Raw genomic sequence first — 46,893 nt, 5'->3', positions numbered from 1 at the left:
TTCGCACTCGAAGGATCACGCGATGGCCGTCCTCATTTCACGGCGCCACGCCCACTACCTGGGGAAACTCGTACACCACCTCCGTGGACGCAACCCCGTCCGCCCCGACGTGCACAGCAACCCTCGCCCAACAGGTACAGACGGAGTTGACGCCGACCGAGGGACACGAACACTCCGGTAGCGGGGGCGGGGGAGTCACGGCCCGCAACCCGGAAAACTGTTCAGCGGGAGCGGAGACGGCCGGCGCAATTGCGCCTGCCGATAATGTCATCCGCCCAGGTCGTGGCCTTGCGGAGCTCCGCGTGGCGTGCGCGGAGATGTGGCCAGCGAGGGGAGCGACGAGTGCGGCATGATGTTCGGCCGTGCTCCTTCGCTTGGCCTATCTCGCCGTCACGAACACCTTCGCCGCGCTGCGGTTGCTGCCCATGAGCGACCGGGACAAGGACGTGGAGATTCTCGCCCTGCGTCACCAGATCACCGTCCTGGAACGGCAACTCGGCGTCGATACGAGAGTGAGGTTCGCCCCCGAAGACCGGGCCTTTCTCGCCGCGCTCCTGACATCGCTGCCCCGCCAGGTCCTGCGGCGGCTACGGCTTCTTGTCTGCCCGGATACCGTCCTGCGCTGGCACAGAGATCTGATGAAACGGTGTCACGCTCGTAGCTGTCGCCCAAAGCGGCCGGGGCGCCCGCCCACGGTCCGCTCTATCCGTGTTCTCATTCTGCGTCTGGTTCGGGAGAACCCGTCCTGGGGATATCGGCGGGTGCACGGCGAGCTCACCACGCTCGGCATCAAGGTCGCTCCGTCCACGGTCTGGGAGATCCTCAAGCAGCAAGGTGTTGATCCGGCTCCCGAGCGGGCGTCCACGACGTGGGCCGACTTCCTGCGTTCGCAAGCCGAGGCTCTTGTGGCTTGCGATTTCATCGAGACCGTCACGCTCAATGGGCAGCGTCAGTACATTCTGGCCGTCATCGAGCACGCGACTCGGCGTGTGCGCGTGCTGGGCACCACCGCCCACCCGACCGCGAGCTGGGTGCTCCAGGCTATGAGGAATCTTGCGATGGATCTGGAGGATGCGGGCTGTCGGGCGCGCTATCTGATCCGTGACCGGGACGGGAAGTTCCCCGCCCGCATTGACGAGATCCTCGCCGAGGCTGGCATCCAGAGCGTGCTCACCGGTATCCGGATGCCGCGGATGAACTCGATCACGGAGAGGTGGGTGCAGTCGTGCCGCCGCGAGCTCCTGGATCGCTGCCTGCTCTGGAATGAACGCCACCTGCGGCACGCCCTGCGCGAGTACGAACGGTTCTACAACCAGCACCGATCCCATCAAGCCCTGGCTCAAGCCGCCCCACTGCGTACCATCCCGGATCCGATCACAGATCCAGAGCGAATCGCCGACCTGAACATACGCCGACGAGACCGGCTCGGCGGAGTCCTCCACGAGTACTCAAATGCCGCTTGAACTGCATGGATGGAGTTTTCGACAGGCGCAAGGTACGGGCGTGACGCTGTTTCATCAGATCACGATGCCAGCGCAGGACGGTGTCTGGGCGGACGAGGAGCCGCAGTCGGCGTAGGACCTCGCGGGGTAGCGATGCCGAAGGGCGGTGAGAAAGGCCCGGTCTTCGGGGGCGAACCTCACTCTGGTGCCGGCGCCGAGTTGCCGTTCAAGGACGCTGATCTGGTGACGCAGGGCGAGAATCTCCACGTCCTTGTCACGATCTCCCAACGGCAGCAACCGCAGCGCCGCGAAGGCGTTCGTGAAGGCGAGATAGGCCAGGCGAAAGAGCACGGCCGAACATCCTGCCGCACTCGCGTCCCTCCCTGACGGCCGGAGATCACGCACGTCAGGCGAAGCCATGGCCAAGGCCATGACCTCATCGGCAGGCGCAAAGCTGATGGAGGAGACCCGGTCCCAATACGAGCAGAGCAGGCGGGAGGCGGGGATGCCGAAGGGCAGCGCACTCGGCATCGCATACGTGGCCGAGGAGGCCTATCGCTGGCAGAGCTACACACCTGAGGCCGCGACCGTGGACCTGGTCAGCGCCGGCCCCTCCCCCGCCGGGACGACCGTCCGCGCCACCACCCGCATCCAGGTCGTCTGGCGCGACGGACTGGCGGGTGGTGGCCCCGCTCGACGGGTTCAATAGGAGGGGTCGATTTGCTCCGGTGGCGGCACGGCAGCCCGATCGGCTGTTTCCGCCTGGATCAGCACGACCTCCAGCCGGCGGGGGCCATGCACCCCCTCGACTCGGTCGAGCTCGATATCGCTGGTCGCCGACGGCCCGGAGATCCAGGTCAGCGGCGCGCGCGGATCCAGGCGGGCGAACGCCTCCGGTACCAGGCCGACGATCTGGTCAGTGTGCACGACGCAGATGTGCCGGTCGGGCACCAGCGTCAGGACCCGCCGCCCCTGTGCCGGGCCGGTGTCGAGCACGATCGTTCCGGTATCGGCGATCGCGACCGCGCAGCCGGTCAACACGGCGTCCACGCTGTCGAGTTCGGCCGGCGACAACGGGGGCACATCGGGGTGGAGCCGCCCGCCGAACCCGGCCAGCCAGGCCGGGGGGACGTCGGCGGGCACGGCGAGCCGGTCCACCTCAGCGAGGATCCGGGGCAGGGCCTCGATGCCACGGTGAACGACGGCCTTGTAGTCCTGAAGGCGGTCGACGAGGATCTCCACCAGGTCGGAGGGGGCGGCGGCGCGGCGGTATCGACGTGGCACCTCGACCGGCGGAGGCGCGTCGGCGAGGGCGGTACGCAGGCGGGCGAGGATCTCTTCACGGGCGCTCAACGCTTCTCCCACCATTCACGGAACGTCTGCGGCGCAGGCAGCGGCGCGTCGCGGGACTGGGTCCACGCCGAGGCCGGCCAGGGAAGCCACCGCAGGGTGCGTGCACCGGTCCGCCGCTGGCGGGACTCCCCGAGGCGGGCGGCGGCGCGCAGGGCGGCAGCGTAGCGCCGGGGACTGCGCATGATCCACGCCAGGGCGCGCAGCACGGCGCGCTCGGCGACCGGATGCGGCGCCTGCTGGCGCAGGTGGACCAGCACCTCCGGAATATTGATCTTCACGGGGCATACGTCGTAGCAGGCTCCGCAGAGTGTGGAGGCGTACGGCAAGGAGGCGTTGTCGGCCACTCCGGTCAGCTGTGGCGACAGGATCGCCCCGATCGGGCCCGGATACACCGAGCCATAGGCATGGCCACCGGCCCGCTCGTAGACGGGGCAGACGTTGAGGCACGCGGAGCAGCGGATGCAGGACAGCGCCTGCCGCCCAACGGGGTCGGCGAGCACCGCCGAGCGGCCGTTGTCGACCAGGACGATGTGCACCTCCTGCGGTCCGTCGCCGGGTGTCACACCGGTCCACATCGACGTGTACGGGTTCATCCGCTCGCCGGTCGATGAGCGGGGCAGAAGCTGGAGAAACACCTCCAGGTCGGCGAAGCCGGGCACGAGCTTCTCGATACCGACGACGCTGATCAGCGTGTCCGGCAGGGTGAGGCACATCCGGCCGTTGCCCTCCGACTCCACGACCACCAGCGTGCCGGTGTCGGCCACAGCGAAGTTGGCGCCGGAGACGGCGACCTTTGCGGACAGGAACCGCCGCCGCAGGTGGGTGCGCGCCGCCTCGGCCAGCTCGTGCGGATCATCGCCGAGCTCCGGCGGCGCGTCGGGCATCCGGCGCCGGAAGATCTCGCGGATCTGCGCGCGGTTGTAGTGGATCGCGGGCACCAGGATGTGCGATGGCGTATCGTCGCCGAGCTGCACGATCAGCTCGGCGAGGTCGGTCTCGTAGGCGGCGATGCCGGCCGCGGCCAGTGCCTCGTTGAGCTCGATCTCCTGGGTCGCCATCGACTTGACCTTCACGACCTCCGTCGCACCGGCCGCTCGGCTGAGCGCGACCACGATGCGGCACGCCTCGGTGGCGTCCCGCGCCCAGTGCACGCGCGCGCCCGCGGCGGTGGCCGCCGCCTCGAAGCGTTCCAGCAGCTCGGGCAGGCGGCGCTGCACGTCGGCCTTGATCGCAGCACCGGCGTCGCGCAGCGCCGTCCAGTCGGGCACCTCGTCGACGACCTGTGCGCGCTTGCCGCGGATCGTGCGGGTGGCCCGACGCAGGTTGGCGCGCAGTTGCGGGTCGGCGACCTCGGGCCGAGCTGCCGTCGGGAAGGGCAGAGGGGCGGTTATCCGGCCGCTGCCGTGGGGAAGGGTGTCGCGGTGCTTCATGCGTGTGCTCCCCTCGAGGCGAGGATCTCGGCGTAGTGCATGACCCGTATCCCGGACCGGCCGCGGCCGAGGCCGCCGCCGATGTGTGCCAGGCAGGAGTTGTCGGCGGCGGCCAGGACGGTCGCGCCGGTGTCCAGGACCCGGCGGCACTTATCGGTGAGCATCGCGGTGGACACGTCGGGGTTCTTCACGGCGAAGGTGCCGCCGAAACCGCAGCACTCCTCTGCGTCACCGAGTTCCACCAGTTGGATGCCGCGCACCTGGCGCAGCAGCGTCAGCGGCCGGTCGCCCAGCCGCAGCATCCGCAGCCCGTGGCACGTGGGATGGTAGGTGACCCGCTCGGCGAACTCCGCGCCGACGTCTGTCACGCCGAGGACATCGACGAGCAGCTCGGACAGCTCGTAGGTGCGGGCGGCGACGGAGGCCGCCGCCGGGTGCAGGTGCGGATACTGGTCACGGACCATCGCGGTGCACGAGCCGGACGGGGCGACGATCGCGTCGTAGCCGTCGAAGACTTCGACGTAGTTGTGCACCATGGGCAGCGCTTCGTCGCGGTATCCGCTGTTGGCGTGTATCTGCCCGCAGCAGGTTTGCCCGGTGGGGAACTCGACGGTGTGGCCGAGTCGCTCCAGGATGCGGGTGACCGCGATGCCGGTCTGCGGGTAGACGATGTCGTTGACACAGGTGATGAACAGAGCAATGCGCACGCTGGCTCCTGGTGCGTGAACCGGTCAGACCGCGGTCGCCGGTCCGTCCTCTGGGGGCATCTGGTCGAAGGCGGGCAGGTGGCGCTGCCGGGAGGCGGTCAGGTGGTCGCGCATCGCCGCCGCGGCGGCGTCCGGATCACCGAGGGCGATGGCCGCGGCGATGTGCTGGTGCTCTGTGATGGTGTCCGTGGCCTGCGCGACCGGGAAGTACAGCCGGTGCAGGTGAAGGTGCGCGTGCAGCCGGGTGATGGCGTCGCGCAGCAGTGGGCTGCCAGCGACCTCGGTGATGAGGTCGTGGAACCTCGCGTCCTGTGCCGTGAACGCCGCATGCCTGCGGTATCCATCGCCGGCCTCGACTCCGACGCTCGCGTTGGTCTCGGTGCTGATCCGCATCCTGTCGTCGGCGGAGGCATTGGCGGCGGCCCGCGCGGCGGCGGCGCATTCCAGCAACAGCCGCACGTCGAAAAGGTCGTCGAATTCGGCCCGGGTGAGCAGCGGGGTGGTCGTATAGCCGACCAGTGGACGCTTGTGCATGAGCCCATCGGCCTCCAGCCGGGCCAGCGCCTCCCGTACCGGGGTGGGCGAAACGTCGAGCTCCCTGGCCAAAGCGTCGATATTCACCCGTTCGCTGGGGGGAAGTACGTGATCCATCACCAGCGTCTTGATGGTCTCGTACACGTCCTCGGTGAGGGTTAGGCGTCGGGCGGGACGGGCCCGGCCGCGAGGTGTCGCCTGCGTCATCTCGTCTTCTTCAGCCCCTTGACTTGTGAGGGTGTCAACGACTACATACTAGCAAACAACATCCTATAGGATACATTTCTCTTTCCTCACCCCCGTGAGGTGCCCCTAAGGAGTACCGCATGAAGCGCACCACGTTGGGCCGCATCGGCGCAGGTCTCGCCGTGTTCGTGCTTGCCACGACCACTGCGGCATGCACGAAGAAAGGTGACGAGGCCGACGGCGCCGCTGGGAAGAAGACCCCGGAGCAGGTGAAGGTGGCCTTGGTTCCAGGCGGCTCGCACCCGTACTTCCAGCCGTGGAAGGATGCCGGAGCCAAGGCGAAGGCCGAATTCACGCTCGGTGACGTCACCTACAACGAGACCGCCGGCTGGGACCAGACGAAGCAGAACGACGTGCTCAAGTCCCTCGCCGCACAGGGCTACAACGCCTTCGGCGTCTTCGGTGTCTCACCCGACAACATCAACTCCACCTTCGAGGACCTCAAGCACCAGGGCTACCCGGTCGCCTCCCTCGCCTCCTGCCCCGCCGGTGACGCTAACAAGGCCGACTTCTGCCTGTCCACCGACGTCGAGCTCGCCGCGTACAAGGCCGCGAAGGCCGCCATCGACGCGATCGGCGGCGCCGGCAACCTCGTCCATCTGACCGGCAACAAGGTCGACTCCAACACCCAGCGCCGCATCAAGGGCGTGGAGAAGGCGGTCGCCGAGACCGGCGGCAAGGTCGTCCTGCTCCAGAACGTCACCGACATCGACAAGGACCTGCAGAGCGCGCAGAAGGCCGTCGCCGACCTCCTCGCCGCCAAGGGCAGCCAGATCCAGGGCATCGTCAACACCGCCTACAACCCGTCGGTCGCCTCCGCCGAAGGCGTCCGGCAGGCGAAGCTGCCCATCAAGGTCATCGCCATCGACGACGACAAGGCGATCCTCGACGGTCTCCGCGACGGCTCCGTGGCCGGCACCGTGCTGCAGAACCCGGTCGGCCAGGCCTACGTCGGCTCGTACGCCCTCGCCAAAATCGCCGGCGGCTGCACGATGGCCACGCCGGGCGTCGTCATCGACTCCGGCTCGTTCGTCGTGACCAAGGACAACGTGGACAGCTACGAGACCGAGCGCACCACCACCACCGACGAACTCAAGAAGCAGTTCGACGCCGAGTACCTGATGTGCAAGTGATGTCCACCATCACGCACGCTGAGGCGTACCTCGTCGACATCGCCGTCGAGACCGTCCGCACCGACGCCGTGCAGGCGTTCCTCAAGCAGGAGACGGTCTTCGTCGAAATCCGCACCGCCGACGGCCGGCACGGCATGGGCTACTCGTACACCATCGGCACCGGCGGCACCGCGGTGCTCGCGCTCCTGCGCGACCACCTGGTGCCCCGCCTGATCGGCGCGGACGCCGCCCGGGTGGAGGCGATCTGGCGCGACCTCTACGCCAGCACCCGCGCCACCGCCGTCGGCGCGATCACCTCACTGGCCCTGGCCGCCGTCGACACCGCGCTGTGGGACCTGCGCGCCAAGACCGCCGACCTGCCCCTGTGGGTGCTGGCCGGCGGGGCCAAGGACCGCATCCCGCTCTACGACACCGAGGGCGGCTGGCTGCATCTCAGTGTCGACGAGCTGGTCGCCGGGGCGAAGGCGTCCCAGGCGGCCGGCTGGCAGGGCGTCAAGCTCAAGATCGGCAAGCCCGACCCGGCCGAGGACGCTGAGCGGATCGGCGCGGTCCGGGCCGCCGTCGGTGACCGGCTCGACGTGATGGTCGACGCCAACCAGTCGTTGACCGCCGCCGAGGCGATCCGCCGGGCGCGGCTGCTCGAACCGCATGGGCTCACCTGGTTCGAAGAGCCGCTACCCGCCGACGACGTGGCCGGTCACGAACTGCTCGCCCGCTCGACGAGCATCCCGATCGCCGTCGGCGAGTCGATGTACTCGATCGGGCAGTTCGCCGAGTACCTGCGCCGCCAGGCCGCGGGCATCGTCCAGGTCGACGTCGCCCGAGTCGGCGGGATCACCCCGTGGCTCAAGGTCGCCCACCTGGCCGAGGCGTGCAACGTGGCGGTGTGCCCGCACTTCCTCATGGAACTGCACGTGAGCCTGTGCGCGGCCGTGCCCAACAGCCGTTACCTGGAGTACATCCCGCAGCTGCGCGCGGTGACCCGGACCGAGATCCTCGTCGAGGACGGCCACGCCCTCGCCCCGACCGCGCCCGGCCTCGGCATCGACTGGGACCGTGACGCGATCGATGACAGGAGAGTCGCTTGAAAACGGCCTCCCCCCAGCCGCCGACGGCCCCCGCGCCGTCGGCGGCACCCCCCGGCGCGCGGTCCCGCGTCCTGCCGTTCTGGGCCAATCCGCGCCTGGGCCTCGTCATCGTCATCGCCGCGCTGGTCGCGCTCTTCTCATCGCTGAGCCCCGCGTTCCTCGATCCCAAGCTCACCCTCGCGCCGCTGCAGGCCGACGTCAGCGTGTACGTCGTCGTCGGCCTGGCCCAGCTCGCCGTGCTGTCCCTGGGCCACATGAACATGGCCGTCGGCCGGATGGCCGCGCTGTCCACGTTCGCCATGGGACTGGCGTACGACCGGCTCGGCGTGCCGCTGCTGGTCGGCCTCGCCATCGGCCTCGCCGTGGGGGCGGCCATCGGAGCACTCGCCGGTCTGGTCATCACCAAGACCGGCGTGAACTCCTTCGTCGTGACGCTCGCGCTCGACTTCGGCCTGCTGGGCCTGGTGACGATCCTCTACACGCAGGCGACCGACGGTGTGGCGTTCGCGGTGAAGCCGGCCGGACTGGCCGAGCTGCGCTTCGACACCTTCGCCGACTACTGCGCGGGCGAGTTGTGCGGCCCGCGTGTCCCGCTCGTCGTACCGTTCGCGCTCGTCGCGGCGCTCGGCGTCGGGCTGCTGTTCCGCTTCGCGCGCCTCGGCAGGGAGATCCTGATGACAGGTGCCAATCCAGTCGCGGCCGAACTGTCCGGTATCCCCACGCACCGGCGGGTCGTCGCCGCTCATGCCACCAGCGGCCTGCTCGCCGCCCTCGCCGGCTTCATGCTCGCCGCCAACAACGGCGCGTTCTCCGCCAACATCGGCGAATCGTTCCTGCTGCCGTCGTTCCTCGCCCCGGTGCTCGGCGGCACGCTGCTCGCCGGTGGCGCGGTCAGCGTGCTCGGCACGGTGCTCGGGGCGACCCTCACCCAGGTCATCTACAAGGGCCTCAATCTCCTGCAGTTCTCGCTGGAGGAGCTGAAGCTCTACATCGGCCTGGTCCTGCTGGCCGCACTGTCGCTGGACCGGCTGCGCGCCGTGCTCGCCGAGCGCAGGGCGGTGTCCTCATCATGAAGAACCTCGTCATGAAGAACCTCGTGATGAAGAACCTCGTGCGCACGAACGAGTTCACCCTCGCCGTGATTGCGATCGTCGGCTTCGGCGCGCTCGCCGTCGCCACCGATCTCAACCTGCTCACCGCCGGCACGATGGACGCGTTCCTCCGCTTCCTCGCGGTGCCGATCGTCATCGGCCTGGCCCAGATGGTAGTGCTCGTCGTCGGCCAGATGAACCTCTCCGTGGGCGTACTGACCGGCTTCTGCGCGATGGCCTCGGCGTGGTTGCTGGTCGAAGCCGGCGTACCCGCGCCGTTCGCGGTGCTCGCCGCCCTGGCCCTCGGAGCGCTCGTCGGCTTGGTCAACGGACTGCTGGTGGTCTTCACCAGGCTCAACGGGTTCATCGTCACCCTCGCCACGATGACGATCCTCGAAGGGCTGCGCTACGGAGTGAACGGGACCGGCACCTATCAGGGATACTCGCCGGGCCTGCGTGCCCTGGGCGGGGCGTCGGTGCTCGGCGTACCCGTGGTCTTCCTGCTGGCGGGGGCGGTCGCCGTCGCGACAGCGCTGTTCTTCCGCCACTCGGTGCCCGGGCGTCGTCTGCTCGCCTCCGGCGGCAACCCCTTCGCGGCGCGGCTGTCGGGCATCTCCAACGACCGGGCGCTCGTGCTCGCCCACACGCTGTCGGGCCTGCTCGCCGGGGTCGCCGCTGTCATCGTGGTGGCCGCGTTCGGCACGGTGAACGCGTCGATCGGCGACGACCTGCTGCTGTCCAGCTTCGCCGCGCCGATCATCGGCGGGGTCGCCCTGGCCGGCGGCGTGGTGAGCGTGACCGGCACGGTGCTCGCGGCGTTCCTGGTGCGGCTGGTCGACGTCACGCAGGCGCAGTTCGACATCAACCGCCGGTGGGTCGACCTCATCATCGGCGCGGTCGTGCTGGGCGCCGTCCTGCTCGGCCGGGCCCGCGACAAACTCACCGGAGGTGCGCGATGAGCATCGTGTTGTCGGCCGAGAAGCTGGTCAAGACATTTCCCGGTGTGCGGGCGCTCGACCAGGCGACGTTGACCCTGACCGCCGGCAGCGTCCACGCCCTGCTGGGGGAGAACGGCGCCGGTAAGAGCACCCTGATCAAGCTCCTGACCGGGGTGTACCGGCCGGACGGCGGACGTGTCCTGCTGGCCGGGCCGGACGGCCCGCGGGAGGTGCATTTCGGCAGCCCGCAGGACGCCCAGCGGGCCGGCTTCGGAGTCGTCCACCAGGAGCGGAACCTGATCCCGGCGTTCAGCGTCGCGGAGAACATCTGCCTGCAGCACCTTCCCCGGCGTAAGGGGCTGGTCGACCGGGCCCGCATCCGTTCGGAGGCCCGGCGCTGCCTGGAACTGCTCGACGTGGACATCGACCCGGATACGCCGGTGTCGCGGCTGTCGGTGGCGCAGATGCAGCTCGTGGAGATCGCCAAGGCGCTCTCGGCCGACTCCAAGGTGCTCTTGCTCGACGAACCGACCGCGTCGCTGACGGGTGACGAGGCCGACCGGCTGTACGCCATCGTGCGCCGGCTGCGTGACCAGGGCCACGCCGTCGTGCTGGTCAGTCACAAGCTGGAGGAGATCTTCGCGGTCGCCGACACGGTGACCGTCCTCCGGGACGGCCGCAGCGTCGCCGAGGCCGAACCCCTCGCCCGTCACACCCGTGACCAGATCGTCGACCTGATGGTGGGCCGGGCCTACCAGGAGGTACGGCTCCCCCACCGCACCGTCGACCCCGCTGCCGAACCGGCGCTGGTCCTGGATGGGGTCTCCACCTCCGCCGGGCACCACGATGTCAGCCTCGCGGTGCGCCCGGGCGAGATCCTCGGCCTGTACGGACTGGTCGGTGCCGGTCGCAGCGAGTTGGCCAAGGCCCTGCTGGGACTCGAGCAGATCACCGCCGGCGAGGTACGGGTGCACGGGAAGACGGCCCGCATCCGTGATGTGGGCGACGCGCTGCGGCGGCACCGTATCGGCTACGTCACCGAGAACCGCAAGGAGGAGGGGCTCTTCCTCGACCAGACGATCGCGCGCAACATCGCGGTGACCGTATGGCGGCGGCTCTCGCGCCTGGGGCTGGTGCGCGACCGCACGGAGCGGGCGCTGGTCGCCGACTACACCGAGCAGCTGGGCATCCGGCTCGCCTCGCCCGACCAGCTCGCCGGACAGCTCTCCGGCGGCAACCAGCAGAAGGTCAGCCTGGCGAAGTGGCTCGCCGCGGACTGCGACATCCTCATCATCGACGAGCCGACAGTGGGCATCGACGTTCGCACCAAGGCCGCATTCCACGAGCTGATCGCCGGACTCGCCGAGCAGGGCATGGCCATTCTGCTCATCTCGTCGGACCTGCCCGAGATGATCACTCTCGCCGACCGTGTCGCGGTGATGCGCGACTTCGCCGTCGCGGGCGAACTGGTCAACGATCACGAGTACGACCGGATGAGCCAGGCGGTCATCCGGCTGATCCACGGTTCGCAGGAGGCCGCATGAAAGCGCCGGAAAAGGCGACGGAAAGGGTCCGGCTGGGGCGCACCGACGTGGAGGTGACCCGGTTGGGCCTCGGGCTCGCGCCGATCGGCGGATTGTTCACCGCCGTGGGCGACGAGGCCGCGCGGGCGACGGTCGAGGCGGCCTGGGACCTCGGGCTGCGCTACTTCGACACCGCCCCGCTGTACGGCTGCGGGCTCTCCGAGCGCCGGACCGGGGCGGTGCTGTCGGGCAAGCCGCGGGAGGAGTTTGCACTGTCGACCAAGGTCGGCCGGTTGCTCGTTCCCCGCGGTGCCGACACGCAGGAATTCTGGGCGGAGCCGAGCGACCTCACCCCGGTTTTCGATTTCTCCTACGCCGGGGTGCTGCGCTCACACGCGGAGAGCCTGCAACGGCTGGGCCTGGACCGGATCGACATCGCGCACATCCACGACCCCGATGACCACTTCGCGGATGCGGTGAGCGGGGCATACCCGGCGCTGGCCGAGCTGCGTGCACGGGGACAGGTCGGTGCGGTCAGCGCGGGCATGAACCAGGCGGGAATGCTGGCGGACCTCGCCCGAGCAGGCGACTTCGACTGTTTCATGCTCGCCGGGCGCTACACGCTGCTGGACCAGTCGGGGCTGGACGAGTTGCTGCCGCTGTGCCGGGAGAAGGGCATCTCGGTCCTCGCGGCCGGGGTGTACAACTCGGGCCTGCTCGCCGATCCGAAGCCGGGCGCCCACTACGACTACGCCCCGGCCGACCGTGCGCTGGTCGATCGGGCGCTGGCGATCCGGGCGGTGTGCGAACGGCACGGAGTGCCCTTGCGGGCCGCGGCGATCCAGTTCCCGCTCAGCCATCCGGCGGTCGCGAGCGTCGTGATCGGGGCCCGGAGCCCGGAGGAGATCACCGACAACACGGCGATGTTCGAATGGGACATCCCGGGCGCGCTGTGGGCCGACCTGAAGAAGGACGGCCTGCTGCCGGAGGAGGCACCGACACCATGATCATCGACGCGCACCACCACCTGTGGACCGCGGACTACCAGTGGCTCGCCGAGCCGGGCCTGGAGGCGATCCGGCGCGACTACACCATCGCCGACCTCACGCCCCGGCTGGAGGCGGCGGGCGTCACGGCCACCGTACTCGTCGAGGCGGGCCGCTGCGACACCGCCGAGACGACCGAGTTCCTCGCGCTGGCCGCCACGACGCCGCGCATCGCGGGCGTGGTCGGCTGGGCGTCGCTGACCGACCCCGACCTGCCCGCCACCCTGGCGGCCTACCGTGACCTGCCCGGCGCGGCGAAGCTGGTCGGCATCCGCGACCAGGTGCAGGGCATCGACGATCCGGGGCACCTCGACCGCCCCGACGTACGAGCGGCGCTGGCCGGGATCGGCGCCGCGGGGTTGACCTACGACCTCGTCGTCCGCGTCGGGCAGTTGGCCGCCGGCACCGAGGCGGCGCGGGCCATCCCGGGCACAGTCTTCGTCCTCGACCACCTCGGCAAACCGCGGATCGGCGTGGGAGCCGAGGGGTTCGCCGAGTGGCGCGCGGCAGTGGCCCCCTTGGCCGCCTGCGACAACGTCGTCGCGAAGCTGTCCGGCCTGCTGGTGGAGGCCGGACCCGGGTGGAACGTGTCCATGATCCGGCCATACGTCGACGTCGCCCTTGAGCTCTTCGGCGCCGATCGGCTCATGGTCGGCTCCGACTGGCCGGTGTGCGAACTCGTCGCCTCGTACTCCGCCGCCCTGGAGGCGATCGACACCTGCCTGGGCGGGCTGTCGGCGACCGAGCGGGCCGCCGTCACGGCGGGAACCGCAATCCGTACCTATCGTCTGGAGGTTGTTTCTTGAAGCTCATGCGGGTTGGACCGGTGGGGGCCGAGAAGCCCGTGCTGTACACCGAGGGCCGTCACCTCGATCTGTCGTCGGTCACCGCTGATCTCGACGCGGCGTTCTTCGCCTCGGAAGGGGTGCGGAGGGTACGCGAGGCGACCGGACTGCCGGAGATCGACATCGAGGGACAGCGGATTGGGGCGCCGATCGCGCGCCCGGGCGTGATCCTGTGTATCGGCCAGAACTACGCCGCCCACGCGGCCGAGTCCGGCGCGCCGCCCCCCACCACCCCGATCGTTTTCTACAAGGCCCCGAACACTGTGGTCGGGCCGTTCGACGACGTGCTGATCCCGCGCGGATCCGCGAAGACGGACTGGGAGGTGGAGCTGGGCGTGGTGATCGGCCGGCGCGCCCGGTACCTGTCCTCCCCAGACGAGGCGCTCGCGCACATCGCCGGTTTCGTGCTGTCCAACGACGTATCGGAACGAGACTTCCAGCTCGACCAGTCCGGCGGCCAGTGGTCGAAGGGCAAGTCGTGCGAGACCTTCCAGCCGCTCGGACCGTGGCTGGTGACGCCCGACGAGATCACCGACCCGCAGGCGCTGCGGCTGCGCTCATGGGTCAACGGCGAGGCCCGGCAGGACTCCTCGACCAAGGACATGATCTTCGATGTGGCGTACCTGGTGTGGCACCTGTCCCAGTACACCGTGCTGGACCCGGGAGACCTCATCAACACCGGTACGCCGCAGGGGGTGGCGCTGTCGGGCCGGTTCCCGTACCTGGCGCCGGGTGACGTGATGGAGGTCGAGATCGACGGCCTCGGCCGGCAGCGCTCGACCCTGAGGAGCGCCTGATGGCCGTGATCGTCGCGGTCGACACCTTTGACGTGCGGTTTCCGACCTCGCGCGAGCTGGACGGCTCCGACGCGATGAACCCCGACCCGGACTACTCGGCGGCCTATGTGGTCCTGCGCACCGACCAAGGGTCGGAAGGGCACGGGTTCACGTTCACCATCGGCCGCGGCAACGAGATCTGCCGAGCGGCGATCGAGGCGCTCGCCCCGTTCGTCGTGGGAGCCGACCCCGATGCCGTCGACCTCGGCGCATTCGCCCAAGAACTCACCCACGACTCGCAACTGCGCTGGCTGGGGCCGGAGAAGGGAGTGGTTCACCTCGCCGCCGGCGCCCTCATCAACGCGATGTGGGACCTGGTCGCCAAGCGAGCGGGCAAGCCCGTCTGGCGCTACCTCGCCGACCTCACCCCCGAGCAGATCGTCGACCTCGTCGACTGGCGTTACCTCACCGACGCGCTCACCCCCGAGGAGGCGCTGCGGATTCTGCGGGCCGCCGAGCCGGGTCGTGCCGAGCGGATCGAGGCGTTGCAGTCTCGTGGCTATCCCGCGTACACGACCTCACCCGGCTGGCTGGGGTACGACGACGACAAGGTGGTCCGGCTGGCGAAGCTGGCCGTGGCCGACGGCTTCACCCAGATCAAGCTGAAGGTCGGCGCCGACCTGGCCGACGACGTCCGCCGCTTCCGAGTGGCCCGCGAGGCCATCGGCCCGGACATCCGGATCGCGGTCGACGCCAACCAGCGCTGGGACGTCGCCGCCGCGGTCGAGTGGATGAGGGCACTGGCCCCCTACGACCCGTGGTGGATCGAGGAGCCGACCAGCCCCGACGACGTCCTCGCCCACGCCGCGATCCGCGCGTCCCTGGCCACGGCCTCGCCCGAGGGCGGGCCGATCCGGGTCGCGACGGGTGAGCACGTGCAGAACCGGGTCGTGTTCAAGCAGTTGCTCCAGGCCGGCGCAGTCGACTTCGTCCAGATCGACGCCTGCCGGGTCGGCGGAGTCAACGAGAACATCGCGATCCTGCTGCTGGCCGCGAAGTACGGCGTGCCGGTATGCCCGCATGCCGGCGGTGTCGGCTTGTGCGAACTCGTCCAGCACCTGTCGATGTTCGACTTCGTGGCGGTATCAGGCACGACCGAAGACCGGGTCATCGAGTTCGTCGACCACCTGCATGAGCACTTCCTCGCTCCGGCGGTCGTCCGTGAGGGCCATTACGTCGCACCGACACTGCCCGGCTTCTCGGCCGAGATGAGCGCGGACAGCATCGCCACCTATTCCTACCCGGATGGGCCGGCATGGGCATAGTCGACGTCGACCTGGCCACCGGGCAGGTGAGGACCCGGCCAGTCGAGGGGTACGGCGGCTCGATCCAGGTGTTGCGCCTGCTTCTCGACGCCCTGCCCGACGTGCTGCCTGGCGTGCTGCCTGACAGGGGCCGTCGGGGCGAAGCTCCTGCCGATGTGGTCGCTTTGGAGGTGGCGGGGCGCTTGGCGGCGGACGCGCCGAGCGCGCTGGTCGCTTCGACCGTCGCGGGCGTTGCCGCGCCCGGGCTCGCCCGGGTCGCCGCGGTCGGCGTGTCACCGCTGTCCGGCGGGGTCGCGGAGACCCGCGCAGAGGGGCCCTTTGCCGCAGGCCTGCGGGCCGCGGGCGCCACCGGCGTGGTCCTGCGCGGTCGCGCGGAAAAGCCGGTATACGTCCTGATCACCGGCAGCGCCGCAAGCCTGCACGACGCCGCCGACCTGTGGGGCCGCGACACCTGGGCGGCCACCGACGCGCTCGTCGCCCGGCACGGCCCGAACGCCGCCGTGGCCGTCATCGGCCCGGCGGGAGAGGCGGGCACGCCGTACGCGTCGGTGGTCACCTGTCGGCAGCACCCGCTGCCGCGCCTGGGCTTCGGCGCCGTGTGGGGGGCGAAGAACGTCAAGGCCGTCGTCTGCGTCGGCACCGACCGCGCGCCCGTCGACGATCCGCTCGCTCTCGGCCAGATCACCGACTGGTACGCCGAGGAGGCGGCGCGCAATCCGCTCGCCGTCTGGCAGCACACCGCGCCCGGCTTCGGCGTGTGGCCCACGGTCGGGCCCGACGCGGTCATGACACCCGCGCCGGAGCCCGACGGCGTCGCACCCTGCCCCGGCTGCCCGACGACCTGCGTGAAGACGTTCCTGGGCGCGGGGCTTCACCAGGAGACCCTCGCCGCGCTCGGCCGCGACCTCGGCATCGGCGACACCGCCGCCGTCCTCGAGGCCAACGCGCAGTGCCTGCGCCAGGGCGTCGACCCGGTGTCGTACGCGGAGGCGCTGCGCGCCGCCGGCCGTACGCCCTTCGACGGCGGGGCCTATCCCCCGCCCGGCCCCGACACCGTCAAGAGGGTGGCCCTGCCGCCGTTCGACCCGCGGCGCCAGCCCAACCTGGGCCTCGGCTACGCGGTCGCCCCGTTCGGCCCGCGCTACGACGTGTGCGAGCACGACCTCGATTTCGACCCCGAGCACGGCCTGCCGTACGCCTATCCGGAGGTGCGCCAACTGGGGGCGCGGGTGCCCCGCCCGGCGGGCGAGATCGATGTGGAACGGACCGCGGTGCTGATGGCGCTGTGGTCGGGCCTGGACGCGCTGGGTGTGTGCGTGTTCGCCGCGACCCCGACCCGGCCGTTGACCCTGGACCGGGTGGGTGATCTGGTCGAGGCGGTCACCGGCCACCGGCCCGACGTGCTGGCCCTCGGCTACCAGCGGCTGCTGCTCATGGCCGAGGTCAATGCGCGCCTGGGCGTGCCGCCCGCCGCGGACACTCTGCCCGAACGGTATTTCGACACTCTCGACCGCGCGGCCTTCCAGGCCGCCGTGCACCGACTTCGACGACGACTCGGATTGGACGGAGATTCTTGTGATGTTTGATGGTTTGGTGGCCGTCGTGACCGGGGGCGGCTCGGGGATCGGCCGCGCCTGCGTGGAGGCGCTTCTCACCGGAGGCGCCCGGGTGGGGGTGTTCGATCTGGATCCGGCGAGCGCGCCGGAGGACCCGCGCGTCCACGGGGTCCGGGCCGACGTGGCCGACCGTGCCTCGCTCATCGCGGGGATGGAGTCGGTCGCGCAGGCCTTCGGCGGAGTGGACATCCTGATCAACAACGCCGGGATCTCGGCTGTCGGCACCGTCGAGGACAACGACTACGCGGAATGGGCACGCGTCCTGGACGTGAACGTGACGGGGGTCGCCCGGACCACCGCTGCCGCCCTGCCCTATCTACGCCGATCCGGCGCGGCGGCGATCGTCAACGTCTCCTCGATCGCGGCGGGGGCCGGCCTGCCCAAGCGGGCCCTGTACTCCGCGTCGAAGGGCGCGGTGCACGCGCTGACTCTCGCCATGGCCGCCGACCTGGTCGGGGAGGGAATCCGGGTCAACTGCGTGGCACCCGGCACGGTCGACACGCCGTGGGTGGCGCGGCTGCTCGCCAAGGCCGACGACCCGCAGGCCGAGAAGTGCCGGCTCGCCGCCCGCCAGCCCACCGGCCGCCTGGTCACCGCACAGGAAGTGGCGGCGGCCGTGGTGTACCTGGCGTCGCCGGCCGCCGGGGCGGTGACGGGCACCTCCCTCGCAGTCGACGGCGGCATGTCGGGTCTGCGCCTCCCCCGCGACTGATCGGACCGATGACCTGAACAGATGGTGGGCACTGCCCAGGGACAGCGCCCAATATCGTAGTGGGCTCCCGCTTCATGAACCACAAAGCATCCGGGAGCACAGCACAGTCCGTGATGACCGCGTGATCGCCAAAGGGTCGGCCCGCCGCGTGCGGCGAGCCGACCCTTTTCCAGGTGGTCAGCTTTCCAGCTGGTCAGCGCACCACCCGGGTGACGTTCGGCTCAGCGGCCGTAGTCCACGATCCGACGTGAGAGGACGTGGCGACGAGCTTGAGGTAACGGGCCAGCATGCCATTCTCGGTGACAGTCTGCTCGGCCGCGGTGTTTGCGAAGGTCCCGGCGGCGACCTTGGTCCACGCGGTACGGTCGGTGCTCCCCCAGACCTCGTATCCGGCTATCCGGCCGTTGGCGCCGTCTTGGCGGGGCAGGTAACGCAGGCCGGTGACCTCGAGCTTTTCACCGAGGTCGAGCACGATGTGGTGGGGCAGCGGGTCGGTTCCTCCGTACCAGCGGGTGTGCCAGAAGGTGGCCTGGTTTCCGTCCAGGACATTCGCTGCGCGGCCGTTCTCCCCAACGGTCGGCACATCAGGCCTGGCATCCCGGCCTGCGTTGATCGGACCGGTTGGCTGAACAGGTGGTGGGCGCTGCCTCAGGGACAGCGCCCACCATCGTGCCGTCAGTCGCTCGACGGGAAGACCTGAACCTCGTTGATCGTCAGGTAGTTCGTGCCGGCGAGTTGGATCCGCACGTATCGTCCGGTGGCGTCGACCGGCACCGTCGTGGGCCGGCCCGTCGGCGCGACCTGCAGCGTGCTCCACACGCCTGGCGCGGTCATCTCCTCGGCGGTGAGTGCGCGGTTCGGCAGCGGCACGTCGTACTGCGGCCGCCGCTCGGCCGCTGCCCTGCTGGAGCAGCTGCGTTCGGCCCCCGCAGGGACGAGCGGCGAGGCACTCACCGAAGCCCTGCGCGATGCCGTCCTGGCCCTGGTCGCGGTCTTGAAGGCGTTGAACGGCGCGATCCGCGACCTGGACCGCTCGACCGCCGCCCACCTCGGTGAGCACCCGGACGGCGAGATCTTCGCGTCGCTGCCAAGGTCGGGTCAGATCAACGCCGCCCAGATGCTCGCCGAGTGGGGCGACTGCCGCCAAGCCTACGAGAACCCCGACTCCGTCGCAGCTCTGGCCGGATGCACCCCGGTCACCAAGGAGTCCGGCAAGCACCGGGCCGTGCACTTCCGCTGGGCCTGCAACAAACGTTTCCGCGCCGCGATGACCACGTTCGCCGACAACAGCCGGCACGCCAGCCCCTGGGCCGCGAAGATCTACAACCCAGGCCCGCGCAGCGGGCAAGGACCACCCACACGCCGTCCGCGTCCTGGCCCGCGCCTGGATCCGCGTGATCTGGCGCTGCTGGCACGATGGCGTTCCTTATGAACCCGCCAAACACGGTGCCGCAGCGGCTCTCATCGAGTCCGTTGCAGCGTGAGCTTGACACAGGGAGTGTCATCGGTGAACCCCTTGTCCACCGATCCGCCGCGGATGGTGGCCGGGGCCGTGGCGATGGCGTTCGCGCGCATCGCGGTGAGCGCCTCGGCGCGTCGCCATCCGTCCCATGCCCGCCAGAACTCGGCGACGCGTGCGACGAGCTCGGGTGCCTGGGGCTGCCAGGGGGTGGTGCCGATGGTCGGGGCCAGGTGCTCCAGGTCGCCGAAGACTAGCATGGCCTCGGTAGCCGCCTTGTCGCCGCCGGCGAGATAGGCCATCTCGCGCGGCCATCTCGTCCTCGCGTCGTAGGCCCTGTCGTTCCAGGTGAAGTCCGCCGTGCCGAAGACGAGCTGGGCTACCTCGAACTCGACCGGCGCCGACACCCTCGGAAAGTCCGCCACCTCGGGCGATCCCGTCGGTTCCCTGCGCCTGCAGTTCACAGGTGCAGCAGTCCTCCGAGGCAGGATCAGCTGCCCACCGCAGCAGCTGGCGCCGACACGAGGGAGGAGCATCAACGCATCGCCGAGGCGATCCAGGCCGCCAAGCCGGACGCCGCCGAGGCGGACATGCGGGAACACCTGACCAGGGCGCGCGAGCGCCATCTGCCGGCGTTCGACAGCCACCCATGCGTATCGCGCCCATGCGTGAAGATCAAACTGAAGGGCCGGTTCTTCTTCGTCAACAAGGACAAGAAGACCATGCACGAGGTCGCCACGAACAGCACTTCGCCGACCACGTTCGACGTGAAGCTGCCGAAGAAGAGTTCGACATACACGCAGGTCTTCGCGAAGAAGGGGACGTACGTCGTCACTGACCTGACGACAAAAAAGTCGATGACCCTTTACCTGCGTTCCGCTTAATTCCGGGGTCCTGGAGGAACCTGGAGGACGAGTGCCCAGGTCAGATCGGGTTGGCCTAGACAGAAACCTCAAAACCGCCTAGAGACGACGATCAACCTAACCATGTAGTTGATATGGGTATATGCCGGTATGGTCTAGAGACGATGTACGTGAAGACCACCAGCGAGAAGAACAAGGACGGCGTGGCCGTCCGCTACCTGCACCTGGCCCACAACGAGTGGGACCGGGTCGCGGGCCGTTCCGTCCCCAAGATCCTGCACAGTTTCGGCCGTGAGGACGCCCTCGACCGGGCCGCGATCAAACGACTGGTCGCGTCTCTAGCCCGGCTGCTCGATCCGGGCGAGGAACTGGCCGCGGGCGCCGTGGAAGGCCTGGAGTTCCTGGAGTCGCGGCCCTACGGCGGCACCTACACCCTCGATCACCTGTGGGCGCGGCTCAACCTGCCCGCGATCATGCGCGGGCTGGGCGCGGGTAAACGCGGCCGGGGACGCCCCCGCGACACCACCATCACCGAGCGGGTGCTGTTCGCGCTGGTCGCCAACCGGGCGCTGGCCCCCTCCTCCAAGCTGGCCGCGACCGACTGGATCACCCACGACGTGCACATCGCCGGCCTGTCCACCATCGACGACGACGCCTGCTACCGGGCGATGGACTGGCTGCACGAGGTCAAGGCCGAGCTGGAGATCGAGGTGTTCCGGCAGGTCGCGACCCTCTTGAACCTCGAAGTTGATCTACTCTTCTTTGATTATCCGGCTAATCGATCTTCAGACTTCGTCCTGGCGGCGTAATCCTGGGTTCAGCTGGCGCGTTCGGTTCGTTTGAGCGCGCGTAGGTCTTCTTCATGGCGGCGTACGTTGGCCGCGACGGCGTCCAGTGACTGGCGGAGCTGGTCGAGCTGGATGGCCAGACTGGTGAGGGTGAGTATCTCCCCGGCCGGGTCGCGGTGTTGCTCGACGAGCTGGCGCAGGTCGCGGCGCCGGTAGAGGGTGGTGCGGCTGATCTGGGTGCGTTCGGTGACGGCGGCGAAGGTCACAGGCTTGCCAGCGCGGATCAGGTCGGTGCAGGCGTCGTGGACGGCGGCAAGCAGGTCGTCGGGCTGGTTGGTCATGACGCTTCAGTTTGGGCCATGCGCTGGTCGAGACGATCGAGCAGCCGCCGGTGGCGGGCTGCTTCTTCTTCCCAGCCGCGGGCTTGGGCGTCGGCGAGCAACGCCTGGGTGTCGGCGCGTTGAGCGGCCAGCACGGGCAGGAACGCGGCGTCGGTGCGGAAGTTGGGGCAGTGTTCGCAGATGTTGGCATAGGCGCAGCTGCCCTGGGCGGCGGTGCGCAGGCAGTACCCGCCGGCCAGCCGGAACTTGATCAACGGAGTGTCCTTCCAGCCGCTGGCGCCGCTGGTGATGTCGGTGATCGGCAGCGTGGTCTGCTTGCCCGTTCCGGTGTCGAGCTGGGTCTTGACCTGGGTCAGGGCGCGTTCGTAGTCAGCGCGGACGGTGGCGTCGAAGAGCCGGGCATAGCGCAGGCTCATCGCCGCCGAGGTGTGGCCGAGCATGACCATCAACGCCTGCAAGGAACAGCCCGCGTTGATCAAAGCGGTGGCCCAGGTGTGCCTGAGCTGGTGCGGGGTGGCCTTCGGCAGCCCGGCGGTGGCGGCGGCCCGGGCCAGCTCATCACGCAACGCGGCGCTCGACACGCGCTTGCCGAGGTGGGTGAGCAAGAACTCAGTGGGCCGCCCGGTCTTGGGATGCGGCAGCGGCCGCCCTGATGACCGGGTTTCGGCGATGCTGTCGATCAGGGCGACGGTGTCGTCGTCGAGGGGCACCATCCGTTCGGAGTTGAGCTTGCCGAGGGGGACCTTCAGCCACGCTCCAGTGCCGGGAATCTCATGGACGCAGTCCAGCTCCAGGTCGCACAACTCCCCGACACGCAGTCCGGTGGCGCGGGCCAGCAGTAGCGCGTCGGCGAACAGCCGGTTGGGCAAGTCGTGCAGGGCCTGGGCGATGAGCCGGTCGCCGTCGACGGGCAGGTAACGGGGCAGCGCCCGCGGCAGCTTGGGGATGTCGCGGGAGAACACCAGCCGCCGGGCGGGGGCGTCGGGCCAGCCCCACTCGGTGATATCGGCCAGGAACCGGCCGAGGGTGATGATGCGGTTGCGTTGCTCACCCACCGAGATGGGCTGCCCGCCGCGCATCGCCCGGGCGGTGGCGACCGCGGCGAGGTAGGTCTCGATATGGCGTTGACGGTCCAGGCCGGCGAGCGAGTCGATGTCGGGGTCGACGGTGGCCAGGTGCCGTCCGAAGTGAGCCAGCCGGATCGCGATTCCGTCCATCATGGAGGGGGCGTGGGTGCCGGTCAACGCCGTGGCGTAGTCCTGCAGCCGGGCGGCGAGCCAGGCCGGGACTCCGCCGAAGTGGTGGGCGTGATCGGTGTGGTCGTGGCGGCGCCGGTTGGGCGGGGTCACTTCCACCACGCCCAAGTGGAACAGCACCGTCCAGGCAGCGTGCAGGAAACCCCGGTCGTTGGTCCAGGATCGGCTGCGCCGCTCGGCCCGGACGCGGAAGGCCGTCTCCAGTTCGCCCAGATCGGTCACGGTGAGTTCGTGCAGGCGGCGGCCGGTCTGGATCAGCAGGCGGGCCAGCACCCGCTCGGCCGCTCGGGACCGCACGTTCGGGGAGAACCCGAGCTCGGCGGCTGCCTGGACGAACCCGTCCAGGTCGGCCTCCAGGCGGGTGCCGCGGGCCAGCTCGACCAGCGCGGCGAACTTGCGGTCCACCAGGTAGTCATAGCCGGGTCGCAGTAGATCGTGCAGCAGCAGGAAATTGATGAACGGCCGGGTGTGCATGTCTGCGGCCAGCAGCACCTCCAGCGGTTCATCGACGAACGCCTGCGGGTCGGGCCAGCGCCGCAGGAACACGGCGGCGCCGTCGGCGAAGCACCGGTTCCCGCGGCCTCGCTGCGCCAGCCAGGCCGCGTACTGGTCGAGTATCCCGCCCGGGCTCGGCGGGCGGACGGGCTCAGCCGCGCAGGCGCTGGTGAGCGCGGGCATCGTCGTATGCGGCGCGGACATGCGCCGGAGCCAGATGGACATACCGGGCCGAGGAATCGACGTGGTCGTGGCCCATCAACGTCTGGATCACCGCCAGGTCGACGCCGGCTTCGGCCAGCGCGGTCCCGAACGAGTGGCGCAGCGCGTGCGGATGACCGTCGGCCACGCCCGAGCGGGCCCGGTGATAGCGGAACACCGCCCGCAGGCCCTCGGCCGTCAACGGCTGGCCCCGGTTCGGGCCCTTGGCCACCACGAACAGCCACTCCGTGGCGGTGTCGGGCCGCTCGGCCAGCAGATAGGTCTGGATCAGCCCGGCGACCTCGACATCGACGGGGACGCGGCGTTCCTTATCGCCCTTGCCGACCACCCGGACCCAGCCGCGGGGAATGTCGACGTCGGCGACTCGCAGATTGAGGACCTCGCACGAGCGCAGCCCAGACAACAACATCAGCCCAGCGATGGCCCTGTCCCGCCAGGAGCGGAAGCTGCCCAGCAGCGCGGTCGCCTCGGCCGCGTCCAGGCCTCGGGGCAGCCGGCGGGGCTGGCGCACCCGTAGTCGGGACGCCGGTTTGGCGGCGGCCAGGTGACTCAGCAGCCCGGCCCGTTCCCCACCGGCCGTCCGGCGGCGTTCGGCTCCCCTCGGCACGGGGTTGACCGAGTCCGGATCGCGCATCGTGCGGAAGCCGAACAGGCCCGAGACCGCCGCCAGTCGCCGGTCGACCGTCGCGGCCGCGTATCCGGTGTTGCGGCCGTCCCGGATGGAGTACACGTTGCCGCCCGGCCGCCCGCGGAACGTCGCCGTCCGGCAATAGCTCAGATACCGCAGCAGCGTCTGGGTTGTCACCGCTTCGAGCGCCACGCCCTCGGCCAGCAGCCACCGGCAGAACGCCAGCAGATCGAACGCATAGGCACGGACCGTCCGGGGCGAGTACCGCCGGTCGGCCAGATACCCCAGGTAGTCGTTCACCAGCGTTAACCCCGCCATGGCAGGCCCGGACAGCGCCCACCCGCCGCCGTGCTCTTCCACTCGAAGATCGGTATCGGTCATGGAGACATGTAACGCCGCCGACCCCACCCTCCCGCAAGTATCTCCAGGTCAACGGCGTGTCGCCCACCCTCGACCTCCTGTGATTAGCCGGTTAAGGGAGACACCACCTCGACCTATTTCGAGACCGAAGACGCCGATGAGCCTGTCGCCCGCGACGAGCGCGGCCACCTCGACCCCGACGGCCAGGCCGGCGGCCGGGAGTGGGACGACAAGCGCGACGTGGGCTTTCGCACCTTCGGCAAGTCCAAGGACAGTCGCGACGACCTGCGCAGATCGTGATCGGGATGGCCGTCACCCGCACCGGTATCCCGGTCCGGGTGTGGTGCTGGCCCGGCAACACCGGCGATCAGGCGCTGATCCGCCAGGTCAAGGACGACATGCGGGACTGGACGCTGGCCCGGATCGTCTCGGTCGCCGACCGCGGCTTCTCCTCCGCTGAGAACCGCCGCTACCTGCGCCGCGGTGACCACCACTACATCATTGTTGGGAGAAACTGCGCTCCGACAGCCCCGAGATCAAGGCCGCCCGCTCCCGTCAGGGCCGCTACACCGACGTCGCCGGCAACATGCGCGTCAAGGAGGTGAAGGTCAGCGCGCACGAGCGGTTCGTCATCTGCCACAACCCTGAGGCCGCTACCCGGGATGCGGCGATCCGCGCCGACCTCATCACCCGGCTGGAAGAGATGATCGACGGCTCCGACACGCTGACCGGCGAGGAGCGCGGCGTGCTGCGCGGGAAGATCAGCGTCAAGCCTGGCCTGAACCGGTTCCTGCGCATCACCCCGGGCGGGCTGCTCCGCGTCGACCGCACCAAGGTCAAGGCGGAGGCGAACCTGGACGGCAAGTACCTGCTACGCAGCAGCGATCCCATGTTGTCGGCCGAGGACATCGCCATCGGGTACAAGCAGCTGCTGGAAGTGGAGCGCGGCTGGCGGGACATGAAATCGATCATCGACCTGCGGCCGGTCTACCACCGCCTGGAAGAACGCATCCGCGCGCACGTCCTGTTGTGCTGGCTCGCCCTGCTGCTGACCTGGATGATCGAGAAACGCCACCGGCCAGACCTGGCCCGCCGTCCGCCGCCACCTGGACCGGCTTCACCTGGGCACCTTCGTCGGCCCCGCCGGGCGCTTCTGCCAGACCACCGAGCTCTCCAAGCCGCAGCGCGACCTGTTCGCCAAGCTCGCCATCACCCCGCCCAAGCAGATCATCGAGCTCGACCCCGCATAACCACCCGAAACGATCTCCACCGCCTAGAGACACGCCCCTTCGGCGTGTCTCTAGGCGTCTTCCCAGGTCACACCCCGGTTTCGGTCTCTAGCCGAGCCGAATTATGCGGAACGCAGGCTTTACGTCGGTTGAATCTGCCGGAAAGAAAGCGGCCCGAGACCGCTGGGTCTCGGGCCGCTCCCCGTTGCGGTTACGGTCGAACCTGTATGTTGCCTCCGTTCAGCGGCAGCTGCGCCGTCGGCGTGCCGAGCTGGTAGTACGTGCCGCTGGCGTCCCAGACTCGGATCGCGTAGGTGTCCGGGTTGGTGGTCGCGTTGCCCGAGCCGGGCTCGCCGTTGTCGGTGACGTCCACCTGGAACTGGTTGTTGCCGCCTAGGCTGTACGCGATTCCAGTTGCCCGGTTGACGGCAGTGATCGTGCTCTTCCCGGTGAAGGTGGCGGTGCACACCTTCGGTTTGGTGCTCGTGCAGGACTGTCCCAACGCGGTCATCGCGTTACTCTTGATGGTCCAGTCGTAGTCACCTGCGGGCAGGTAGCCACCCGCAGGGTTGGCGACCTGGTCGGCGGTCAGGGTCTTCCGGTAGGTGTACTGGCTGTTGCCCTGGATGTTGCCGTTCTTCAGGTACTTCGCGGTGAACCCGAAGTCGCTCTTCGTACCGAGGTTTGGCTCGGTCAACCAGCCGCCGCCGGTTGTGAAGCCGGTGCCGTTCAGCACCAGGTACGAGACCGGCGTGGAGGGTTCGGAGGTCTGCTTGTTGGCGTTGGCCGCGGTCGCGGTCAGGCTGTGCAAGCCGGCCGCGAGACCCGACTCGGGTGTGCACGACCAGCTGCCGGTGAGGTCGGCCTCGGTGGTGCAGACCGTTGTGCTGCCGTCCCTGACGGTGATGGTCGACCACCGTTCGGCGGTGCCTGTGACCGTGACCGCGCCGTTGCCCGCCGAGGTGTCGGCCGGCGACGTGATGACCGGCGGGGGCGGCGCCGTCTCGGCCATGAAGGCCATCAGCTCGGCCACGACCAGGTAGTTGGTCCCGCTGAGCTGCACCTGGATGTAGCGGCCGGTCATCGGCCCGTCGATGGTGGTGGGTCGGCCCATGGTGCCGGTGTCGTGGAACGACCACACCCCGGGCGTCGCCGCCCATGCCGCAGCCGGCTTATCGTCGGTGAACGGGGTGCTGGACACCAGTACCCAGTAGTCCTTGTCGCGGTCCACCTCTGCCTGGGCGCCCGTCCGGTTCCACACCTGGATCTTGTCGAGGTTGTACACCTGGCCCAGGTCGACTCGCCACCAGGCGTTGGCAGCGGAGTTGGTGTGAGACATCGCCTGCTGCGTGTAGTCGCCGCTGGTGTTGCCGTCCACGCCCTTGCCCGCGCTCAGGTCGCCGAAGCCGGTCAGCGTGGAGATCTGGGACGCCGGCTTGCCGAGGGCGACGTTGCTACCGCCAACCAGGCCAGACTTGGTCCCGACGCCCGCCGCGTTGGTGACGGTGAGGTCACCCGTGGTCTTGCCAGGGGCGAAGTGCGCGATGAGGTAGTTGGGCGAGACGTACTGCACGAGCTTCGCGGGATAGCCGCCGATGGCCACCCGGGAGTCTGGGCTGAAGCCGGACCCGGAGATCAGCGTGCCGGCGGCGGAGTCGGGGTCGCTCACGATGTAGATCCGCGGCGACTGCTGGTACAGCAGGTGCTGGTAGGCCGGCTGCAGGCCGGCGTTGGAAAGCAGCGAGTTCGGGATGACGCCGGGGCTCGGGTTGCTGGAGATCTGGACGTTGCCCTGGCTCGTGAAGTTCGCCGCCGGGCCGTTGAAGCTGCAGATGTTGCTGTTGATCGCGCCCACCCGGTAGTTGTTCGTGACCCGAACCGGGCCGGGCGTGGTGCAGCCGCCGTTGAAGCCGCCGCCGTTGCCGTACTCGGCGTTGCCGTCGAGCAGGATGTAGCTGCTGCCCTCGTCGTGGTAGAAGAAGTACCGCGGGCCGGGGTTGCTGAACGCGACGTTTCCGGTGACCTGCAGCGCGTGTTCCCAGGTGTTGTTCGACTGGTGGCCCTGGGTGTACATCGGCCCACCATCGCTGCGGTCACGCATCGTGTTGATGAAGACGTTGTTGCGGATCGCGTTGTCCTGGTTGATGCTCGGGTCCGCGGTCAGGTGGTTGATATCGATGTGGTGGCCGCCCCAGCCGAAGCTCACGCCGGTGTACGGCATGTCCATCAGCTGGTTGTGCTCCACGACGGTGCCTCTCGTGTAGTACACCGAGATGCCCACGCCGCCGGAGAACTCCTCGGCCACGTTGTGCAGGTAGTTGTTGCGGATCGAGTTGTTGATCGCGATCTCGTCCGGGTCGTCGTCGAGCGGCAGCGGGTCGTCCATCGCACCGAGCACGAGGCCGTTGCTGGAGATGTCAGTGAACTCGTTGCCCTCGACGAGGTCGCCGTTGGCGCCGTGGTAGAGCCACAAGCCGGCGTTGCCGATGTGGCGGAACCTGCTGTTGAGGAACTGGACGTTCTTCGTGCCGCTCAGCTGCACCGCCGCGGTCGGCGGTGTGTAGTTCTCGGTGGGGCACTGGCTGGGCAGTTCGCCGGCCGGTGGGAAGACAGGCGGGTTGGTCACGTACTGGCACAGGCCCTGGAAGTTGTAGCCGTTCGGCAGCGTGACGGTGTTGCTCGCCTGGATCTGGGAGAAACCGACGTCGGTGCTCGGCTGGTACCAGGTGGTGTGCGCGTACTCGAGGCCCGTGAACGTCACGTTGGCAAGTGGATCGGTCCAACCCGCCTCGCTGTGGACGACGTGCTCGTTGACGGCGAGCACGAAACTCATGGACGCGGGGTCCTCACCGCTCTTGGGCCAGTAGTAGATCTTGTGCAGGGACTTGTCGTAGTACCAGTCGCCCGCCTTCATGAGCTCGAAGGCGTTCTCGATCCAGGTGGGCTGGGAGTTCGCCGCCAAGCTTGGGAAGCCGCCGGACGGGTTGTCGTTGCCCTGGCCGATCGGCGAGGAACGGCGCTGGGTGTTCTGCCAGCAGGGCTGCGACATCGTTACCGCGGTGCCCACGATGCTGCCGACCAGGCAGCGGCTCTGGCCCCAGGCCTGGTGGTTGTCGTAGACGAACTCGATCTGGTCGGGGTTCCGCCACGACGCGAGCGAGGAGTTGGCTGCGGTGTAGCCGCCGCTGGCGAAGTTCGAGGTCGGCGTCGTGCGGGTCAGCGTCACGGGGCTGGTGCCCCGCGAGCGCGGCACTCGGACGTCATTGGCATAGAGCCCGCGGGTGCTGATCCCATCGGGGACGTCGACGCTCCAGCGGTTGGGGGCGTCCGCGGCCGGCGCCCAGCCGCTCAGCGGGATGCCGCCGGAGAGGACGGGCCGCTGCGGACCTGCGGGCTGCCACACGATCCGGAACCCGTTACGGCCGGAGTCGGCCGAGGTGAAGGTGAGCGGTTCGGCGAGGGAGTAGGTACCTCCGGCCAGCAGCACGTGGATGTCAGAGTTCATGCCAGCCGCAGCGGTCCGCGCGGAGAGTTGCGCCTGCTGGATCGAGCAGGGCTTGTCGGCGGTGCACGCAGTGCCTGTGCCGTGCGGGGCCGCGTAGATACGGTGCGCCGCCTCGGTGGCAGCGTAGCCCGGGGCGCCAACCGCGACGGCTGCCAAGCCGAGCACCATCGCGATGATGGTGCCGAGATACAGACCACGCCGGGTGCCTGTGCCGTGTCCGGCTGACGGGGCGCAGCGCGGTGGGGACGAGGACCGCTTGGCTGCGGGAGGGCTTGTAAACGGTCGTGGAGTGGGGGGGCGGATCAAGGGGGACTCCCATTCTGCACGGAAACCCTATAGGAAATTTGATCTAGGATGCAAAGTCAGCGTGTGACAGTCAAGATTTCGGGTTTGGCCGTTATGCGATTGTGTTGAGCCAGGTCAGCTGATCGGTGGTGATTTTCGTAAGGTCGGGCTGGTCGGGCCGGGTGGCCGAAAATCGTGAGGCGATGATGGTGCGGCGGAGTTGGGCGAGCATGTCGGCGGAGCTGGGCTGGGTCTTGGTGGTGTACCAGGGCGGAACTTGTCAAGCTCGGTGAGACACGGTTGCGTTAGTTGTTCTGTACTTGTTTCTCCCGTTTGTCCGGGTCGTTGATCCATGCCTTGGCCGGGATCGTGGGCGGGGTCGGCTTCTTGCGGAACCGGCCTGGGTTGGCCGCGTAGGCGGCCTCCAGGGTGGCGGCACGCTGCTCGCGGATCTCAGCGGCGGTGCCGAAATGCACCGAGGCCGGGGTGTGCAGCCCGATGCCGGAGTGACGGTGCTCGTGGTTGTAGTAGGTGAAGAACGTCTCGCAGAACACGTGGGCGTCGGCGAGGCTGCCGAACCGCTCAGGGAAGACCGGGCAGTACTTCAGCGTCTTGAACGCCGCTTCGGAGTAGGGGTTGTCGTTGCTCACCTTGGACCGGGAGTGGGACCGGGTGATCTGCAGTTCGGCCAGCAGCGCGGCGACGCCGTCGGAGGTCATGGTCGGCAACTGCCCACTGAGCGCCTTCCCTGCGGCGACCGCGGCCGGGCCGGCCGGGTCGACCCGCACGTCGAGCTGCGTCAGGAAGGGCAACTCCGCGATCCGGACCTCATCCGGCAGACCGGTGAACGCGTCAGCCCATTCAGCCAGCGGGCTGCGCAACGTGATCTGGTCAGCCATCGCGCCGCGCTCCTTCCTTGTCGTAGAACACCGGATCGGTGACGGTCACCGGAACGATCCGACCGTCGTCCCAGGCGAGCAGCGACTCGCCGATGCGGTCCCGGCCGGCGCGGACGAGCGCGAGCGCGAACGGACGCCCGAGTACGGCGCTGCGGTAGCTCGAGGTGACGTGCCCGAGCATCGGAACTCGACGGAGTCAAGGAGAGCGGCTACGGCTCGGAGGGCGGCACCGAGGGCCTGGCCGACTTCCTGTTCTCGAAGCTGGTGAGCCAGCAGTGACCACGACAGCGGGATGGTTCGACGGGCAGGTCGCGGTCGTGACCGGCGGCGCCTCGGGCATCGGCAGGGCGGCGGCGGTGCGGCTGATGAACGACGGCGCGTGCGTGGTCCTCGTCGACCGCGACGCCGACGCGCTGGCGGCGACCCGCGGGGAGATCGGCGCGGCGGCGGCGATCGTCGCCGACGTGTCCGACGAGGAGTCCGTCCGAAACTACGTCCGCCAGACCATGCTCAACGGCGCCGAGATCATCGGGCCCCCTCGGGAGGTGGTGCTCGTCTTCCAGGACTACAGCCGCTCGCTCTACCCCTGGCTGACGGTCTCCGACAACGTGGCGATGCCGCTCAAGGCCAACCAGGAGACCAGGAAGGCCCTGTCCGCGGCGGACCGGAAGACCAGGGTGGCTGAGGCACTGGAGGCCGTCGGCCTCGCCGCCGCCGGGAACAAGTACCCCTGGCAGCTCTCCGGCGGCATGCAGCAGCGGGTCGCGCTGGCCCGCGCGGTGGCCTTCCGGCCGGAGATCCTGCTGCTCGACGAGCCCTTCGCCTCCGTCGACGCCCTGGTCAGGGAGGAGCTGGAGGACCTGGTCCTGCGGCTGCGCCAGCGGCTCGGCGTCACGGTCGTCCTGGTGACCCACGACATCGACGAGGCCGTCTACCTGTCCGACCGGGTCTTCGTGCTCGGCCCGCCCCCCTCGGTCGTCGTGCGCGAGGTGCGGGTGCCCCTTCCGCGACCGCGCGTCCAGGTCGAGACGCGCAGCTCCGGGGAGTTCCTCGAACTCCGAAACATCATCCACGCCGAGATCATGCGGCGGCCACAGAAGGAAGACGACGATGCAGATGTTCGCTGACAGGCGTACGGCGGCCCGCCGGGTGCCGCTGGCCCTGACGCTCGGCACGGCGGCGGCGCTGCTGCTCGCCGCGTGCGGCCTGGACGAGAAGGCGCCGGCGGCCGAGCCGGGCGGCGCCGCGATCACGATCGGCACGCTGCCTACCGACACGTGTTCGGCGCTGTTCACCGCCCAGGAGAAGGGGTTCTTCAAGCAGGAGGGCCTCACCGTCGACATCAAGTCGATCTCCAGCGGGGCCGCCATCTCCTCGGGGGTGGTGGGCGGCAGCCTGCAGATCGGCTGCTCCAGCATCGGCTCGGTCGCCAGCGCCTTCGAGAACGGCATCCCCGTGCGGGTCGTCTCCCAGGGCGCCGTCTACGCCAGCAAGGAGCCGACCTCGGCGCTGATGGTGGCCAAGGACTCCCCGATCGACTCGGCCAAGAAGCTGGCGGGCAAGACGGTGGCGGTCAACGCGCTCAAGAACGTCACCCAGGTCGCCACCCAGGCGTGGGTCGACAAGAACGGCGGCGACGCCAAGAGCCTGAAGTTCATCGAGCTGCCCTTCTCGCAGATGGGCCCCGCGCTCGCCGAGGGCCGGATCGACGCCGCGCTGATCGCCGAGCCCGACCTGACGCTGGCGCGGCAGAAGGGCGAGGTGCGGCTGCTCGGCAACGCCTACGACGCGATCTCGGACCGCTTCTCGACCAGCACGTTCTTCTCCTCGGCGAGCTGGGCCGAGGGCAACAGGGACGCCATGGAGAGGTTCCGCCGCGCGCTCAGCACGGCCGCGGCGTACACCAACGACAACCGGCAGGAGACGGGCGAGATCCTGACCAGGTTCTCCAAGATCGACGGCGCGGTCGTCGCCAAGATGGCGCGGGCCGAGTGGGAAACGACACTCGACCTGGCCACCCTCCAGCCGCCACTGGACGCGGCCGTCACGTACGGCGCCCTGCCCAAGCAGATCCAGGCCGCCGACCTGCTCGCGGACCAGCCCTGACCGGGACAACCGATCGCGAAAGGAGAAGCCCATGCGGGTGATGTCAGACGTGAGCAGATGCGAGGGTTTCGCGAGCTGCGTGATCACGGCTCCGGCTGTCTTCGACCTCACCGACGACGGCGTCGTGCGGCTCCTCGACGCCGAGCCGCGGGAGTCCCAGCGGCCGGAGGTCGAGGAGGCCATCCGGAGCTGCCCCCGCCAGGCGATCTGGCTTGAGCAGCCGTGAGCCATCGGCTGGGCCACGTCGTGGTGGTGGGGGCGTCGCTGGCCGGCACGCGCGCCGTCGAGACGCTCAGGGCCGAGGGCTACGAGGGGCGTGTCACGCTGGTGGGCGAGGAGCCCTGCCCGCCGTACGATCGGCCGCCGCTGTCCAAGCAGCTCCTGACCGGTGACTGGGAGCCGCCGCAGGCCGCGCTCGGCGGGGAGGAGCACTTCGAGCGGCTGGACGTCGAGCTCGTGCTTGGCACGGCGGCGTCCGGCCTCGACCGGGCCGGCCGGGCCGTCGAGCTGGGCGATGGCCGCCGGCTGCCGTACGACGCGGTGGTCCTGGCCACGGGCGCGCGGGCGCGGCGGCTGCCCGGCCGCACGCCGCCCGGCGTGCACACGCTGCGGACGCTGGACGACTGCCTCGCCATCAGGGCCGCCTGCCGCACCGGGCCGAGGGTCGTCGTGGTCGGCGGCGGGTTCATCGGCGCCGAGGTCGCCGCGTCGGCACGGGCGCACGGCCTGGACGTGACGCTGGTGGACCCGCTGCCGACGCCGATGGCGCGCGTGCTCGGCACCGACCTGGGCCGGGTCTGCGCCGAGCTGCACGCCGACCACGGCGTGTCCGTGCGCTGCAGCGCGGGCGTGGCGGAGCTGCGTGGCGGGAGCCGGGTGGAGCAGGTGGTGCTGAGTGACGGGTCGGTGATCCCCGCCGATCTGGTGGTGGTGGGCGTCGGGGTGGTCCCGAACACCGAGTGGCTCGGCGCCTCCGGCCTTGCCCTGCGCGACGGTGTGCTGTGCGACGAGCACTGCGCGGCCGACGAGCAGGGGCGTGTCTACGCGGCGGGCGACGTCGCCCGCTGGTGGCGCCGGGGCCGGAGCGTGCGCGTCGAGCACTGGACCAACGCCGTCGAACAGGCCCGCCACGCCGTGCGCAACCTGCTGGCCGGCCCGAGGCGGGGCACGCCGTACGACCCGATCCCCTACTTCTGGTCCGACCAGCACGGCGTCAAGATCCAGATGGTCGGCTCCCCCGGGCCTGACGATCGGATGGAGGTGGTCTCCGGCTCACCGGCCGACCGCCGCTTCGTCGCCGTGTCCAGCCACGCCGGCCACCCGACGGCCGCCATCGCCTTCAACGCCCCCCGCGAGCTGGCGCGCTACCGCGGGCTCATCGCCGCCGCCCCCGCACCGGCCTGACCACCGGCCCCGCCGTGGCCCGCTGGACGGCCGCGGCCGGTCAGCGGGTGCGTCGGCGGGCTAGGAGCAGGAAGGCGGCCGCGCGCCGGCCGCGCCCACCACCGCGCCGATGGCGAAGTCGCCGCCGTCGATGGGGGTCTCGGCGCTCAGCACCCGGCCGATGGCGACCACGGCCACGACGGCGGAGATCAGCAGGAGGGCTCCCGCTCGAAGTTCACCGCCCGCCACCACCTGACCGCCTCCGACGCGCAGACCGTGACGTCCACCCCGCTCCCTCAACGATTCGCCGGGGTGGATAGACCGACGCGTCAATGAGAACTCGGTCACCGAGTGGCTCGTCGAGCTCGACAGTGAACGGCGTCGGGGGATTCCCTTGACACGTAAGGATTCCCGAGAGCGGCTGCACCCCGATCACAATCCGCACCTCCGTCGATGTCGACTCGATGTCGATCAGACGCACACGACCATCCGCCCGCCGCCCGTCGGCGCAGTCACGCTCGTGGACCAACACGGCTACCTGCCGGGAGTCCCGGCCGGGCGGCGGAGCGGCAGGATCCAGGGCCACATCCGCGGTGCCCGCGTCGCCGAGATCGCGCCGTAGATCGCAGCGGCTGGACGCTCGCATGTGCCAGCCGGGACGGCCGTTCCCGTCGCGCTCTCCGAACCGTTCGATGTCCAGGAACTCATGGGTGAAGACCATGCCCTGGCTCTCCGAGTGCGGGGTGTCGAGCTCGCGGATGAGCGCCACCCGCGTGTCACTCTCCTCAACAATGGTCCAGCCGGCGAGGTCGTCGATCCGCCGCACCTCCGTCCCCTTCAGCGCGGCGCGGCCATCCGGGCCGAGCTCCGTAGCCGGTCGTCCGTCGCGAAGGCCCCGCAGCGGTACCTCCTGGTGATGGCACATCACGATCTCGCCACTCGCCCTCGCAGTGCCGCAGCCTGCCAGACCGGCAAGCAGCAGCACGGCCGTACCGACAGTCACCGCACGCGACATCGCCCGCTCCTTGAAGATCTTCTCTCGAGGTGAACGGTTCGACGCAGGCCACCCCGGCCCCGGTTCCCGGAGAAAAGCCCGCTTGTCACGTACGGGCTTGAGGTGGCCGGTGACGTCCACTTCCGACGCGTCTCGATGCGCAGCCGCTCAGAAATGGGTGCTCCTCAGCCGCGACGTAGTGCCGCACAGGGCGAGGCCCGCTACCGGCCGATGTGAACCCGAGCGCGTCGAGCACGCCTTTACATTGTAGATCATTGTCTACGATATAGCGGTCTGCCCGTATCCGTTTGAACAACCGTCGGCGCACCCGTTCGGTGCCCCCGGAACAGGCGGCAACCTGCGGGAACGGTCGACATCGGGCTGTCGGCAACTGACGTCTCGTCCGAGCAACAAATGAGCAACAAGAAGCAGAAAAGCCATGATCACATTTCTTGTGATCATGGCTCCGACCTGCGTAAACGCGGTCGGGACGACAGGATTTGAACCTGCGACCCCTTGACCCCCAGTCAAGTGCGCTACCAAGCTGCGCTACGTCCCGGTCTGTCCTGCGCCCTCTCGGGCGGGACGTCATAACCTTAGCGCAGATTCGGAGGGGCATGTGCACGCCAGGACGCCCACCGAGCACATGTGATCATGCGAGGGACGAGAGCACGTGGGACGTAAAGCGTTGATCGACCAGAGTGAGCTGCGACAACTTGTCCGGGAGGGGCTGTCCAACGCGGAACTGGCCGCGCGGTTCGGGGTGAGTGAGTCCGGAATTCTGCAGGCGAAGAGGGCGGCTGGGCTCTCCAAGCCGATGCTCGACCACTCCCGGGCGCTCCCGTGGAAGCTGGACCGCGCGCACAGCCAGTCCGGCCCGGCGACGAACCTGCGCAATCTGTCCTCTGTCGCACAGGGGCGGGCGATCCCCGCCGAGAAGCTCAACACCGCGCTCCGCTGGGCCGACCGGCTGGTCGCCGGTGGGCTGGACATCGCCTACGAGCCGGGGCGGGGGTTCCACGAGGTCCCGGTCTCCGCCGGGCAGTCGCTCATCGAGACGGTCCTGGCCGAGGCACGTAGGGCGCTGGGTACGGGATACCCGCCACGCCATCCGAAAGACCAACCCGAAGATCGTTGATTATCTGACAAAGATTGATAAAACGTTGATCCAATATTTTTGATAGCGGATCGCTGACATAAACAACCGGTTTCGAGGCTTGTCCCCGGGGCAACTCCCTGAACATCCGCTCGCTCGGCTCCGGGACCCGCGACGCCTACGCCAGGAAGTGGATGGATCGCCCCGGCGTCATCGGGAGGACGAGACGGGGGGCGTGGTCCGGATGGCGAGTTCGAACTCCTGGCGGGGATGCTTTATCGCGCCGAGCGAGACGATCTCCCTCCTGAAGAACAGTCCGAGGGTCCAGTCGGTCAGCACCCGCACTTTCTTGTTCACGGTCGGCATCCGCGACAGGTGGTAGGTCCGGTGCATGAGCCAGGCCGGCAGGCCGCGGAACTTGTAGCCGTATACCTGTGCGACCCCCTGGTACAGCCCCAGCGTGGCCACCGATCCGACATAGGCGTGCCGGTACGGCCTGCGCCTCCCGGACCGGATCGTGGCCACCACGTTGTCGGCCAGTCTGCGGGCCTGCCGTACGGCGTTCTGGGCGTTGGGGGCACACAGCTCCCCCGGCTTGGTGAGGTCGGGTACGGCGGCGCAGTCCCCCGCCGTGAAGACGTTGGGGAAGCCCTCGACGGCCAGTTCGGCGGTCGCCTTCACCCGGCTCTTGGCGTCCAGCGGGAGACCGCTGGTGTACACGAGCGGGTTCGGTTTGACCCCGGCGGTCCACACCAGGGTGTCCGCTTCGAACGCGGTGCCGTCGCCGAGCACGATGTGGCCGTCCTCGGCGGACTTCAGCCCGGTGTTGATCCGCACATCGATTCCCCGTCCGCGGAGCTGTGCCAGCGTCCACCGGCCCATCTCAGGGCCGACCTCGGGAAGGATGCGGTCGGTGGCCTCCACCAGAACCCAGCGCATGTCGCCGGGGTCCACCGTCGGGTAGTAGCGGCAGACGTCGCGGGCCATGTCCTCCAGTTCGGCCAGCGCCTCGACACCGGCGTAGCCGGCGCCGACGAAGACGAAGGTGAGCGCCTTGGCCCGGACGGCCTGGTCGCTGGTCGACACGGCCAGGTCGAGCTGGGCGAGCACGTGGTCGCGGAGGTGGATGGCCTCCTCGACGCTCTTGAAGCCGATGCCGCGCGCGGCCAGGCCCGGGATGGGCAGGGTCCGGGAGATGGAACCGGGCGCGAAGATCAGAATGTCGTACTCCAGGGTGCAGGTGGGACCCTCGTGCGGACAGAGATCGACGGTGCGCGCGACGGGGTCGATGCCGACCACCCAGCCGTTGAGGATCATGCACTTGTTCAGAACCTGGCGCAGGGCCACGACGACGTGTCTGGCTTCGACGCTGCCTGCTGCCGCCTCGGGGAGGAACGGCTGGTAGGTCATGTATGAGTCGATGTTCATGACGGTGATGCGGGCCTCGCCGCGCCGGAGTCTGCGCTGGAGCCGCAGGGCGGCATACATGCCTACATAACCGCCACCAACGATCAATATGCGGACAGGTGCAGTCATAAACCGGCTCGTACCCAGAAAAGCCAGCTCAGACCTTTATGGGCTTTATATCCGAAAAATCTGGTTCAGACTTTGAAAAACATGGTGATGAACGTTCCCGCGACTCCGGTCTCGACCGTGATGTCCGAGCTGGCCATCCGGGCCACCCAGAGCCCCATGCCGCTGGTGGCATAGGGCTCGGGCGGCGTCCGGCCGGGGATCTCTCCGGGGGTCCATCGCCCCTCGTCGTGAATCTCCACCACGAGGGTGCGGCCGACGGTCCATATCCGCAACACGGCCTTGGCGGTGGCGTGGCCGTGCGTGACGGCGTTGGTGGCCACCTCGTTCACCGCCACCAGGAAGTCGGCCAGGCTCTCGTGCGCCATCCCGCTCCGCACCGCGTGGGAGGCTGCGAAATCACGCACGTCAGGCAGGTCGGGAAGACAGAAGGAAAACTCCGCCACGGCGGCTCCAGCGGGTACGGACCGGGAAGGGGCGCCGCTCGCCGGGAAGCGAGCCGGACGAGCACCGTCCTCGTTCACGCGAGGTCCGCCTCTCCTGTCCCGTCGCGCCACTGTCCAGAGCACCCGGGGATCATTCAAACGCCCCCTCTGCCCCTTCTGCCGTCGCCGGCTGCGGTGCCCAGGGAGGAGTGAGGTATTCAGCATCCGACAACAAGTTCCGCGCGGAGCTGGTCCAGGACCTTCCGCAGGATACGGGACACGTGCATCTGGGAGATTCCGAACTCGGCTGCGATCTCAGCCTGGGTCAGGTTGCCGAAGAAACGCAGGAGCAGGATGTTCTTCTCCCGCGGCGGCAGTCTGTCGATCAGCGGCTTGACCGCCTCGCGGTCCACGAGCACGCCCAGCGCGTCGTCCTCGTCGGGGATGATGTCACCCATTGCTGCCGCGCCGTCGGCACCGCCGAGCGGCGCGTCGAGCGAGAGTGCGCTGTAGGCGGCCGAGGCGTCGAGGGTGAGCAGGACGTCCTCTTCGGAGATGTTCATCTCCGCGGCGAGCTCGGCGATCGTCGGCGCGCGGCCGAGGTTCTGGCTGAGGTCGGCGACCAGCCGGTTCAGCTCGGCCCTGCGCTCCTGATAGATACGGGGGACCCGGATCGCCCAGGTGCGGTCACGGAAGTGGCGCTTGACCTCGCCCGTCATGGTGACCGCGGCGTAGCCGCGGAAGGCGTGGCCGAGGGTGGGGTCGAATCCGTTGACGGCCTTCATCAGACCGACGTAGGCGGCCTGGAGAAGGTCCTCCAGCGGTTCACCCCGGTAGCGGTAGCGACGGGCGATCTCCATGGCGAGTGGCCGGTGTAGCTCGACGATCCGCTCACGCAGACGCTCGGCGCGGTAAGCGGAGACCTCGGGCAGAACCATCTCCGCGAGGAGTTCCTCGGCGGTCATGTCAGTGAGTTCGAGGGCCTGAACAGACATTGCTGCTCCTTGGTGTGACTGCCGGGCGGCACCGCCGGCACAGAACAGCATCCGGGCAGATGGCATCGCCTCGACCGATTTTCGAGGCGAGGCCCTCTGCTGGACCTCGGTTCCTGTATTACCCCGATTCCGGGAGTATTGCTCTCCCACAGGTAACAGTAGGGTTGCTAATCACATGGCGAGGAGGACCTGCGTGACGGTGCCGGGGAACGGCGAGAGAGCGGCGGCCCTGACTCTGACGTCGGCGCTGGTGGGCGGGATCAATGTGATCCGGGTGACGGGCCTGCTGGACGCGACGACCAGGGACCAGTTCGCCGACTATCTGGCGGCCGGGACGGACGAGTGCGGCGCCGACATGGCGCTTGACCTGAGCGGCGTGACCTTCATGGACTCCCGCGCACTGGGGCTTATCGTCCATCACTGGCAGCTCAGCACCAACGCCGGCGGGAAGTTCGCCCTCATCGGGGTGGAGTACGCCAAGATCAGGGTGATGTGGATCACTGGCCTCGCCCAGCGTCTGCCGCTCTACGACACGATCGAGGACGCACTCGCCGCCTTCGGCTAGCGGACCTGGTTGCGCTGGTGTTCGTCCACCAGCAGCCGGGCCAGATCGGCTACCTTCACCTGATGGTGCTGGGAGACCCTGCGCAGCTCGTCGAAGGCGGCCTCGGCCGAGCAGCCGCTGGACTTCATGATGATGCCCTTGGCCTGGTCGATGGCCGCCCGCCCGGCCAGCGCCTCCTGCAGCTGGGCGGCGTCGGTCCTGACCTCGTCGTAGTCCCACATGTTGGCCAGCGCCACGGTCACCTGCTCGGCCAGCATGTCAGCCAGCGGGGGGACGTTCCGGGCCGCGAAGACATCGGGGCGCACACCGTACAGGCCGAGAACCAGGACGGCACGCTCGACGGTGATCGGCATGGCCAGGACCGAGCGGATCCCGCAGCGGACCGCCATGCCGATGTAGCCCGGCCAGCGGGACTCGCGCAGCACATCCTGGACGATCACATGGTGGCCGGTGGCACGGGCCTCGGCGGAAGGTCCCTCTCCCGGGTCGCCCTCGCCGTCGACGAGCATGATGAGCTCACTGTGCGAGGCGGAGACGACCATCCGCTCATCGCGCCAGAGCTCGGCGGATCCGCCCGCACAACCCGGCACGTCGCTCGCGAGCGTGGCGGTGAGCCCGCGTAGCACGCTCTCGCTCGAGGTTTCCTCGCCAACCCGGCCGAGAGCCGCGAGATCCCGGGCGAGAACAGGGGTGACCATCTCCATGTCACAGAACCCCTTCCCGATTTCGCTAACTTAATCACTATCTGACCGCGCATCGATCTGACCAACCGGGTGGCGTACCGTCTACGACGAGGCCAGCCTCATCCCGGCTGCTGACGAGGACGAACATTGACCGACCCCATTGGTCTTCAGGCCCTGGAACAGGCGTTGGACGCGCTCACCACCAGGGTTTCCTCCCTGTGCGAAGCCAGGTCCGCCTACCCCGCCGACCCGCGATCCACACTTGACGCGGCGCTGGCGGAGCTCGACACCGCCCGCGAGCTGCTGGGAGTGTCCCTGCGCGAGCTGCGCAAGGCACCCAGGCGATCCGGCGAGCGGGAGAGCGGGTCGCAGCGGGAGCTCAAGCTGCTGCGGCAGGTGTTCCGTACCTTTCCCGTCCCCGTGGTGGTGCTGGACGCCTCCGGCACGGTCAGGCGTATCAGCGTGGAGACCTCCCAGATGCTGGGCAGCCCGGCCGGCTACCTGATCGGCCGCTCTTTCCCACTCCTCGTAGACGTCTCCCGGCGCGCGGCGTTCCGCTCGCACCTGACGGCGGTGCAGCAGGGCGGCCAGCCCGCGACGTTCCAGACCCGGCTGGCCCACCGGGGCCGCGCGCACACCGTGCAGCTCGCGGTCACCCGGCTGACGATGCCGGGCGAGCCGCAGGAGATGACCGCCGTCGTGATCCTCCCGCTGGAGGCACAGGTGGCCGGGGTGGGCCCGGGGCCGGTCGACCGGTCGGACGCCTCCCTGATCATGGCTGCCGCACGCCGGCAGGAACTGCTGTCCGGCATGACCCGCCTGCTGCTCGACGAGGAGAGCCTCCGCCAGCCGGTGACCGTCACCCGGGCGGCACGGCTGCTGGCGGCCGGGAGCGCCGACTGGGTGATCGCCGACGTGATCCGCGACGGTGTGCCCCGGCGGGCCTGTGTGCTGGGCCCGGGCGACAAGCCGGTGACCGACCTGATCCGCCTGGTCGAGGGGATGACCCCGCTGACCGCGCCGGCGATCGCTCGCGTACTGACCGGCGGATCAGGTGTGGTCCACGAGATGCTGGAGGAGGAGACTCTGCTCGGCGAGGTCCCCGGCGGGCCACCGCTGCTCCGGGTCATGGGTGCCGCCTCGGTACTCATCGTGCCGATCCAGGGCGAGGCGGATGCGCTGGGCTCCCTCACTCTCGTACGGCTACGCGACCGCGAGCCGTTCTCTCTGGCCGATCTCGGGCTGATGGAGGAGATCGGCGTCCATCTCGGGCTCGCCCTGCGTGCCCGGCGCGGCTTCCAGACGCGTTCCCAGGCCGCCGACGCGCTGCGTACCAGCGTGGTGCCACGGACCCTGCCGGACATCCCCGGATTCGAGGCGTCGGCGATCTACCACGCGGGTTCCAGCCCGGTCGGGGCGGAGTTCTACGACGTCTTCCCCGTGCGGGACGGGTGGGGGTTCGCCCTCGGCGGCGCCGCGGGCAAGGGCGAGGAGGCCGCCTCGGTCAGCGCCATGGTCCGCAACGGGCTGCGCGTCCTGAGCGTCTGGGAGTCCGATCCGGGCGAGGCGCTGCGCAAGCTGAACCACGCGCTGACCGCGCAGCACAGCGGCATGTTCGTGATGGCGGTGGCCGGGTTCGTCCAGGCGCGCACGATCAGACTGGCCAGTGCGGGGCACCACCCCGCCGCACTCCTGCAGCCCGACGGCGGGGTGCGGTTCGCCGCCGGCGGCGGCGTGCCGCTCGGTATCGCATCCGAGGCCGAGATGTTCACCGAGGAACTCACTCTGACCTCGGGCCAGACCCTGGTCTTCTACTCGGACGGGCTGGTCGCCTCACAGAACGAGCGGGGCGAGCCGTACGGCGAGAGCCGCCTGGCCGACGTGCTGGCGCGCTGCGTGGGGCAGTCACCGGCCACGGTGGTCGGGGCCGTGGAGGAGGACCGGCACGCGTTCTCCCAGGGGCGGGTGTGGGACGAGATCGTGATACTCGCCCTGCGCGTCGTATAGCTGGGCGGTCGCGCCAGATGACCCGCCCGGAGGCCGTCCGCGCGACGCGTGTCCGTGCCGGCGGCGCGGAACGAGAGATACATCCGGGGTCATCGCCGGGTCCGTATGGGATGGAAAAGTTCCGGCAGAGCGGAAATGCGGAAGTTTATCTTCGGTAAGAACCCGGGTATGGTTTTGTCATACAGATGTGTGCCTAAGACGCAGGCAGCCCTGAAGGAACCACAGGCTTCCCATGCCTATCTCCTCCCAGAGGTGTGCCGTGAATATTGCGTTCGTCTCTTCCGACACTCTGTCCTCCTCGCAGAGCGCGTCCGACCTCGCCGCCCAGCGTGCCCACCTGCTCGCCATCGCCCGCGAGCTCGGCCGGGAGCACAAGGTCACCATCTACGCGCGCAGGCACTCCACCTCCGACAAGCCGCGGGTCCGCGTGTCCCGGAGCGTCACGCTGGAGAACCTGCCTGCCGGTCCCGCCCGGGACCTCTCGGAGGAGAGCGTGCTCCCCTACCTGCCCGACCTCGGTGACCAGCTCATGCGCCGCTGGGGGCAGAACCGCCCTGATGTCATCCACGCTCATTCCTGGACCGGCGGGCTGGCCGCCATCGCGGGAGCGGACGGTCTCGGCGTGCCGTTCACCCAGAGCTTCGGCAGCGGGCACACCCACGATGCCAAGAAGGTCCGGGTGCAGCGCGCGATCGGCCGCCGCGCCAGCGCGGTGATCGCCGGATGCGGAGACGAGGAGTCCACCCTGATCCGGCTGGGCGTACCGCGCCGCAACATCTCCGTGATCCCGTGTGGAGTCGACGTCGAACGTTTCCGGCGCCAGGGACCGGCCGCGGCCCGCGGCACCCGGCCCCGCCTGCTCCACGTCGGCCCGCTGACCCAGGACAAGGGTGTCCACACCGTCATCCGCGCGCTGGAGGGCATTCCCGACGCCGAGCTGCTGATCGCCGGCGGGCCGGAGGCGGGAGGGCTGGCGCACGACGCCGACGCGCACCGCGTCACGCTGCTGGCCAAGGAGGTCGGCGTGGAGGACCGGGTCACCGTGCTCGGGCAGATCCCCCACACCTCGGTGTCCAAGCTGATGCGCAGCGCCGACCTGGTCGTCTCGCTGCCGCGTGAGGCCGTGACCGGCATCGTCGTGCTGGAGGCCATGGCGTGTGGCGTGCCCGTCATCGCCTCGGCGGTGGGCGCCCACCTCGACTCCATCGTGGATGGGGTGACCGGCCTGCTGGTGCCGGCGGACCGTCCCGCGCAGACCGCCCGGCTCATCCGCGAACTACTCGCCGACCCCACCCGGCGTACCGCGCTCGGCTTCGCCGGCGCCGACCGCGCCCGGTCGCGCTACTCCTGGGAGCGGATCGGCCAGGAGCTCGTCCAGGTTTACGAGCACGCCCTCGCCACCCAGCACTGACCGGACACCGCGTGCCGCGACGGCGCCGGGGCCGCATACGGCATGCCTTTGGTCGGGGCGGCTATCGACTTTGGTCGGTGTCGGCAGGATGGTCCCGGTCTTACCGCACGCAGATCGCGCTCCTCGCCCACGATGCCGGCCTCGCCTGATCGGTTGCCGCTCTCCGGGCCGAAAAGCCCGCTTGATGGCGACAATCGAACACACATACCTTTGACCGCATGCTGATTCACCCCTGGGACTCCGCGACCGAGGACGAGGCGCTGGACTTCGTCCGGGCAAACGAGTTCGGCCACCTGATCGCCGCCGGCCGGGAACGCGAGGTCCCAGTGGTGGTACCGACCCAGTTCCTGCTCACCGGCGACCGCACCATCCTGCTCCACCTCGCCAGGCCCAACCCGATCTGGGCCGCGATCCAGGAGAATCCGACGGTGGTGCTCTCCCTCGCCGGAGACTGGTCATACGTCCCAGGGGCGTGGAAGGCCCTTCCCGGCCTGGAGGACCCGAGCAAGGGCGTCCCGACCACCTACTACGCCGCGGTCCAGCTCGTCTGCCACGCCGAGGTGGTCGGCGACGCCGAGGGCAAGACGGAGATCCTCCGCGCCCAGCTCGCCCGTCTGGAGGCCGACGGCGACCTGGTGGACCCGTCCGAGCACGGGCGGCGCCTGCCGGGGATCCTGGGGCTGCGGCTGACGATCCAGCAGGTCAACGGCAAGTTCAAATACGGCGGCAACCTTGACGAGCCACACCGCAGGCACATCGCCGACCGGCTGACCGAGCGGGCCGGCCCCGGCGACGCCGCCGCCCGCCGCCACCTTCTGCGCAGGCTCGACGGGTGACTCCACCTGTTAGAGCAGGCGGACCGCCTTGAGGCTGAGGTGAACCAGCAGCCGGTCCTCGCCGTCGGCCAGATCACGGCCGACGAGCCGCTCAGCCTTGCCCAGCCGGTAGTAGAGCGTCTGGCGGTGCACGCCGAGCGCCGTCGCGGTCTCCTGGACGTGGCAGGCACGGTCAAGGTAGCTCTCCACGGTCCTCGCCAGCTCCGGGTCCCCGGCCAGCCCGGCGATCTCCCCGGCCAGCTCCCGCAGGTCGGCCGGGGACAGCCGGGCGAGCGTCCGGTAGACGCCGAGGTCGGACCAGGCCGCGACGGGCGCGAGCGCGGGCACCTTGCCCGCCACCCTGAGCGCCTGGACGGCCTCCCGCCAGCTCCGCCAGGCCTGCGCGGGATCGGCCCGGGCGTCGCCCACCCCGGCGGCCGTGCCGTACATGGCCTGGATCCGGCCGGCCAACTCCCAGGCCTGGGCCGCCGGAGCGAGCAGCGCCACCAGCGTCTCCCCCTGCGTGAGCAGGCCGGGATCGGCGAGCACACCGCGCGGGAGCGTCCAGAGCGCGGCCACCCGGTCCAGCGAGCTCCGCACGGCGATCGCCGTCACCGGGCCCTGCACGTCGAGCTGGGACAGCGCCCGGAAACGCTCGTCGGTGTCGGGCGAGAACAGCTCCCGCAGGTTCCTGCCCAGGTCCTGGCGGCTGCGGGCCTCCTGGGCGAGCGACGCGGCGGCCTGGGCGACCAGGTCCGACACCGAGGCGAGCGCGCCGGCGCCGAGCGAACCGTCGTCCAGCAGCCACAGGTAGCCGTAGGTCACGTCGTGGTGCCGCAGCGGGACGCACACCCGGGCCAGGACGCCCAGCTCGGCGTCCTCCGGGATGCGGACCGGGCCGCGCGCGGTCGCGATGCCGTACCCCTCGAAGTAGGCCCGCACCTCCTCCGTCGCCCGGCGGCGCAGGATCGACTCCCGGCGTATCACGTCGATGTCGCCGCTCTGCGCGGCATAGGCCAGGAGCTGGAACGACCGGTCCTCCAGCGTGGCGGAGGCCCCAAGCCTGGTGGCGATCTCGTCGACTGTCTCCTGTAACACCCCCCCATTGTTGTACATCTGTATGAATGCAGGCTCCCTTGATCGTGGCAGATGCACATGAGGCCTGTCTGAGCTGGGGTTTTAGTCTGTACACATGCTCGGTTCCCTTCTTCTCGCCGGCTCGCGCGTGCCGCTCGTACGGCGCGCCGTGTCCGGCGTCCCGCTGACACGCAAGGTCGTCGACCGCTTCGTCGCGGGCGGGAGCACCCAGGACGCGGTCGAGGCCGTCCACCGGCTGACCGACGCCGGTCTCACCGTCACCATCGACCATCTGGGCGAGGAGACCCGCGACGCCGGAGCCGCCGCCCAGACGGTCAAGGCCTATGTCACGCTGCTCGACGCACTGCGTGAACTGAGGCTCGGCGACCGCGCCGAGGTGTCGGTGAAGCTCTCGGCGGTCGGCCAGGCGCTCGGCGTGGACGGCGACAAGATCGCCCTGGAGAACGCCCGGCAGATCTCCGAGGCCGCCCACGCCTGCGGGGCGAACGTGACCTTCGACATGGAGGACCACACCACGGTCGACTCCACGCTGGGCATCCTGCGGGCGGTGCGCGAGGACTTTCCGTCCACCGGCGTGGCGCTTCAGGCCTACCTGTTCCGCACCGAGGCGGACTGCCGCGACCTGTCGCACGAGGGTTCGCGGGTCCGCCTGGTCAAGGGCGCCTACGCCGAGCCCGCCTCGGTGGCCCACCAGAACAAGGGCGAGGTCGACAAGGCCTACGTCCGTTGCCTGCGGATCCTCATGGCGGGGAAGGGCTACCCCATGGTGGCAACGCACGACGACCGGCTGATCTCGATCACCGAGACCCTCGCCGACCGTTTCGGCCGCTCCCGGGGCGACTACGAGTACCAGATGCTCTACGGGATCCGCACCGACAAGCAGCAGGCCCTGGTCGGCGCCGGTCATACCATGCGTGTCTACATCCCCTACGGCGAGGACTGGTACGGCTATTTCATGCGCCGCCTCGCCGAACGCCCAGCCAACATCGCCTTCTTTCTTCGTGCCCTTGGAGGCAAGTGATGGATGCCATCTCCAACGTCCCGGTCCCGGCCAACGAGCCGGTGCTCGGCTACGCGCCCGGCAGCGCCGAGCGTGTCGCGCTCGAGAACCGCGTCAAGGAACTGGCCGGAGCCCAGCTCGACCTGACCATGACGATCGGCGGCGAGCAGCGGATGGGAGGCGGCGTCTCCATCGACGTGGTCCAGCCGCACAATCACGCCTCCGTGCTCGGCCGTACGGCTGACGCCACCGCCGACGACGTGCGGGCCGCGATCGACGCCGCGCTGAAGGCGGCCCCCGCGTGGCGGGCGCTGTCGTTCGACGAGCGGGCCGCGATCTTCCTCAAGGCCGCCGACCTGCTGGCCGGGCCGTACCGGCAGACGCTGAACGGCGCCACGATCCTGGGCCAGTCGAAGTCGGCGCAGCAGGCGGAGATCGACGCGGCCTGCGAGCTGATCGACTTCCTGCGCTTCAACGTGGCCTACGCCCGCCAGCTCTACAGCGACCAGCCGGTGTCGTCGCCGGGTGTGTGGAACCGGATGGAGTACCGCCCGCTGGAGGGCTTCGTCCTGGCGATCACGCCGTTCAACTTCACCGCCATCGCCGGCAACCTGCCGTCGGCGGCGGCCCTGATGGGCAACGTCGTC

50 protein-coding genes and 1 tRNA gene (1 of these 51 cut by a window edge) are annotated in these 46,893 nt (G+C 69.4%); 29 read left to right on the top strand and 22 right to left on the bottom strand.

The features are described 5' to 3' along the window. Positions 1-362: 362 nt before the first annotated feature. On the top strand, positions 363-1,463 hold the full coding sequence (locus ACIN94_RS11185; RefSeq protein ID WP_400703014.1) for an integrase core domain-containing protein: 1,101 nt from the start codon (positions 363-365) through the stop codon (positions 1,461-1,463). A 54-nt stretch (positions 1,464-1,517) separates the two neighbouring features. On the opposite strand, the gene ACIN94_RS11180 is transcribed toward ACIN94_RS11185, so the two are convergent. Beyond that, entirely contained in the window at positions 1,518-1,793 is a 276-nt protein-coding gene (locus tag ACIN94_RS11180; RefSeq protein WP_400703011.1) for a hypothetical protein, read from the bottom strand. A 67-nt stretch (positions 1,794-1,860) separates the two neighbouring features. Between ACIN94_RS11180 and ACIN94_RS11175 the strand changes: the two genes are divergently transcribed. Continuing rightward, positions 1,861-2,151, top strand: a complete 291-nt coding sequence (locus tag ACIN94_RS11175) for a hypothetical protein (protein ID WP_400703008.1) — start codon at positions 1,861-1,863, stop codon at positions 2,149-2,151. On the opposite strand, the gene ACIN94_RS11170 is transcribed toward ACIN94_RS11175, so the two are convergent. Genes ACIN94_RS11170 through ACIN94_RS11155 form a run of 4 tightly spaced genes read right to left on the bottom strand, consistent with a single transcriptional unit; the run spans position 2,145 to position 5,673 of the window. Then, positions 2,145-2,795, bottom strand: a complete 651-nt coding sequence (locus ACIN94_RS11170) for a lactate utilization protein C (protein WP_400703005.1) — start codon at positions 2,793-2,795, stop codon at positions 2,145-2,147. The genes ACIN94_RS11175 and ACIN94_RS11170 overlap by 7 nt on opposite strands. Beyond that, a complete protein-coding gene (locus ACIN94_RS11165) occupies positions 2,792-4,225 on the bottom strand; it encodes a LutB/LldF family L-lactate oxidation iron-sulfur protein (protein ID WP_400703002.1) in 1,434 nt (477 codons plus the stop codon). The genes ACIN94_RS11170 and ACIN94_RS11165 overlap by 4 nt, the downstream gene beginning before the upstream one ends. Continuing rightward, positions 4,222-4,932 (bottom strand): (Fe-S)-binding protein, encoded by a 711-nt coding sequence (locus tag ACIN94_RS11160; RefSeq protein WP_400702999.1) that lies wholly within the window; start codon positions 4,930-4,932, stop codon positions 4,222-4,224. The genes ACIN94_RS11165 and ACIN94_RS11160 overlap by 4 nt, the downstream gene beginning before the upstream one ends. Positions 4,933-4,956: 24 nt before the next feature. After that, positions 4,957-5,673, bottom strand: coding sequence for a GntR family transcriptional regulator (locus ACIN94_RS11155; protein ID WP_400702996.1), 717 nt, complete (start codon positions 5,671-5,673; stop codon positions 4,957-4,959). Positions 5,674-5,792: 119 nt separating this feature from the next. Between ACIN94_RS11155 and ACIN94_RS11150 the strand changes: the two genes are divergently transcribed. The 11 genes from ACIN94_RS11150 to ACIN94_RS11100 are packed head-to-tail and all read left to right on the top strand — an operon-like array spanning position 5,793 to position 17,805. Further along, complete coding sequence (locus ACIN94_RS11150) at positions 5,793-6,845, top strand: sugar ABC transporter substrate-binding protein (RefSeq protein ID WP_400702993.1); 1,053 nt, start codon at positions 5,793-5,795, stop codon at positions 6,843-6,845. Further along, on the top strand, positions 6,845-7,933 hold the full coding sequence (locus ACIN94_RS11145) for a mandelate racemase/muconate lactonizing enzyme family protein (RefSeq protein ID WP_400702990.1): 1,089 nt from the start codon (positions 6,845-6,847) through the stop codon (positions 7,931-7,933). Before ACIN94_RS11150 ends, ACIN94_RS11145 begins: the two co-directional genes overlap by 1 nt. Further along, entirely contained in the window at positions 7,930-9,006 is a 1,077-nt protein-coding gene (locus ACIN94_RS11140; RefSeq protein ID WP_400702987.1) for an ABC transporter permease, read from the top strand. Before ACIN94_RS11145 ends, ACIN94_RS11140 begins: the two co-directional genes overlap by 4 nt. Beyond that, complete coding sequence (locus tag ACIN94_RS11135) at positions 9,003-9,983, top strand: ABC transporter permease (RefSeq protein ID WP_400702984.1); 981 nt, start codon at positions 9,003-9,005, stop codon at positions 9,981-9,983. Before ACIN94_RS11140 ends, ACIN94_RS11135 begins: the two co-directional genes overlap by 4 nt. Beyond that, positions 9,980-11,506, top strand: coding sequence for a sugar ABC transporter ATP-binding protein (locus ACIN94_RS11130; protein ID WP_400702981.1), 1,527 nt, complete (start codon positions 9,980-9,982; stop codon positions 11,504-11,506). The genes ACIN94_RS11135 and ACIN94_RS11130 overlap by 4 nt, the downstream gene beginning before the upstream one ends. Next, positions 11,503-12,492, top strand: a complete 990-nt coding sequence (locus tag ACIN94_RS11125) for an aldo/keto reductase (protein WP_400702978.1) — start codon at positions 11,503-11,505, stop codon at positions 12,490-12,492. Before ACIN94_RS11130 ends, ACIN94_RS11125 begins: the two co-directional genes overlap by 4 nt. Further along, positions 12,489-13,337 carry an amidohydrolase family protein gene (locus tag ACIN94_RS11120; protein WP_400702975.1) on the top strand — a complete coding sequence of 283 codons (849 nt, stop codon included), beginning with the start codon at positions 12,489-12,491 and terminating at the stop codon, positions 13,335-13,337. The genes ACIN94_RS11125 and ACIN94_RS11120 overlap by 4 nt, the downstream gene beginning before the upstream one ends. 5 nt (positions 13,338-13,342) lie before the next feature. Continuing rightward, complete coding sequence (locus tag ACIN94_RS11115) at positions 13,343-14,173, top strand: fumarylacetoacetate hydrolase family protein (RefSeq protein ID WP_400702972.1); 831 nt, start codon at positions 13,343-13,345, stop codon at positions 14,171-14,173. After that, positions 14,173-15,477 (top strand): L-fuconate dehydratase, encoded by a 1,305-nt coding sequence (locus ACIN94_RS11110; RefSeq protein ID WP_400702969.1) that lies wholly within the window; start codon positions 14,173-14,175, stop codon positions 15,475-15,477. The genes ACIN94_RS11115 and ACIN94_RS11110 overlap by 1 nt, the downstream gene beginning before the upstream one ends. Beyond that, complete coding sequence (locus tag ACIN94_RS11105; RefSeq protein WP_400702966.1) at positions 15,468-17,063, top strand: aldehyde ferredoxin oxidoreductase N-terminal domain-containing protein; 1,596 nt, start codon at positions 15,468-15,470, stop codon at positions 17,061-17,063. Before ACIN94_RS11110 ends, ACIN94_RS11105 begins: the two co-directional genes overlap by 10 nt. After that, positions 17,056-17,805 (top strand): SDR family NAD(P)-dependent oxidoreductase, encoded by a 750-nt coding sequence (locus ACIN94_RS11100; RefSeq protein WP_400702963.1) that lies wholly within the window; start codon positions 17,056-17,058, stop codon positions 17,803-17,805. Before ACIN94_RS11105 ends, ACIN94_RS11100 begins: the two co-directional genes overlap by 8 nt. 193 nt (positions 17,806-17,998) lie before the next feature. Here the strand turns inward: ACIN94_RS11100 and ACIN94_RS11095 are convergent, their stop codons facing one another. After that, complete coding sequence (locus ACIN94_RS11095) at positions 17,999-18,388, bottom strand: discoidin domain-containing protein (protein WP_400702960.1); 390 nt, start codon at positions 18,386-18,388, stop codon at positions 17,999-18,001. 92 nt (positions 18,389-18,480) lie between these two features. Then, entirely contained in the window at positions 18,481-18,639 is a 159-nt protein-coding gene (locus ACIN94_RS11090) for a hypothetical protein (protein WP_400702957.1), read from the bottom strand. Between the two features lie 10 nt (positions 18,640-18,649). Between ACIN94_RS11090 and ACIN94_RS11085 the strand changes: the two genes are divergently transcribed. Further along, positions 18,650-19,237, top strand: coding sequence for an IS110 family transposase (locus ACIN94_RS11085; protein WP_400702954.1), 588 nt, complete (start codon positions 18,650-18,652; stop codon positions 19,235-19,237). A gap of 29 nt (positions 19,238-19,266) precedes the next feature. Here the strand turns inward: ACIN94_RS11085 and ACIN94_RS11080 are convergent, their stop codons facing one another. Then, entirely contained in the window at positions 19,267-19,689 is a 423-nt protein-coding gene (locus tag ACIN94_RS11080; RefSeq protein ID WP_400702951.1) for a hypothetical protein, read from the bottom strand. 243 nt (positions 19,690-19,932) lie between these two features. Here ACIN94_RS11080 and ACIN94_RS11075 point away from each other — a divergent pair, with 243 nt between their 5' ends. Together ACIN94_RS11075 and ACIN94_RS11070 are read left to right on the top strand one after the other, a co-directional pair. Continuing rightward, positions 19,933-20,148, top strand: a complete 216-nt coding sequence (locus tag ACIN94_RS11075; RefSeq protein WP_400702948.1) for a hypothetical protein — start codon at positions 19,933-19,935, stop codon at positions 20,146-20,148. Positions 20,149-20,291: 143 nt separating this feature from the next. Beyond that, positions 20,292-20,936 carry a hypothetical protein gene (locus tag ACIN94_RS11070; protein ID WP_400702945.1) on the top strand — a complete coding sequence of 215 codons (645 nt, stop codon included), beginning with the start codon at positions 20,292-20,294 and terminating at the stop codon, positions 20,934-20,936. 8 nt (positions 20,937-20,944) lie between these two features. Here the strand turns inward: ACIN94_RS11070 and ACIN94_RS11065 are convergent, their stop codons facing one another. Genes ACIN94_RS11065 through ACIN94_RS11055 form a run of 3 tightly spaced genes read right to left on the bottom strand, consistent with a single transcriptional unit; the run spans position 20,945 to position 24,238 of the window. Further along, a complete protein-coding gene (locus ACIN94_RS11065; protein WP_400702942.1) occupies positions 20,945-21,256 on the bottom strand; it encodes a hypothetical protein in 312 nt (103 codons plus the stop codon). Then, positions 21,253-23,211 (bottom strand): tyrosine-type recombinase/integrase, encoded by a 1,959-nt coding sequence (locus ACIN94_RS11060; RefSeq protein WP_400702939.1) that lies wholly within the window; start codon positions 23,209-23,211, stop codon positions 21,253-21,255. The genes ACIN94_RS11065 and ACIN94_RS11060 overlap by 4 nt, the downstream gene beginning before the upstream one ends. Beyond that, positions 23,159-24,238 (bottom strand): tyrosine-type recombinase/integrase, encoded by a 1,080-nt coding sequence (locus ACIN94_RS11055; protein ID WP_400702936.1) that lies wholly within the window; start codon positions 24,236-24,238, stop codon positions 23,159-23,161. Before ACIN94_RS11055 ends, ACIN94_RS11060 begins: the two co-directional genes overlap by 53 nt. 284 nt (positions 24,239-24,522) lie before the next feature. Between ACIN94_RS11055 and ACIN94_RS11050 the strand changes: the two genes are divergently transcribed. After that, complete coding sequence (locus tag ACIN94_RS11050; protein ID WP_400702933.1) at positions 24,523-24,822, top strand: transposase; 300 nt, start codon at positions 24,523-24,525, stop codon at positions 24,820-24,822. After that, entirely contained in the window at positions 24,804-25,724 is a 921-nt protein-coding gene (locus ACIN94_RS11045) for a hypothetical protein (RefSeq protein WP_400702930.1), read from the top strand. The genes ACIN94_RS11050 and ACIN94_RS11045 overlap by 19 nt, the downstream gene beginning before the upstream one ends. Here ACIN94_RS11045 and ACIN94_RS11040 read toward each other — a convergent pair. From ACIN94_RS11040 to ACIN94_RS11030, 3 genes are all read right to left on the bottom strand, one after another. Continuing rightward, positions 25,658-29,119 (bottom strand): right-handed parallel beta-helix repeat-containing protein, encoded by a 3,462-nt coding sequence (locus tag ACIN94_RS11040; RefSeq protein ID WP_400702927.1) that lies wholly within the window; start codon positions 29,117-29,119, stop codon positions 25,658-25,660. The two genes, ACIN94_RS11045 and ACIN94_RS11040, sit on opposite strands and share 67 nt — an antisense overlap. Before the next feature lie 422 nt (positions 29,120-29,541). Beyond that, entirely contained in the window at positions 29,542-30,135 is a 594-nt protein-coding gene (locus tag ACIN94_RS11035; RefSeq protein WP_400702924.1) for an integrase core domain-containing protein, read from the bottom strand. After that, positions 30,128-30,316 carry a glycine cleavage T C-terminal barrel domain-containing protein gene (locus ACIN94_RS11030; RefSeq protein ID WP_400702921.1) on the bottom strand — a complete coding sequence of 63 codons (189 nt, stop codon included), beginning with the start codon at positions 30,314-30,316 and terminating at the stop codon, positions 30,128-30,130. The genes ACIN94_RS11035 and ACIN94_RS11030 overlap by 8 nt, the downstream gene beginning before the upstream one ends. 94 nt (positions 30,317-30,410) lie before the next feature. Between ACIN94_RS11030 and ACIN94_RS11025 the strand changes: the two genes are divergently transcribed. Genes ACIN94_RS11025 through ACIN94_RS11010 form a run of 4 tightly spaced genes read left to right on the top strand, consistent with a single transcriptional unit; the run spans position 30,411 to position 33,645 of the window. Beyond that, positions 30,411-31,262 carry an SDR family NAD(P)-dependent oxidoreductase gene (locus ACIN94_RS11025; RefSeq protein ID WP_400702918.1) on the top strand — a complete coding sequence of 284 codons (852 nt, stop codon included), beginning with the start codon at positions 30,411-30,413 and terminating at the stop codon, positions 31,260-31,262. Then, a complete protein-coding gene (locus ACIN94_RS11020; protein ID WP_400702915.1) occupies positions 31,246-32,241 on the top strand; it encodes an ABC transporter substrate-binding protein in 996 nt (331 codons plus the stop codon). Before ACIN94_RS11025 ends, ACIN94_RS11020 begins: the two co-directional genes overlap by 17 nt. A gap of 31 nt (positions 32,242-32,272) precedes the next feature. Next, complete coding sequence (locus ACIN94_RS11015; protein WP_400702912.1) at positions 32,273-32,467, top strand: ferredoxin; 195 nt, start codon at positions 32,273-32,275, stop codon at positions 32,465-32,467. Further along, the gene (locus ACIN94_RS11010) at positions 32,464-33,645 is read left to right on the top strand and encodes an NAD(P)/FAD-dependent oxidoreductase (RefSeq protein ID WP_400702909.1); all 1,182 of its coding nucleotides are present in this window, start codon (positions 32,464-32,466) and stop codon (positions 33,643-33,645) included. Before ACIN94_RS11015 ends, ACIN94_RS11010 begins: the two co-directional genes overlap by 4 nt. A gap of 60 nt (positions 33,646-33,705) precedes the next feature. On the opposite strand, the gene ACIN94_RS11005 is transcribed toward ACIN94_RS11010, so the two are convergent. The 3 genes from ACIN94_RS11005 to ACIN94_RS10995 all read right to left on the bottom strand — a co-directional run bounded on the left by ACIN94_RS11005 (position 33,706) and on the right by ACIN94_RS10995 (position 35,177). Continuing rightward, entirely contained in the window at positions 33,706-33,876 is a 171-nt protein-coding gene (locus ACIN94_RS11005) for a hypothetical protein (protein ID WP_400702907.1), read from the bottom strand. Continuing rightward, complete coding sequence (locus ACIN94_RS11000; RefSeq protein ID WP_400702904.1) at positions 33,860-34,639, bottom strand: hypothetical protein; 780 nt, start codon at positions 34,637-34,639, stop codon at positions 33,860-33,862. The genes ACIN94_RS11005 and ACIN94_RS11000 overlap by 17 nt, the downstream gene beginning before the upstream one ends. A 464-nt stretch (positions 34,640-35,103) precedes the next feature. Beyond that, positions 35,104-35,177, bottom strand: a tRNA-Pro gene (locus ACIN94_RS10995). 114 nt (positions 35,178-35,291) lie between these two features. On the opposite strand from ACIN94_RS10995, the gene ACIN94_RS10990 reads away from it, so the two are divergent. After that, on the top strand, positions 35,292-35,756 hold the full coding sequence (locus ACIN94_RS10990) for a hypothetical protein (protein WP_400702901.1): 465 nt from the start codon (positions 35,292-35,294) through the stop codon (positions 35,754-35,756). A gap of 168 nt (positions 35,757-35,924) precedes the next feature. Here the strand turns inward: ACIN94_RS10990 and ACIN94_RS10985 are convergent, their stop codons facing one another. From ACIN94_RS10985 to ACIN94_RS10975, 3 genes are all read right to left on the bottom strand, one after another. Next, positions 35,925-37,250 carry an NAD(P)/FAD-dependent oxidoreductase gene (locus ACIN94_RS10985; protein ID WP_400702898.1) on the bottom strand — a complete coding sequence of 442 codons (1,326 nt, stop codon included), beginning with the start codon at positions 37,248-37,250 and terminating at the stop codon, positions 35,925-35,927. A 65-nt stretch (positions 37,251-37,315) separates the two neighbouring features. Next, on the bottom strand, positions 37,316-37,654 hold the full coding sequence (locus ACIN94_RS10980) for an ATP-binding protein (RefSeq protein ID WP_400702895.1): 339 nt from the start codon (positions 37,652-37,654) through the stop codon (positions 37,316-37,318). Positions 37,655-37,890: 236 nt separating this feature from the next. Then, positions 37,891-38,667 carry a SigB/SigF/SigG family RNA polymerase sigma factor gene (locus tag ACIN94_RS10975; protein WP_400702892.1) on the bottom strand — a complete coding sequence of 259 codons (777 nt, stop codon included), beginning with the start codon at positions 38,665-38,667 and terminating at the stop codon, positions 37,891-37,893. A gap of 193 nt (positions 38,668-38,860) precedes the next feature. Between ACIN94_RS10975 and ACIN94_RS10970 the strand changes: the two genes are divergently transcribed. Continuing rightward, positions 38,861-39,232, top strand: a complete 372-nt coding sequence (locus tag ACIN94_RS10970; protein ID WP_400702889.1) for an STAS domain-containing protein — start codon at positions 38,861-38,863, stop codon at positions 39,230-39,232. Here ACIN94_RS10970 and ACIN94_RS10965 read toward each other — a convergent pair. Beyond that, positions 39,229-39,930, bottom strand: a complete 702-nt coding sequence (locus ACIN94_RS10965; RefSeq protein WP_400702886.1) for an ANTAR domain-containing response regulator — start codon at positions 39,928-39,930, stop codon at positions 39,229-39,231. The two genes, ACIN94_RS10970 and ACIN94_RS10965, sit on opposite strands and share 4 nt — an antisense overlap. Positions 39,931-40,062: 132 nt before the next feature. On the opposite strand from ACIN94_RS10965, the gene ACIN94_RS10960 reads away from it, so the two are divergent. The 3 genes from ACIN94_RS10960 to ACIN94_RS10950 all read left to right on the top strand — a co-directional run bounded on the left by ACIN94_RS10960 (position 40,063) and on the right by ACIN94_RS10950 (position 44,169). Beyond that, positions 40,063-41,922 (top strand): SpoIIE family protein phosphatase, encoded by a 1,860-nt coding sequence (locus ACIN94_RS10960; protein WP_400702883.1) that lies wholly within the window; start codon positions 40,063-40,065, stop codon positions 41,920-41,922. A gap of 259 nt (positions 41,923-42,181) precedes the next feature. After that, on the top strand, positions 42,182-43,333 hold the full coding sequence (locus tag ACIN94_RS10955) for a glycosyltransferase (RefSeq protein WP_400702880.1): 1,152 nt from the start codon (positions 42,182-42,184) through the stop codon (positions 43,331-43,333). Between the two features lie 218 nt (positions 43,334-43,551). Beyond that, on the top strand, positions 43,552-44,169 hold the full coding sequence (locus tag ACIN94_RS10950) for an FMN-binding negative transcriptional regulator (protein ID WP_400702877.1): 618 nt from the start codon (positions 43,552-43,554) through the stop codon (positions 44,167-44,169). 9 nt (positions 44,170-44,178) lie between these two features. Here ACIN94_RS10950 and ACIN94_RS10945 read toward each other — a convergent pair whose 3' ends face one another. Further along, a complete protein-coding gene (locus ACIN94_RS10945; RefSeq protein ID WP_400702874.1) occupies positions 44,179-45,246 on the bottom strand; it encodes a PucR family transcriptional regulator in 1,068 nt (355 codons plus the stop codon). A 94-nt stretch (positions 45,247-45,340) separates the two neighbouring features. Here ACIN94_RS10945 and ACIN94_RS10940 point away from each other — a divergent pair, with 94 nt between their 5' ends. Together ACIN94_RS10940 and pruA are read left to right on the top strand one after the other, a co-directional pair. Next, a complete protein-coding gene (locus ACIN94_RS10940) occupies positions 45,341-46,267 on the top strand; it encodes a proline dehydrogenase family protein (protein ID WP_400702871.1) in 927 nt (308 codons plus the stop codon). Beyond that, positions 46,267-46,893, top strand: the 5' end (the start) of a protein-coding gene (gene pruA, locus ACIN94_RS10935; RefSeq protein ID WP_400702868.1) for an L-glutamate gamma-semialdehyde dehydrogenase. It continues 999 nt past the right edge of the window; the window shows 627 of its 1,626 coding nt (coding positions 1-627); its start codon is at positions 46,267-46,269; its stop codon lies beyond the right edge, outside the window. Before ACIN94_RS10940 ends, pruA begins: the two co-directional genes overlap by 1 nt.

Source organism: Streptosporangium sp. NPDC087985 (assembly GCF_044741965.1).
GTDB lineage: Bacteria > Actinomycetota > Actinomycetes > Streptosporangiales > Streptosporangiaceae > Streptosporangium.
This window is presented reverse-complemented; position numbering and strand designations above follow the sequence as displayed.

Coding starts and splice junctions, on each gene's coding strand:
- ACIN94_RS11130 (WP_400702981.1), top strand. CDS start 9,980: ATGAGCATCGTGTTGTCGGCCGAGAAGCTGGTCAAGACATTTCCCGGT.
- ACIN94_RS11090 (WP_400702957.1), bottom strand. CDS start 18,639: ATGACCGCGCCAGGCGTGTGGAGCACGCTGCAGGTCGCGCCGACGGGC.
- ACIN94_RS11120 (WP_400702975.1), top strand. CDS start 12,489: ATGATCATCGACGCGCACCACCACCTGTGGACCGCGGACTACCAGTGG.
- ACIN94_RS10950 (WP_400702877.1), top strand. CDS start 43,552: ATGCTGATTCACCCCTGGGACTCCGCGACCGAGGACGAGGCGCTGGAC.
- ACIN94_RS11060 (WP_400702939.1), bottom strand. CDS start 23,211: ATGTCCGCGCCGCATACGACGATGCCCGCGCTCACCAGCGCCTGCGCG.
- ACIN94_RS11045 (WP_400702930.1), top strand. CDS start 24,804: ATGCGCGTCAAGGAGGTGAAGGTCAGCGCGCACGAGCGGTTCGTCATC.
- ACIN94_RS11020 (WP_400702915.1), top strand. CDS start 31,246: ATGCAGATGTTCGCTGACAGGCGTACGGCGGCCCGCCGGGTGCCGCTG.
- ACIN94_RS11115 (WP_400702972.1), top strand. CDS start 13,343: ATGCGGGTTGGACCGGTGGGGGCCGAGAAGCCCGTGCTGTACACCGAG.
- ACIN94_RS11145 (WP_400702990.1), top strand. CDS start 6,845: ATGTCCACCATCACGCACGCTGAGGCGTACCTCGTCGACATCGCCGTC.
- ACIN94_RS11165 (WP_400703002.1), bottom strand. CDS start 4,225: ATGAAGCACCGCGACACCCTTCCCCACGGCAGCGGCCGGATAACCGCC.
- ACIN94_RS11135 (WP_400702984.1), top strand. CDS start 9,003: ATGAAGAACCTCGTCATGAAGAACCTCGTGATGAAGAACCTCGTGCGC.
- ACIN94_RS11035 (WP_400702924.1), bottom strand. CDS start 30,135: ATGGCTGACCAGATCACGTTGCGCAGCCCGCTGGCTGAATGGGCTGAC.
- ACIN94_RS11055 (WP_400702936.1), bottom strand. CDS start 24,238: ATGACCGATACCGATCTTCGAGTGGAAGAGCACGGCGGCGGGTGGGCG.
- ACIN94_RS11070 (WP_400702945.1), top strand. CDS start 20,292: ATGTACGTGAAGACCACCAGCGAGAAGAACAAGGACGGCGTGGCCGTC.
- ACIN94_RS10965 (WP_400702886.1), bottom strand. CDS start 39,930: ATGGTCACCCCTGTTCTCGCCCGGGATCTCGCGGCTCTCGGCCGGGTT.
- ACIN94_RS11030 (WP_400702921.1), bottom strand. CDS start 30,316: ATGCTCGGGCACGTCACCTCGAGCTACCGCAGCGCCGTACTCGGGCGT.
- ACIN94_RS11040 (WP_400702927.1), bottom strand. CDS start 29,119: ATGGTGCTCGGCTTGGCAGCCGTCGCGGTTGGCGCCCCGGGCTACGCT.
- ACIN94_RS11100 (WP_400702963.1), top strand. CDS start 17,056: ATGTTTGATGGTTTGGTGGCCGTCGTGACCGGGGGCGGCTCGGGGATC.
- ACIN94_RS11175 (WP_400703008.1), top strand. CDS start 1,861: ATGGCCAAGGCCATGACCTCATCGGCAGGCGCAAAGCTGATGGAGGAG.
- ACIN94_RS11105 (WP_400702966.1), top strand. CDS start 15,468: ATGGGCATAGTCGACGTCGACCTGGCCACCGGGCAGGTGAGGACCCGG.
- ACIN94_RS11050 (WP_400702933.1), top strand. CDS start 24,523: ATGGCCGTCACCCGCACCGGTATCCCGGTCCGGGTGTGGTGCTGGCCC.
- ACIN94_RS10975 (WP_400702892.1), bottom strand. CDS start 38,667: ATGTCTGTTCAGGCCCTCGAACTCACTGACATGACCGCCGAGGAACTC.
- ACIN94_RS10985 (WP_400702898.1), bottom strand. CDS start 37,250: ATGACTGCACCTGTCCGCATATTGATCGTTGGTGGCGGTTATGTAGGC.
- ACIN94_RS11155 (WP_400702996.1), bottom strand. CDS start 5,673: ATGACGCAGGCGACACCTCGCGGCCGGGCCCGTCCCGCCCGACGCCTA.
- ACIN94_RS11110 (WP_400702969.1), top strand. CDS start 14,173: ATGGCCGTGATCGTCGCGGTCGACACCTTTGACGTGCGGTTTCCGACC.
- ACIN94_RS11065 (WP_400702942.1), bottom strand. CDS start 21,256: ATGACCAACCAGCCCGACGACCTGCTTGCCGCCGTCCACGACGCCTGC.
- ACIN94_RS10940 (WP_400702871.1), top strand. CDS start 45,341: ATGCTCGGTTCCCTTCTTCTCGCCGGCTCGCGCGTGCCGCTCGTACGG.
- ACIN94_RS11125 (WP_400702978.1), top strand. CDS start 11,503: ATGAAAGCGCCGGAAAAGGCGACGGAAAGGGTCCGGCTGGGGCGCACC.
- ACIN94_RS11000 (WP_400702904.1), bottom strand. CDS start 34,639: ATGTCGCGTGCGGTGACTGTCGGTACGGCCGTGCTGCTGCTTGCCGGT.
- ACIN94_RS11150 (WP_400702993.1), top strand. CDS start 5,793: ATGAAGCGCACCACGTTGGGCCGCATCGGCGCAGGTCTCGCCGTGTTC.
- ACIN94_RS11015 (WP_400702912.1), top strand. CDS start 32,273: ATGCGGGTGATGTCAGACGTGAGCAGATGCGAGGGTTTCGCGAGCTGC.